This is a genomic window from Serratia oryzae (genome assembly GCF_001976145.1).
In the GTDB taxonomy this organism is placed as follows: Bacteria; Pseudomonadota; Gammaproteobacteria; order Enterobacterales; family Enterobacteriaceae; genus Chania; species Chania oryzae.
Window position 1 is genome coordinate 57,672 of the sequence record NZ_MOXD01000007.1, and the last position, 57,671, is coordinate 115,342.

General features: G+C 55.2%; 51 protein-coding genes (2 of these 51 cut by a window edge). 45 read left to right on the forward strand and 6 right to left on the reverse strand.

The window, feature by feature from the left end:
* From BMI79_RS13865 to BMI79_RS13930, 14 genes are all read left to right on the forward strand, one after another.
* On the forward strand, nt 1-1,308 hold the 3' portion of the coding sequence (locus BMI79_RS13865) for a sensor histidine kinase (protein ID WP_076942730.1). 129 nt of this gene lie to the left of the window's left edge; the window shows 1,308 of its 1,437 coding nt (coding positions 130-1,437); its start codon lies off the left edge, out of view; its stop codon occupies nt 1,306-1,308.
* A gap of 3 nt (nt 1,309-1,311) precedes the next feature.
* On the forward strand, nt 1,312-2,196 hold the full coding sequence (gene qseG / locus BMI79_RS13870) for a two-component system QseEF-associated lipoprotein QseG (protein ID WP_076942731.1): 885 nt from the start codon (nt 1,312-1,314) through the stop codon (nt 2,194-2,196).
* A complete protein-coding gene (glrR, locus tag BMI79_RS13875; RefSeq protein WP_076942732.1) occupies nt 2,193-3,530 on the forward strand; it encodes a two-component system response regulator GlrR in 1,338 nt (445 codons plus the stop codon). The genes qseG and glrR overlap by 4 nt, the downstream gene beginning before the upstream one ends.
* A 121-nt stretch (nt 3,531-3,651) precedes the next feature.
* Nucleotides 3,652-5,274, forward strand: coding sequence for an NAD+ synthase (locus BMI79_RS13880; RefSeq protein ID WP_076942733.1), 1,623 nt, complete (start codon nt 3,652-3,654; stop codon nt 5,272-5,274).
* 13 nt (nt 5,275-5,287) lie between these two features.
* Nucleotides 5,288-5,626: a nitrogen regulatory protein P-II gene (glnB, locus tag BMI79_RS13885; protein WP_004847623.1), complete on the forward strand. Its 339-nt coding sequence runs from the start codon at nt 5,288-5,290 to the stop codon at nt 5,624-5,626.
* A 281-nt stretch (nt 5,627-5,907) separates the two neighbouring features.
* Nucleotides 5,908-6,831 carry a LysR substrate-binding domain-containing protein gene (locus tag BMI79_RS13890; RefSeq protein ID WP_076942734.1) on the forward strand — a complete coding sequence of 308 codons (924 nt, stop codon included), beginning with the start codon at nt 5,908-5,910 and terminating at the stop codon, nt 6,829-6,831.
* Nucleotides 6,832-6,944: 113 nt separating this feature from the next.
* Nucleotides 6,945-8,408, forward strand: a complete 1,464-nt coding sequence (locus BMI79_RS13895) for a gamma-aminobutyraldehyde dehydrogenase (RefSeq protein ID WP_076942735.1) — start codon at nt 6,945-6,947, stop codon at nt 8,406-8,408.
* A gap of 56 nt (nt 8,409-8,464) precedes the next feature.
* Nucleotides 8,465-9,610, forward strand: coding sequence for a putative ABC transporter substrate-binding protein YdcS (ydcS, locus tag BMI79_RS13900; RefSeq protein WP_076942736.1), 1,146 nt, complete (start codon nt 8,465-8,467; stop codon nt 9,608-9,610).
* Between the two features lie 90 nt (nt 9,611-9,700).
* The gene (locus BMI79_RS13905; RefSeq protein ID WP_076942737.1) at nt 9,701-10,729 is read left to right on the forward strand and encodes an ABC transporter ATP-binding protein; all 1,029 of its coding nucleotides are present in this window, start codon (nt 9,701-9,703) and stop codon (nt 10,727-10,729) included.
* Between the two features lies 1 nt (nt 10,730).
* Nucleotides 10,731-11,675 (forward strand): ABC transporter permease, encoded by a 945-nt coding sequence (locus BMI79_RS13910; RefSeq protein ID WP_076942738.1) that lies wholly within the window; start codon nt 10,731-10,733, stop codon nt 11,673-11,675.
* Nucleotides 11,665-12,471, forward strand: coding sequence for an ABC transporter permease (locus BMI79_RS13915; protein ID WP_037395389.1), 807 nt, complete (start codon nt 11,665-11,667; stop codon nt 12,469-12,471). Before BMI79_RS13910 ends, BMI79_RS13915 begins: the two co-directional genes overlap by 11 nt.
* Before the next feature lie 38 nt (nt 12,472-12,509).
* The gene (gene patD / locus BMI79_RS13920) at nt 12,510-13,934 is read left to right on the forward strand and encodes an aminobutyraldehyde dehydrogenase (RefSeq protein WP_076942739.1); all 1,425 of its coding nucleotides are present in this window, start codon (nt 12,510-12,512) and stop codon (nt 13,932-13,934) included.
* A 324-nt stretch (nt 13,935-14,258) separates the two neighbouring features.
* Nucleotides 14,259-16,166, forward strand: coding sequence for an NAD(P)/FAD-dependent oxidoreductase (locus BMI79_RS13925; protein WP_076942740.1), 1,908 nt, complete (start codon nt 14,259-14,261; stop codon nt 16,164-16,166).
* A complete protein-coding gene (locus BMI79_RS13930; RefSeq protein ID WP_076942741.1) occupies nt 16,163-17,347 on the forward strand; it encodes a cytochrome c in 1,185 nt (394 codons plus the stop codon). Before BMI79_RS13925 ends, BMI79_RS13930 begins: the two co-directional genes overlap by 4 nt.
* A gap of 40 nt (nt 17,348-17,387) precedes the next feature.
* Here BMI79_RS13930 and hmpA read toward each other — a convergent pair whose 3' ends face one another.
* Nucleotides 17,388-18,578, reverse strand: coding sequence for an NO-inducible flavohemoprotein (gene hmpA, locus BMI79_RS13935; protein WP_076942742.1), 1,191 nt, complete (start codon nt 18,576-18,578; stop codon nt 17,388-17,390).
* Nucleotides 18,579-18,883: 305 nt separating this feature from the next.
* Here hmpA and glyA point away from each other — a divergent pair, with 305 nt between their 5' ends.
* Both glyA and BMI79_RS13945 read left to right on the forward strand, forming a co-directional pair.
* Complete coding sequence (gene glyA, locus BMI79_RS13940) at nt 18,884-20,137, forward strand: serine hydroxymethyltransferase (RefSeq protein ID WP_076942743.1); 1,254 nt, start codon at nt 18,884-18,886, stop codon at nt 20,135-20,137.
* 341 nt (nt 20,138-20,478) lie between these two features.
* Entirely contained in the window at nt 20,479-21,621 is a 1,143-nt protein-coding gene (locus BMI79_RS13945; protein ID WP_076942744.1) for a 3-phenylpropionate MFS transporter, read from the forward strand.
* Here the strand turns inward: BMI79_RS13945 and csiE are convergent.
* Nucleotides 21,618-22,871 (reverse strand): stationary phase inducible protein CsiE, encoded by a 1,254-nt coding sequence (gene csiE, locus BMI79_RS13950; RefSeq protein WP_076942745.1) that lies wholly within the window; start codon nt 22,869-22,871, stop codon nt 21,618-21,620. The genes BMI79_RS13945 and csiE overlap by 4 nt on opposite strands.
* A 145-nt stretch (nt 22,872-23,016) precedes the next feature.
* On the opposite strand from csiE, the gene BMI79_RS13955 reads away from it, so the two are divergent.
* Nucleotides 23,017-23,685, forward strand: a complete 669-nt coding sequence (locus BMI79_RS13955; protein WP_076942746.1) for a DUF1007 family protein — start codon at nt 23,017-23,019, stop codon at nt 23,683-23,685.
* Nucleotides 23,676-24,695: a nickel/cobalt transporter gene (locus tag BMI79_RS13960; protein ID WP_076942747.1), complete on the forward strand. Its 1,020-nt coding sequence runs from the start codon at nt 23,676-23,678 to the stop codon at nt 24,693-24,695. Before BMI79_RS13955 ends, BMI79_RS13960 begins: the two co-directional genes overlap by 10 nt.
* A 64-nt stretch (nt 24,696-24,759) precedes the next feature.
* Here BMI79_RS13960 and suhB read toward each other — a convergent pair whose 3' ends face one another.
* Nucleotides 24,760-25,563: an inositol-1-monophosphatase gene (suhB, locus tag BMI79_RS13965; RefSeq protein WP_076942748.1), complete on the reverse strand. Its 804-nt coding sequence runs from the start codon at nt 25,561-25,563 to the stop codon at nt 24,760-24,762.
* Between the two features lie 117 nt (nt 25,564-25,680).
* Between suhB and trmJ the strand changes: the two genes are divergently transcribed.
* From trmJ to BMI79_RS14075, 22 genes are all read left to right on the forward strand, one after another.
* Nucleotides 25,681-26,415 (forward strand): tRNA (cytosine(32)/uridine(32)-2'-O)-methyltransferase TrmJ, encoded by a 735-nt coding sequence (trmJ, locus tag BMI79_RS13970; RefSeq protein WP_076942749.1) that lies wholly within the window; start codon nt 25,681-25,683, stop codon nt 26,413-26,415.
* A 186-nt stretch (nt 26,416-26,601) separates the two neighbouring features.
* Nucleotides 26,602-27,096 carry a Fe-S cluster assembly transcriptional regulator IscR gene (gene iscR, locus BMI79_RS13975; protein WP_076942750.1) on the forward strand — a complete coding sequence of 165 codons (495 nt, stop codon included), beginning with the start codon at nt 26,602-26,604 and terminating at the stop codon, nt 27,094-27,096.
* A 55-nt stretch (nt 27,097-27,151) separates the two neighbouring features.
* Nucleotides 27,152-28,366, forward strand: coding sequence for a cysteine desulfurase (gene iscS, locus BMI79_RS13980; protein ID WP_076942751.1), 1,215 nt, complete (start codon nt 27,152-27,154; stop codon nt 28,364-28,366).
* A 24-nt stretch (nt 28,367-28,390) separates the two neighbouring features.
* Nucleotides 28,391-28,777: a Fe-S cluster assembly scaffold IscU gene (gene iscU / locus BMI79_RS13985; protein WP_004952090.1), complete on the forward strand. Its 387-nt coding sequence runs from the start codon at nt 28,391-28,393 to the stop codon at nt 28,775-28,777.
* 87 nt (nt 28,778-28,864) lie between these two features.
* Nucleotides 28,865-29,188: an iron-sulfur cluster assembly protein IscA gene (gene iscA, locus BMI79_RS13990; protein WP_024913153.1), complete on the forward strand. Its 324-nt coding sequence runs from the start codon at nt 28,865-28,867 to the stop codon at nt 29,186-29,188.
* 66 nt (nt 29,189-29,254) lie between these two features.
* Nucleotides 29,255-29,776 (forward strand): co-chaperone HscB, encoded by a 522-nt coding sequence (gene hscB / locus BMI79_RS13995; protein ID WP_076942752.1) that lies wholly within the window; start codon nt 29,255-29,257, stop codon nt 29,774-29,776.
* Between the two features lie 28 nt (nt 29,777-29,804).
* Nucleotides 29,805-31,655: a Fe-S protein assembly chaperone HscA gene (hscA, locus tag BMI79_RS14000; RefSeq protein WP_076942753.1), complete on the forward strand. Its 1,851-nt coding sequence runs from the start codon at nt 29,805-29,807 to the stop codon at nt 31,653-31,655.
* A 2-nt stretch (nt 31,656-31,657) separates the two neighbouring features.
* Entirely contained in the window at nt 31,658-31,993 is a 336-nt protein-coding gene (gene fdx, locus BMI79_RS14005) for an ISC system 2Fe-2S type ferredoxin (protein WP_076942754.1), read from the forward strand.
* Nucleotides 31,994-32,154: 161 nt separating this feature from the next.
* Nucleotides 32,155-32,355, forward strand: a complete 201-nt coding sequence (gene iscX, locus BMI79_RS14010) for a Fe-S cluster assembly protein IscX (protein ID WP_006327336.1) — start codon at nt 32,155-32,157, stop codon at nt 32,353-32,355.
* Nucleotides 32,356-32,440: 85 nt separating this feature from the next.
* Nucleotides 32,441-33,736 carry an aminopeptidase PepB gene (gene pepB, locus BMI79_RS14015; protein WP_076942755.1) on the forward strand — a complete coding sequence of 432 codons (1,296 nt, stop codon included), beginning with the start codon at nt 32,441-32,443 and terminating at the stop codon, nt 33,734-33,736.
* 71 nt (nt 33,737-33,807) lie between these two features.
* The gene (sseB, locus tag BMI79_RS14020) at nt 33,808-34,644 is read left to right on the forward strand and encodes an enhanced serine sensitivity protein SseB (protein ID WP_076942756.1); all 837 of its coding nucleotides are present in this window, start codon (nt 33,808-33,810) and stop codon (nt 34,642-34,644) included.
* Between the two features lie 192 nt (nt 34,645-34,836).
* Entirely contained in the window at nt 34,837-35,262 is a 426-nt protein-coding gene (gene ndk, locus BMI79_RS14025; protein WP_076942757.1) for a nucleoside-diphosphate kinase, read from the forward strand.
* Nucleotides 35,263-35,491: 229 nt separating this feature from the next.
* Nucleotides 35,492-36,688 (forward strand): dual-specificity RNA methyltransferase RlmN, encoded by a 1,197-nt coding sequence (gene rlmN / locus BMI79_RS14030; RefSeq protein ID WP_076942758.1) that lies wholly within the window; start codon nt 35,492-35,494, stop codon nt 36,686-36,688.
* Between the two features lie 97 nt (nt 36,689-36,785).
* Nucleotides 36,786-37,529, forward strand: coding sequence for a type IV pilus biogenesis/stability protein PilW (gene pilW / locus BMI79_RS14035; RefSeq protein ID WP_076942759.1), 744 nt, complete (start codon nt 36,786-36,788; stop codon nt 37,527-37,529).
* A complete protein-coding gene (gene rodZ, locus BMI79_RS14040) occupies nt 37,519-38,514 on the forward strand; it encodes a cytoskeleton protein RodZ (protein WP_076942760.1) in 996 nt (331 codons plus the stop codon). The genes pilW and rodZ overlap by 11 nt, the downstream gene beginning before the upstream one ends.
* Nucleotides 38,515-38,561: 47 nt before the next feature.
* Nucleotides 38,562-39,683 carry a flavodoxin-dependent (E)-4-hydroxy-3-methylbut-2-enyl-diphosphate synthase gene (gene ispG, locus BMI79_RS14045; RefSeq protein ID WP_076942761.1) on the forward strand — a complete coding sequence of 374 codons (1,122 nt, stop codon included), beginning with the start codon at nt 38,562-38,564 and terminating at the stop codon, nt 39,681-39,683.
* 142 nt (nt 39,684-39,825) lie between these two features.
* Entirely contained in the window at nt 39,826-41,100 is a 1,275-nt protein-coding gene (gene hisS, locus BMI79_RS14050) for a histidine--tRNA ligase (protein ID WP_076942762.1), read from the forward strand.
* 13 nt (nt 41,101-41,113) lie between these two features.
* Nucleotides 41,114-41,734: a YfgM family protein gene (locus tag BMI79_RS14055; RefSeq protein ID WP_076942763.1), complete on the forward strand. Its 621-nt coding sequence runs from the start codon at nt 41,114-41,116 to the stop codon at nt 41,732-41,734.
* A gap of 10 nt (nt 41,735-41,744) precedes the next feature.
* Nucleotides 41,745-42,926, forward strand: a complete 1,182-nt coding sequence (gene bamB, locus BMI79_RS14060; RefSeq protein ID WP_076942764.1) for an outer membrane protein assembly factor BamB — start codon at nt 41,745-41,747, stop codon at nt 42,924-42,926.
* Between the two features lie 213 nt (nt 42,927-43,139).
* Nucleotides 43,140-44,630, forward strand: coding sequence for a ribosome biogenesis GTPase Der (der, locus tag BMI79_RS14065; RefSeq protein ID WP_076942765.1), 1,491 nt, complete (start codon nt 43,140-43,142; stop codon nt 44,628-44,630).
* 108 nt (nt 44,631-44,738) lie between these two features.
* Nucleotides 44,739-45,695, forward strand: a complete 957-nt coding sequence (locus BMI79_RS14070; protein ID WP_076942766.1) for an AEC family transporter — start codon at nt 44,739-44,741, stop codon at nt 45,693-45,695.
* Nucleotides 45,696-45,711: 16 nt separating this feature from the next.
* Nucleotides 45,712-45,933: a zinc ribbon domain-containing protein gene (locus tag BMI79_RS14075; RefSeq protein WP_076942767.1), complete on the forward strand. Its 222-nt coding sequence runs from the start codon at nt 45,712-45,714 to the stop codon at nt 45,931-45,933.
* Between the two features lie 11 nt (nt 45,934-45,944).
* Here BMI79_RS14075 and BMI79_RS14080 read toward each other — a convergent pair whose 3' ends face one another.
* Complete coding sequence (locus BMI79_RS14080) at nt 45,945-47,027, reverse strand: LacI family DNA-binding transcriptional regulator (protein WP_076942768.1); 1,083 nt, start codon at nt 47,025-47,027, stop codon at nt 45,945-45,947.
* A gap of 350 nt (nt 47,028-47,377) precedes the next feature.
* Here BMI79_RS14080 and BMI79_RS14085 point away from each other — a divergent pair, with 350 nt between their 5' ends.
* From BMI79_RS14085 to BMI79_RS14095, 3 genes are all read left to right on the forward strand, one after another.
* Nucleotides 47,378-48,682, forward strand: coding sequence for an MFS transporter (locus tag BMI79_RS14085; protein WP_076942769.1), 1,305 nt, complete (start codon nt 47,378-47,380; stop codon nt 48,680-48,682).
* Nucleotides 48,683-48,693: 11 nt separating this feature from the next.
* Complete coding sequence (locus tag BMI79_RS14090) at nt 48,694-51,060, forward strand: glycoside hydrolase family 31 protein (protein ID WP_076942770.1); 2,367 nt, start codon at nt 48,694-48,696, stop codon at nt 51,058-51,060.
* Nucleotides 51,061-51,314: 254 nt separating this feature from the next.
* Nucleotides 51,315-51,854: a RidA family protein gene (locus BMI79_RS14095; protein WP_076942771.1), complete on the forward strand. Its 540-nt coding sequence runs from the start codon at nt 51,315-51,317 to the stop codon at nt 51,852-51,854.
* Between the two features lie 320 nt (nt 51,855-52,174).
* On the opposite strand, the gene xseA is transcribed toward BMI79_RS14095, so the two are convergent.
* Nucleotides 52,175-53,557 carry an exodeoxyribonuclease VII large subunit gene (gene xseA, locus BMI79_RS14100; RefSeq protein ID WP_076942772.1) on the reverse strand — a complete coding sequence of 461 codons (1,383 nt, stop codon included), beginning with the start codon at nt 53,555-53,557 and terminating at the stop codon, nt 52,175-52,177.
* A gap of 169 nt (nt 53,558-53,726) precedes the next feature.
* On the opposite strand from xseA, the gene guaB reads away from it, so the two are divergent.
* Both guaB and guaA read left to right on the forward strand, forming a co-directional pair.
* Nucleotides 53,727-55,190, forward strand: coding sequence for an IMP dehydrogenase (gene guaB / locus BMI79_RS14105; RefSeq protein ID WP_076942773.1), 1,464 nt, complete (start codon nt 53,727-53,729; stop codon nt 55,188-55,190).
* A gap of 101 nt (nt 55,191-55,291) precedes the next feature.
* The gene (gene guaA, locus BMI79_RS14110; RefSeq protein ID WP_076942774.1) at nt 55,292-56,869 is read left to right on the forward strand and encodes a glutamine-hydrolyzing GMP synthase; all 1,578 of its coding nucleotides are present in this window, start codon (nt 55,292-55,294) and stop codon (nt 56,867-56,869) included.
* 90 nt (nt 56,870-56,959) lie between these two features.
* On the opposite strand, the gene BMI79_RS14115 is transcribed toward guaA, so the two are convergent.
* A protein-coding gene (locus tag BMI79_RS14115) for a type II toxin-antitoxin system HipA family toxin (protein ID WP_076942775.1) crosses the window boundary here: on the reverse strand, nt 56,960-57,671 show its 3' portion. The gene runs 548 nt beyond the window's last position; only the last 712 of its 1,260 coding nucleotides appear in the window; its start codon lies beyond the right edge, outside the window; it ends in the stop codon at nt 56,960-56,962.

A 57,671-nucleotide genomic window follows, 5' to 3' on the forward strand; every position in this document is an offset into this window, starting at 1 on the left:
AGCGCGCAGGCGGCAGATATCAACCGTACCACGCTGGTGGATGCCAGACGCAGTGAGGCCATGACCAGCATGGCGTTAGAGATGGAGCGCAGCTATCGCCAGTACTGTGTTCTGGTCGATCCTACGCTGGAGCGGTTATACCAGAATCAGCGCAAGCAATATTCCCAAATGCTCGATTCCCATGCACCAATCCTGCCGGACGAGCGTTATTACCAGACATTGCGCGGCTTGCTCACTCAGCTTGCCACGATTAAATGCCAAAGCAGTGGCCCGGATAAAGACTCTTCACTGCTGCTGGAGTCGTTTTCGCGTTCCAACGCAGAAATGGTTCAGGCGACCCGAAGCGTTATCTTCTCCCGTGGCCAACAGTTGCAACAGGCGATCGCAGAACGCGGTCAGTTTTTCGGCTGGCAGGCGCTGCTGCTGTTTCTGGTCAGCGTGATACTGGTGGTGCTATTTACCCGCATGATTATCGGGCCGGTCAAGGCGGTCGAGCGTATGATTAATCGCCTGGGAGAAGGGCGCCCGATTGGTATGACGGCATCCTTCAAAGGCCCGCGCGAACTGCGTTCGCTAGCGCAACGTATTATCTGGCTGAGTGAACGCCTGGCGTGGTTGGAATCGCAGCGGCACGAGTTTTTGCGCCACATTTCCCATGAGTTGAAAACCCCGCTTGCCAGTATGCGGGAAGGGACCGAATTGCTGGCAGATGAGGTCGCCGGCCCGCTGACACCCGATCAAAAAGAGGTGGTGGCGATCCTTAATCAAAGCAGCCGCCACCTGCAGCAACTGATAGAACAATTGCTGGATTACAACCGCAAACTGGCCGATGGCCCATCAGAGCATGAGAATGTTGAGCTGGAAGAACTGGTCGACATGGTCGTTGCTGCCCACAGTTTGCCAGCGCGAGCCAAAATGATTCGCACCGAAGTGAAGCTTGAGGCTGAGATCTGCTGGGCACAGCCTACGCTATTAATGCGTGTCCTGGATAATCTCTACTCCAATGCGGTGCACTACGGCGAGGAATCCGGTAACATTTGGATCCGCAGCCGCCAGGTTGGGCAACGGGTGCAGATTGACGTCGCCAATAGCGGTACGCCAATCCCCGAAACGGAACATGCCATGATTTTTGAGCCTTTTTTCCAAGGTAGTCACCAGCGAAAAGGGGCGGTAAAAGGAAGCGGGCTGGGGCTGAGCATCGCTCAGGATTGTATTCGCCGTATGCGCGGAGAATTGAAACTGGTCAACGTTGCTGACGCTGATGTCTGTTTCCGAATTGAATTGCCATTAACCGCCGAGAATGAATAAATAATGTACACATGGTCTAAACGCGCCAGTTTACCGCAGACCGAAGGTTCACCACGTGTTTCTCAACGTGCACCGCTCGGCAAGCGCTCTCTTTCTTTCCTGGGCCCGATCCTTTTGGCCCCGTTTCTGCTGACCGGGTGTGCCGAGCGCGCCGTCAGCAGTGGTTTGACTCAGCAGCAACAGGAGTCCATTCCAGACACCAAAGTGGTGGACTACCGCATTGCACCTTGTGAAACCCTGTTACCGCTTGATGAAAAAGAGGTGTTGGAAAACCCTCTTTACTGGCTGCGAGTGATGGACTGTGCCGATCGTATTGGTTCCACTCAGGCCCGGGCATTGGCGAAAACGTTGCCAGGCAGCAACTGGCAAGGCGTTTTCAAGCAAAGTATTCTGTTGGGCAGTGCCGAACCGACCTCGGCAGAACGCCGTCAGATCATCGATCGTCTGAATAGCTATCGTCTTGAATTCCCAAGCTCATTGCGCCCTTTGCTACAGCTGTGGCGTGAGCAGCAGGTCTTGCAGGTCTCACTGTTTGACGAACGGGCCCGCTATCAGAGCCTGCAGGAAAGCTCAGACAGCCAGATCGACATGCTGCGCCAGAGTCAGGCGCATTTGCAGAGCCAACTGCAGGAGACGTCGCGCAAGCTGGAAAATCTGACCGATATCGAACGTCAGCTTTCTTCGCGTAAGCAAATGCAGGGTGAAATCCCTGAAAGCAGCACTGTGCAGCCAAAAGCGGATGCTGCTGGCAAAGGAACAGCGCCAGCCAAAGCCAAAGAAGCTGAGCCTGAATCTGCTCCTGCGCCAGAAAAAGGCACCGCTGTGCCAGTTGAACCGGAAGACACCGACGTACCGCCACCCGCTCATAAGGAGCCTAAAGCGCAATGACAGCTCGCAAACCGGCCAATCTTCTGTTGGTTGACGACGATCCCAGCTTGCTCAAGCTGCTGGGGATGCGTCTGACCAGCGAAGGTTTTCACGTCATTACTGCCGCCAGCGGCCAGGAGGCTCTGCGCCTGCTGGCGCGTGAAAAGATCGACCTGGTCATCAGCGATTTGCGGATGGATGAAATGGACGGCATGGCGTTGTTCGCTGAAATCCAGAAATATCAGCCGGGAATGCCGGTGATCATTCTTACCGCTCATGGTTCGATCCCCGATGCGGTTGCCGCAACCCAGCAAGGGGTATTCAGCTTCCTGACCAAGCCGGTCGATCGCGATGCACTGTATAAAGCGATTGATGATGCGCTATCGCTGTCGATACCGGCGGGCGATGAAAGCTGGCGTGAAGACTTTGTCACCCGCAGCCCAATCATGCTGCGTCTGCTGGAGCAGGCCAAGATGGTGGCACAGTCAGATGTCAGCGTGCTAATTAACGGCCAGAGTGGTACCGGCAAGGAAGTGTTGGCGCAGGCGATTCATGGTGCCAGCCCGCGGGCGAAAAAAGCCTTTATAGCCATCAACTGTGGCGCATTGCCAGAGCAACTGCTGGAGTCCGAACTGTTTGGGCATGCCAAAGGCGCCTTCACCGGTGCGGTGAGCAGCCGTGAGGGGTTATTCCAGGCTGCCGCTGGCGGCACGCTGTTCCTGGACGAGATTGGCGATATGCCGCTTTCGCTCCAGGTGAAATTGCTGCGTGTGTTGCAGGAACGCAAGGTGCGCCCACTGGGCAGTAACCGCGATCTGGACATCGACGTGCGCATCATCTCCGCTACCCACCGCGATCTGCCGAAAGCGATGGCGAAAAACGAGTTCCGCGAAGATCTCTACTACCGCCTGAACGTCGTAAACCTGAAGATCCCGGCGCTGAATGAGCGGGCAGAAGATATTCCGCTGTTGGCTAACCATCTGCTGCGTGAGTCGGCGCAGCGCCACAAACCTTTTGTGCGCAGTTTCTCCTCCGATGCGATGAAACGCCTGATGACCGCCAGTTGGCCGGGTAACGTGCGCCAATTGGTGAACGTTATCGAGCAGTGTGTGGCACTGACGTCGGCTCCGGTGATCAGCGAAGCGTTGGTTGAGCAGGCCCTGGAAGGGGAAAATACCGCTCTGCCGACCTTTGTCGAAGCGCGTAACCAGTTTGAATTACACTATTTACGTAAACTGCTGCAAATCACCAAGGGCAACGTCACCCAGGCCGCGCGTATGGCGGGCCGCAACCGTACTGAATTCTATAAATTGTTGTCGCGCCACGAACTGGACGCCAACGATTTTAAAGAATGATTTTTTTCCTGAACCTGCTTAGTGCAGGTTCTCAACAAACGAGCCGGAAGAACCCCCTGCAACTTGCAGTATGATGGGTATCAACTCCGTTTTTTGTTGTGGCATGGCAGACTAGAGAGATATGAGCAGATCACTTTCCATTGCGTTGGCCCAGTTGAATTTGCTGGTGGGCGATATTGAAGGCAACAGCGAACGCATGTTGCAAACCGTGCAAGAGCAGCAGAAGGCGGGAGCCGATCTGGTCATGTTCACCGAACTGGCACTGTCGGGGTATCCGCCGGAAGACCTGTTGTACCGTGACGATTTCTACCAGCGCTGCGATACCCAGCTTAACCGCCTGCAGCAGGCATCGGCCGATGTGGCGATCCTGGTGGGGCACCCCTGGCGTGAAGACGGCAAGCTGTATAACTCGCTGTCGCTGTTTTCCGCGGGGCAATTACAGGCGCGTTATTTCAAGCAGCAGTTGCCAAACTACGGTGTGTTCGACGAAAAACGTTACTTCCATGCCGGGGATAAAAGCTGCGTGGTGGATCTGAAAGGTTACCGCCTGGGTCTGCTGATTTGCGAAGATCTGTGGTTCCCGGAGCCGGTGGATGCGGCCAAAGCGGCAGGGGCGGAAATTCTGCTGTCGATCAATGCTTCGCCGTATAACCGTGAAAAGCCTTATATCCGTAAAACCCTGATGGCAGGGCACTGCCAGCGCACGAACCTGCCGTTGGTGTATCTCAACCAGATCGGCGGGCAGGATGAGCTGATTTTTGATGGCTGCTCAAAAGTGTTTGATGCCGCGGGCAATATGACGCATCGCCTGGCAGCGTTTGCTGAGCAGGTCACTCTGCTGGAGTTCAATGAGTTGCAAGTGGTGCCGATGACTGCCCCGGCGGCAGAACTGCCTCAGTTGGCGCAGGTGTATGAAGCGCTGGTGCTGGCGGTGCGAGATTATGTGACCAAAAACGGTTTTAAAGGTGCGGTGCTGGGCCTATCCGGCGGTATCGACTCTGCGCTGACGCTGGCGATTGCCGTTGATGCATTGGGTAAAGATAAGGTGCAGGCCTTGATGATGCCATTCCGCTACACGGCGGATATCAGCATTGCCGATGCAAAAGAAGAAGCCGAAATTCTCGGCGTTGAGTTTGACATCGTCTCTATTGAGCCGATGTTTGATGCCTTTATGGGCCAGTTGTCGCCAATGTTTGTTGGCACCGAACGTGACACCACCGAAGAGAACCTGCAGGCACGCTGCCGTGGCGTGGTGCTGATGGCGCTGTCTAACAAACGCCGCAGCATCGTGTTAACCACGGGTAACAAAAGTGAGATGGCTGTGGGCTATGCCACGCTGTATGGTGATATGGCGGGTGGCTTTGACGTGCTGAAAGACGTGCCGAAAACGCTGGTGTTCAAGCTGTCTGAGTATCGCAATACGGTCTCTTACGTGATCCCGCAGCGGGTGATCGATCGTCCACCTTCTGCTGAACTTGCCCCGGATCAGCTCGATCAGGACAGTTTGCCGCCGTATGACATTCTGGATGCCATTCTCGAAGGCTACGTCGAACGCGATAAGTCCGTCGCCGATCTGGTGGCCGAAGGCTTCGAAGAGGCCATCGTGCGTAAGGTGATCCGTTTGGTGGATATCAACGAATACAAGCGCCGCCAGGCCGCCGTCGGGCCGCGTATCACCGCCCGTAATTTTGGTAAAGATCGCCGCTACCCGATCACCTCCGGTTTTGGCCGTAAAAATTGGTAATTAAGGAATAAAGATGAAAAAAATCGACGCTATTATCAAGCCGTTCAAACTGGATGACGTGCGTGAAGCGCTGGCTGAAGTTGGGATTACCGGGATGACCGTGACCGAAGTGAAAGGTTTTGGCCGTCAGAAAGGCCACACCGAACTGTACCGTGGTGCAGAATACATGGTCGACTTCCTGCCGAAGGTCAAAATCGAAATCGTGGTTGCTGACGATATCGTTGATACCTGCGTAGAAACCATCATGCAGACTGCACAAACCGGTAAAATCGGCGACGGTAAAATCTTTGTCTTCGACGTAGCGCGAGTAGTGCGTATCCGTACCGGCGAGCAAGACGAAGAAGCGATTTAAGATGTCTGGCTACCGAGCACTTCCAGTTTGAACTTGGGCAGTGCGCGGCCTCCTCGTGTACTGCGTGTACACTCCGGGGCACTGCGCGCTGGCCGCATTCAATCTGGATGCGCTCGCTACGCCCCAAATTTCAGAGTGGTGTCTGGCTACCGCTCACTTTCAGCGTGAACTTCAATCCCATTCTAAAAAAGCGAACGCTATCGCATTTCGCACACTTTTCCCGATAGCTGACTGGTAAGCACCTACACTCAAAACAACCGTTTTGACCGAGGTGGTTTGCCATGATGACGTTACGCCAAATCCGCCACTTTATTGCCGTGGCAGAAACCGGCTCGATCTCCGCTGCTGCACAGGCGGTGTTTGTCTCGCAGTCTTCGCTAACCTTGGCGATCCAGCAGTTGGAAACCGAGATTGGCGTCCGGTTGTTCGAGCGCCATGCCAAAGGGATGAACCTGACTCACCAAGGCCATCAGTTTTTGCGCCAATCCTATCTGATCCTCGCCACCGTCGATAACGCCAAGCGCAGCCTGCAACTGGGCACCGAAAGCCTGAACGGCAAGCTGACCATCGGCGTCACCAGCCTGGTAGCCGGTTATTTTCTGGTGGAACTGCTCAAGCGCTTCAAATCGGCTTATCCCAACGTAACGATCCAGGTGATTGAGGATGAACGGCCGTATATCGAACATTTACTGGTGAGCGGTGAGATAGATATTGGGGTATTGATCCTGTCAAACATTGAAGATCGCGATGCATTGCAAACTGAAGTGCTGATGCATTCGCCGTATCGCCTGTGGCTGCCACCGTTGCACCCGTTACTGGAGCACGACAGTATCGGTTTAGCCGATGTGGCTAAACAGCCGCTGATCCAGCTTAACGTGGACGAAATGGATGTGCATGCCCGGCGGATTTGGGGACGAGTGGGCCTTAAGCCGGAAATAGCAATGAAGACGGCTTCCACCGAAGCGGTGCGCAGCCTGGTGGCCGCGGGGATGGGAATTGCCATTCTGCCGGATATGGCTTACCGCGCTTGGTCGCTGGAGGGTAATATGATCGAAGCGCGCAAGCTGGTGGATCTGCTGGAGCCGTTGGATATCGGCCTGGCATGGCGGCGTGGCAGCGCCCGGCCGGAGCTGGTAACGCCATTCCTCACTATTGCGCGTGAGAACAGCAAGATGAATGTGGCAGGCCTTAAGCATTCTATTTAATCGAACGCTGCCTTCAGTATTTAGAATTTGTTGTCCGCAGTACGCTCGCCTAGTCTGATAAAAACCAAACAATCACACTTGATTAACGTTTTTGTCACAAAAGGCGATCCGCAATGGCAGATGTGCATCAGGTTTCAGGTTTGTCCTGTCAGCAATTTATTAATGGCCACTCGGTAGAAGGCGAGGGCCATCATGAGCAGATCGTTAACCCTGCCAACGGCGAAACGCTGGTTACTCTTGCCGAGGCTTCTACCGTTCAGGTAGGGGCCGCTGTTGCTGCGGCACAGCAGGCTTTTTCCCATTGGTCACGCACTACGCCCGCTTTTCGCGCGGCTATTCTGCTGCGTATAGCCGATGCCATTGAACAGCAAGCTGAACGTTTGGCACGGCTCGAAGCGCTTAACTGCGGTAAACCCTTCCATCAGGCGCTGAACGACGATCTGCCTGCGGCCATCGATGTATTCCGTTTCTTCGCCGGGGCCGTGCGCACCCAGCAGGGGCAGTTGGCCGGTGAATATATTGCCGGCCACACCTCAATGATTCGCCGCGATCCGCTTGGCGTGGTCGCTTCCATCGCCCCCTGGAATTACCCGCTAATGATGGCCGCCTGGAAAATAGCTCCGGCGCTGGCTGCCGGTAATACCGTGGTATTCAAGCCTTCCGAACATACGCCGCTGACGATATTGGCGCTGGTGCCTGCGCTGCAGGAGATCCTGCCGCCAGGGGTGCTGAATATTGTTTATGGCGGCGGCGAAGGGGTGGGCAGCCATCTGGTGAATCATCCGCAGGTGCGGCTGGTTTCCGTTACCGGCGATATCGTCACCGGGCAGAAGATCCTGCAAGCGGCAGTGAAAAGCGTAAAACGCACTCATCTGGAGTTGGGGGGTAAAGCTCCGGTGATCGTCTGCGATGATGCCGATCTGGATGAGGTAGTCAGCAGCATCCGCACTTTTGGTTATTACAACGCCGGGCAAGATTGCACCGCCGCTTGCCGGATCTACGCGCAGGCGGGGATTTACCAGAAGCTGGTCGATGCCTTGGGTGAAGCGGTCGCTAGCCTGCGTTTCGCCCGCAAGCGCGATGAAGACAATGAGATTGGACCGTTGATCAGCAGCCGCCAGCGCGATCGCGTGGCCAGCTTTGTCGAACGCGCCCTCAGCCAGCCGCATATCGAACTGATTACCGGTGCGGCGGCCCATTCCGGCCCGGGTTTCTACTACCAGCCCACCTTGCTGGCAGGCTGCCTGCAAAGCGACGAGATCGTCCAACGTGAAGTGTTTGGCCCGGTGGTCAGCGTTACGCGCTTCGATACGCTGGAACAGGCCGTGAGCTGGGCGAATGATTCTGAATACGGGCTGGCCTCTTCGGTCTGGACGCAGAACATCGATCGCGCGCTGCACATCGCCGCGCATCTGCAATACGGCAGCACCTGGATCAACACCCACTTTACCTTGGCGAGTGAAATGCCGCACGGCGGCCTGAAACGCTCCGGCTACGGTAAGGATCTTTCCAGTGATTCATTACAGGATTACAGCGTTGTCAGGCATGTGATGGCGAAATTTAAATCCACCTTCTAGCCACACACCTGGCAAAAATCAGCCACTTTTCGATACGCAACACAGGGGTAATTACGATGGGAAAAACAACCGCAGTCACCACAGTTTCCGCACTCTGTATCACTGTTCTTTGCGGCATGGCGCAGGCCGCCGATAAGCCGCTTGGCAAAGGTGAAGGGCGGCTGGATATCATTGCCTGGCCTGGTTATATCGAACGTGGTCAGTCGGATAAAAATTACGATTGGGTGACCCAATTTGAGAAACAAACCGGCTGTGAGGTGAACGTGAAAACCGCCGCCACCTCCGATGAGATGGTTAGCCTGATGGCTAAGGGCGGTTATGACCTGGTGACCGCCTCCGGCGATGCGTCATTGCGCCTGATCTTCGGCAAACGCGTGCAGCCAATTGATACCACTTTGATCCCCAACTGGAAAAACGTCGATCCACGCCTACTGAACGGCCCGTGGTATACGGTAGCGGGTAAAACCTATGGTACGCCTTATCAGTGGGGGCCAAACGTGCTGATGTATAACAGCAAAACCTTCCCGACGCCGCCAGACAGTTGGGCGGTCGTCTTCCAGCAGCAAAATCTGCCGGATGGCAAAACCAACCAGGGCCGGGTACAGGCTTACGATGGCCCAATTTATATCGCCGATGCGGCGCTGTTCCTGAAGGCGACCCAGCCGCAACTGGGCATCACCGATCCCTACCAATTGAACGAAGAACAGTATCAGGCGGTACTCACGCTGTTACGCAGCCAGCACGCGCTGATCCACCGTTATTGGCACGATACCTCGGTACAGATGAGCGATTTCAAGAACGAAGGGGTCGTTGCCTCCGGTGCCTGGCCGTATCAGGCTAATGCCCTGAAAGGTGAAGGCCAGCCGATTGCCACCGTTTTCCCGAAAGAGGGGGTGACCGGCTGGGCGGATACCACCATGCTGCACGCTGAAGCTAAGCACCCAAGTTGCGCCTATCAGTGGATGAACTGGTCGCTGGAGCCGAAAGTGCAAGGGGATGTTGCCGCCTGGTTTGGTTCGTTACCTGCGGTGCCGGCAGGCTGTAAAGCTAGCGCTCTGCTCGGTGATAAAGGCTGTGAAACCAACGGCTTTAACCAGTTCGACAAGATCGCTTTCTGGAAAACACCACAGTCAGAAGGCGGCAAATTTGTGCCATACAGCCGTTGGACGCAGGACTATATCGCCATTATGGGCGGCAGATAAATATCAGCTTACTTATTCCGATCGCCTAACGGCCCCCTCTCCCTGTGGGAGAGGGTTGGGGTGAGTGGAAAGCAACGTGGAGCGCATATCATGAGCATTGCCGTACAGTTTATCGATGTTTCGCGTATTTTCGGCGATGTTCGTGCCGTTGATCGGGTTTCTGTCGACATTCGGGATGGAGAGTTTTTTTCCATGCTCGGGCCTTCCGGTTCGGGCAAAACCACCTGCCTGCGTTTGATCGCCGGTTTTGAGCAACTCAGTTCTGGTTCGATTCGCATTCATGGGCAAGAGGCCGCCAATCTGCCGCCATACCAGCGCGATGTGAATACCGTATTTCAGGATTACGCACTGTTCCCACATATGTCCGTGTTGGAAAACGTCGCCTATGGGCTGATGGTAAAAGGCGTTGCTAAACGTGAACGGCTGGCGCGGGCACAGCAGGCGCTGGAAAGCGTGGCGCTGGGGTTTGCCGCCGAACGTAAGCCCGCACATCTTTCCGGCGGCCAACGCCAGCGTGTGGCACTGGCGCGTGCGCTGGTCAATCGCCCACGTGTGTTGCTGCTGGATGAACCTTTGGGCGCCCTGGACTTGAAGCTGCGTGAGCAGATGCAAGGGGAGCTGAAAAAGCTGCAACGCCAGTTGGGTATCACCTTTATTTTTGTCACTCACGATCAGAGCGAAGCGTTGTCGATGTCGGATCGTGTCGCGGTATTCAACAATGGCCGCATTGAACAAGTGGACTCACCGCGTGAGCTGTATATGCGGCCAAGAACGCCATTTGTCGCCGAGTTTGTTGGCACCTCCAATGTGGTGCGCAGCGATCTGGCGCAGCGCTTATTGGGGCAGAGCGCCACCTTCTCAATTCGCCCGGAACACATTCGCCTGCTGGATCACAGCGCGGCTGCGCAGGGGGAAATTCAGGTACAGGGCACGTTGCAGGATATCCATTATCAGGGAGCGGCTACCCGTTACGAAGTCGCCCTGAGCAGCGGGGAGAAATTGCTGGTCAGCCAGGCTAACCCGCAGTGGCAGGCGGCTGAACAGCAGCGCCTGATCGGCCAGCCGGTGACCGCCTGCTGGGCGCGTGAGGCCATGGTGCCGCTGCTGGAGGAGAGGTGAGATGGAGATGAGCATCGAGAATCCGGTTTCATCGAGTGGTAAAATCCGCGCACTTTCCACCTACCTGTACCGCAAGCCGACGCTGTATCTGCTGTTGTTGCTGGTGCCGCCGTTATTGTGGTTTGGTGCAGTCTATCTGGGGTCATTGCTGACGCTGCTGTGGCAGGGGTTCTACACCTTTGATGACTTCACCATGACGGAGACGCCGGATCTGACCTTTGCCAACCTGCGCGCGCTGTTTAACCCCGCCAACTACGACATCATCGTACGCACGCTCACCATGGCGGTGCTGGTGTCGCTGGCCAGTGCGGTACTGGCGTTCCCGATTGCTTATTACATGGCGCGCTATACCAGCGGCAAAGTTAAGGCGTTCTTTTATATCGCCGTGATGATGCCGATGTGGGCCAGCTATATCGTCAAAGCCTATGCCTGGACGCTGTTGCTGGCTAAAGATGGCGTGGCGCAGTGGTTCCTGCAACATATGGGGTTGGAGCCTTTGTTGGCGGGGATCCTGAGCATTCCCGGCGTGGGGGGGAATACGCTGTCCACCTCCGGCCTGGGGCGTTTTCTGGTGTTTGTCTATATCTGGCTGCCGTTCATGATCCTGCCGATCCAAGCCGCCTTAGAACGCTTACCCCCTTCACTGCTGCACGCCTCTGCAGATCTCGGCGCACGCCCGGCGCAGACGTTTCGTTATGTGATCTTGCCGCTGGCGGTGCCGGGGATTGCCGCCGGTTCGATTTTCACCTTCTCGCTGACGCTGGGGGATTTTATCGTGCCCCAGCTGGTGGGGCCGCCGGGCTATTTTATCGGCAGCATGGTGTACGCCCAGCAAGGGGCGATCGGCAATATGCCGATGGCGGCGGCCTTTACTCTGGTGCCGATCGTGCTGATTGCGATTTATCTTTCCATTGTCAAACGCTTGGGGGCTTTCGATGCACTCTGAACGCGCGCCATTAGGGCTGAAGTTGGCCGCCTGGGGCGGCCTGATCTTCCTGCACTTCCCGCTGGCGATTATCGCCATCTACGCCTTCAATACCGAAGAAGCGGCATTCAGCTTCCCGCCGCAGGGCCTGACGCTGCGCTGGTTCAGCGTGGCCGCCGGGCGGCAGGATATTATCGATGCGGTGCTGCTTTCGGTGCAGATTGCCAGCCTGGCGACCGCCATTGCGCTGGTGTTGGGCACGTTGGCGGCCGCAGCGCTGTACCGCCGTGATTTCTTCGGTAAACAGAGTATTTCCTTGTTGCTGCTGTTGCCGATCGCCTTGCCAGGGATTGTCACCGGCATCGCGCTGCTGGCGGCCTTCAAGGCGCTGAATATCGAACCGGGGATCATGACCATTGTGATCGGCCACGCCACATTCTGCGTGGTGATCGTCTTCAACAACGTGATCGCCCGCTTCCGCCGGACTTCCCACAGTTTGATCGAAGCATCGATGGATCTGGGTGCCGATGGTTGGCAAACCTTCCGCTATGTGATCCTGCCTAATCTCGGCTCGGCGCTGCTGGCGGGGGGCATGCTGGCGTTCGCCCTGTCATTCGATGAAATCATTGTGACCACCTTTACCGCCGGACATGAGCGCACGCTGCCGCTGTGGTTGCTGAACCAGCTAGGGCGGCCGCGCGATGTGCCGATCACCAACGTGGTGGCGCTGTCGGTGATGGTGCTGACCATGATCCCGATTCTGGGGGCTTACTACCTGACTAAAGGTGGGGAAAGCGTTGCGGGTAGCGGCAAGTAGCTTGAACTCTTACGTCCATTTTTTTAAAGGAAAACCTTATGCAAAGCCAACTGCTGATTAATGGCCAACTGATTGCGGGCCAAGGGGAGACGCTGCCGGTAGTGAACCCGGCGACGGGAGAGGTGATTGTGCAGGTGGCAGAGGCCAGTGCACAGCAGGTGGATCAGGCCGTATTGGCGGCCGATGCCGCGTTCGCTACCTGGGGGCAAACCACGCCGAAAGAGCGGTCCGAACATCTGCTGAAACTGGCTGATGTGATTGACGAGCACGCAGCGGCCTTCGCCGAGTTGGAGTCTCTCAACTGCGGCAAACCCTATCACTGTGTGCTGAATGATGAGCTGCCTGCGGTGGCCGATGTGTTCCGCTTCTTTGCCGGTGCCAGCCGTTGCCTGAGCGGGTTGGCCGCCGGTGAGTATCTGGCCGGGCATACCTCGATGATCCGCCGCGACCCGTTGGGCGTGGTGGCTTCGATCGCCCCTTGGAACTATCCACTGATGATGGCCGCCTGGAAGCTGGCACCGGCGCTGGCGGCGGGCAACTGTGTGGTCATCAAGCCTTCCGAGCAGACCCCGTTAACCACCTTCAAACTGGCAGAATTGGCGGCAGGTATTTTTCCGCCGGGGGTGCTGAACGTGTTGTTTGGCCGTGGGGCCAGCGTCGGTGATGTGCTGACGGGGCACAGCAAGGTACGTATGGTCTCGCTTACCGGCTCTATCGCGACCGGCGAACATATTATTGCCCACACCGCGCCAGGCATTAAGCGCACGCATATGGAACTGGGCGGAAAAGCTCCGGTGTTGGTGTTTGATGATGCCGATCTGGATCAGGTGGTGGAAGGGATTCGCACCTTTGGTTTTTACAATGCCGGGCAGGATTGCACCGCCGCCTGCCGTATTTATGCGCAGAAAGGCATTTATCCACGCCTGGTGCAAGCCTTGGGCGCCGCGGTAACCAGCCTGAAAATTGGGCCGCCGGAAGACAGCAGCACCGAACTGGGGCCGTTGATCACCGTACAGCATCTGGAACGGGTGGTTGGCTTTGTTGAGCGGGCCAAAGCCTTGCCGCATGTGCAGGTGGTGACCGGCGGCGAGAAGGTGAATGGCCCAGGGTTTTATTTCCAGCCGACGCTGCTGGCCGGTGCGCGCCAGGAAGATGAAATTGTGCAACGCGAAGTTTTCGGCCCGGTGGTAACGGTCACGCCGTTTGATGATGAAGCGCAGGTATTGGCCTGGGCAAATGATTCAAACTATGGCTTGGCCTCTTCGCTGTGGACGCGCGACGTTGGCCGCGCACATCGTCTGAGTGCGCGCCTGCAGTATGGTTGCACCTGGGTGAACACGCACTTTATGCTGGTCAGTGAAATGCCGCACGGGGGGCAGAAGCTGTCTGGCTACGGCAAAGATATGTCGATGTATGGGCTGGAGGATTACACCGTTATCCGCCATGTGATGTTTAAGCATTGATATACCCGTCATATTTCAAATTGCAGGTGCGTTGGCTTTGTTACTCGGCCCATCCGTGGGCCTCGCCCCTGTGGGGCCGCTGCAAGCAGCGTTCAAATCTGCTCCCGGCAGATTTGTCACCCACCCCAGTCACTTACTGATGTAAGCTCCTGGGGATTATGAGCTTCATTGTTGAGGCTCACTCTACGAGCCAGCGCAAGCGCTTTTCAAATCGGTCTTTGACCGATTTGTCGCTGCGTTACTCGGATGATTTAGGGTATACATTGGATTTTCTCTGCAAAATAACGCGCTTTTCAGGCTGATAAAAAATGAAGGATGTCATGAATGGCTATCACTCGTCGTGATTTTCTCAATGGGGTGGCGATTAGCATCGCCGCCGGGTTAACGCCGATGCAAATTCTGCGAGCATCGCCGCAAACCGCCAACAAAACCCTCTATTATCCGCCCGCCATCACGGGCCTGCGGGGTAACCATCCCGGTTCATTTGAATACGCCCATCAGTTGGGCCGTGATGGCAAAGCGTTTGATTTTGGTTCGGCACCCGTTGAAGAGGAGTTCGATCTGGTGGTGGTCGGTGCAGGCATCAGCGGCCTGGCTGCCGCCTGTTTCTGGCAGCAGATGAAAGGGCGGCAACAGCGCATTTTGCTGCTTGATAACCATGATGACTTTGGTGGGCACGCCAAGCGCAATGAGTTCAGCAGTGAAAACGGCATGATCCTGGGGTACGGTGGCAGTGAGTCGCTGCAGTCACCGCGCTCCAACTTCAGCCCGGTGGCGCTGGGGCTGCTGCAGAAACTGGGCGTCAGCATCGATAATCTGGAAAAGGCGTTCGATAAAACCTTCTACCCGGATCTGAATCTGAGCCGTGGCGTTTACTTTGATCGCAAAAACTTTGGCGTCGACAAAGTGGTGAGTGGCGATCCGGGCCGGGTGGTAGCAGATGATATCCCGCGTGATCGCCTCAATGGCCGTTCCTATGAAGCGTTTATTGGGGATTTCCCGTTACCGGAAAGCGATCGGCAGGCGTTGATTGCGCTGCACACCGTCAACAAAGATTATTTGCCGGGGATGAGCCAGGAAGAAAAGGTCGACTGGCTGGATAAACACAGCTACAGCCAGTTCCTGCGTGAGAAAGTGGGGCTGAGTGAAATGGCCATCCGCTATTTCCAGCAAGCTACCAATGATTTCCAGGCGGTAGGTATTGACGCCACCTCCTGCAGCGACGCGCGGATTTGCGACTTGCCGGGCCTGAACGGCATGAATCTGCCGCCGCTGGATGAAGAGTCACAGGCGGATCTCGACGATCCTTACGTGTTCCATTTCCCAGACGGCAATGCCTCGCTGGCACGCCTGATGGTGCGCCATCTGATCCCGGCTGTTGCTCCGGGTAACGATATGAACGATATCGTGATGGCGCAGTTTGATTACAGCCAGCTCGATCGTCCTGAATCGCCGGTGAAGCTGCGCTTGAGCAGCACAGGGCTGCATGTGGCTAACGTGGGTGATAAGGTGGAGGTGTCTTACATCAACGGGGTGAATGTTTCCAAGGTGCGTGCCGGGCAGGTGGTGATGGCCGGCTACAATATGATGATCCCTTATCTGGTACCGGAAATGCCGCAGGCGCAGCAGGAAGCGCTGAAGCAGAACGTGAAATCCCCCTTGGTGTACAGCAACGTGGTGATCCGTAACTGGCAGCCGTTTATTAAGCTGGGTGTGCATGAGGTCTATTCCCCCACCGCGCCTTATAGCCGCGTCAAGTTGGACTATCCGGTGAGTATGGGGGGCTATCAGCATCCGCGCGATCCGAATCAGCCGATTGGCCTGCACATGGTGTATGTTCCTACTTTGGCGGGCAGCGGCCTCAGCCCGCGTGAGCAATCGCGTAAAGGGCGAGCCTTGCTGTTGGGAACCCCTTTTGAGGTCCATGAACAGATGATCCGTGAACAACTGCAGGGCATGCTGGGTGCTGCCGGGTTTGACCATCAGCGTGATATTCAGGCGATCACCGTTAACCGCTGGTCACATGGTTATTCGTACTTCCTCAATGGCATGTTTGATGATGAAGACGAAGCGAAAAAAATTATTGAAACGGCACGGCAGCCGATCGGCAAGATCGTGATTGCCAATTCAGACTCCGACTGGAGCCCGTATGCCAATTCGGCCATCGATCAGGCCTGGCGTGCAGTGAATGAACTGGCCTATGGCAAGGTTGCTGCTAAGGAGGGAGCATGAGTCTGCGCCCGCTGTATCTGATGTTGTTGCTGGCCGCAGGTTCGGCGCAGGCCATGTCTGCGGGGGAATACGTTGCCAAGGCAGGCGACTGCACCGCCTGCCATACCCTGCCAGCTGGCAAACCCTTGGCTGGCGGGATGAAGTTCCCCACTCCTCTAGGGGATATCTATGCCACCAACATCACGCCCGATGCGGTGCATGGCATTGGGGCCTATAGCTTTGCAGAGTTCGACCGCGCGATGCGCCAAGGCATTGCCAAAGATGGCCACCGATTGTATCCGGCAATGCCTTACACCTCTTACGCCAAAATGAGCGCAGAGGATATGCGTGCACTGTATGACTACCTGATGCATGAGGTTACGGCGCAGCCCGTAGCCAACCGAGAAAGCGATATCAGTTGGCCGCTCTCTATGCGCTGGCCGTTGGCGGTATGGAACAGCCTGTTCCATGAGGATCAACCCTATCAGGCAGATAGCAAGCAAAGCGCCGAGTGGAATCGTGGAGCCTATCTGGTGCAGGGGCTAGGCCATTGCGGCAGTTGCCATACGCCGCGCGGCTGGGCCATGCAGGAAAAAGGGCTGGACAGCAAAACGCCAGAGTTTTTGAGCGGGGCGGAGCTGGACGGTTGGTATGCACCGAGCCTACGTGGAATGAAGCAGGATGAGGTGGTCTCCCTGCTGAAAACCGGGCGCAGCCAGCATGCGGCGGTGGCTGGGCCGATGAGCGACGTGGTGACGCACAGTACCCAGTATCTCAGCGATGCCGATCTGAGCAGTATTGCGCTTTACCTGCATAGTTTGGCGGTGACAACGCCGAAAACAGCTAATGTGCCGTCTGCCGCTATCAGCACGCTGGAAGCGGGCAGGCAGACCTATGCTACCTATTGCGTTACCTGCCACGGCGACTCAGGGCAGGGCAGCGATCGCGTGATTCCTGCTTTGGCTGGCAACTCGACGGTGACGGCAGAGAATCCGTTGACTGCGCTGCGCGTGGTACTGGAAGGTGCGCATACCCCAATTACTCAACAGGCCACTACCGTGATTATGCCAGGCTATGGCTGGACGTTGACCGATGCGGATGCTGCGGAGTTGATGAGTTACTTGCGCGGCAGTTGGGGCAATCAGGCTGCGCCAGTCACTGCCGATCAGGTGAAGGCGGCACGTGCGTTGAAAGCACAGTAAAACCGCAGGGTGCGGTTGATACCGCACCCTGACACTCTGTTTACAGCACTTTATGTGGGCCAAAGCATTCGTAGTGGATGCGTTCGGCTGCGACGCCCATTGCCAGCAACTGCTGGGCAACAAACTGCATAAACGGCACCGGGCCACAGAAATAGTAATGCATCTGCGGATGATTCAATGTGCTATGCAACGGGCTGAGATCCATCAAGCCGCGGCTGTGGTAGTCACGGCCTGCCACATCGTCAGCGCCAGGTTCGCGATACCAGACATGACGGCTCAGGTTTGGCATGCGCTCGGCGATCGCTGCCACTTCGCTAGCAAAGGCGTGAACTGCGCCGTTCTCTGCAGCATGCAGCCAATGAATCTCGCCCTGATGCTGCTTAGCGTACAGGCTATTGAGCATACCCAACATCGGTGTTTGGCCAACGCCAGCAGAAATCAGCGTCACCGGTGTGGTGGGCTCAACCTCCAGGAAGAAATCACCGTGTGGCGGCGCGACATGGATCACGTCACCTTCTTTGGCCTGCTGATGCAGGAAGTTGGAAACCGCGCCCTGATCCTCACGTTTTACCGCGATACGGTAATATTCACCGTTCGGCGCAGCAGTCAGCGAATATTGGCGTATTTCCTGATGCTCCAGGCTGGCATCGTTGATATACACCGCCAGATACTGGCCCGGTTTGAAATCAGCCACTTTGCCACCGTCTACCGGTGCCAACGTGAAGCTGCAAATCACCTCGCTTTCTGGCTGTTTTTTAACGATGCGGAACGCACGCAGATCGCGCCAGCCGCCGTGGTTCTTTTCACTTTCTTGGTAGATCTGGTCTTCACGCTGGATAAAAACGTTCGCTAACACACCATAGGCTTTGCCCCAGGCGTCCAGCACTTCCTGGCCTGGGCTGAGCATTTCGTCCAACGTGGCCAACAGATGGCTGCCGACAATCTGATACTGATCCGGCTGGATGTTGAAGCTGGCATGTTTCTGCGCGATGCGCTCCACCGCTGGCAGCAGTGCCGCCAGATTTTCCAGGTTGCTGGCGTAGGCGCAGATGGCATCAAACAACGCCTGACGCTGATCGCCGTTGCGCTGATTGCTCATATTGAAAATATCTTTCAATTCGGGGTGATGGGCAAACATGCGATCGTAGAAGTGGGCGGTGAGTTTCGGGCCGGTGGCGACGAGCAAAGGAATAGTGGATTTTACGGTGGCGATGGTTTGGCTATCCAGCATGGAAGCGCTCCTTAGGGTGATTTTAATGTTGCATTTAAAATGAATGTTATTGATTTCAACCGGGCTTGTAAATACCCGCGTTGATTGGCGTTTTATCGAACATGAACAAACCGCACAATTACCATGAGTAAAAGTCCGTTGCCAATAAAGGGGCATTGAGTAGCTCAAAGCCTTGCGCTGCCTAAAGCCAATCGTTTGCGTAAAAACCTCTGTCAAGACCTATCCTCGGCAGGGGGAAACAGTTTACACTGTTGCCCAGAACCCAAACGGGTAGTTATTTGGTGATTTAAGTCAGGAGATGCCGGATGTTAAAGCGTGAAATGAACATTGCTGATTATGATGCCGAACTGTGGGCAGCCATGGAGCAGGAAGTGGTGCGTCAGGAAGAGCATATTGAACTGATTGCGTCTGAGAACTACACCAGCCCGCGCGTGATGCAGGCTCAGGGGTCTCAACTGACCAACAAATACGCAGAAGGCTATCCGGGCAAGCGTTATTACGGCGGTTGCGAATACGTGGATATCGTTGAGCAACTGGCGATCGATCGTGCCAAAGCGCTGTTCGGCGCAGATTACGCCAACGTTCAGCCGCACTCTGGCTCTCAGGCCAACTTTGCGGTTTATACCGCACTGCTGCAGCCGGGCGACACCATTCTGGGGATGAACCTGGCACATGGCGGCCACCTGACCCACGGCTCACCGGTCAACCTGTCCGGCAAACTGTATAACGTGGTGCCTTACGGCATCGACGAAAGCGGTCAGATCGACTATGACGATCTGGCAAAACAGGCGCAGAAGCACAAACCAAAAATGATCATCGGCGGCTTCTCGGCGTTCTCCGGCGTTGTTGATTGGGCAAAAATGCGTGAAATCGCCGACAGCATCGGTGCTTACCTGTTCGTCGATATGGCGCACGTGGCTGGCCTGATCGCGGCCGATGTCTATCCTAACCCGGTTCCTCACGCGCATGTTGTGACCACCACGACCCATAAAACCCTGGCGGGCCCACGTGGCGGCCTGATCCTGGCGAAGGGCGGTGATGAGGAGTTTTACAAGAAGCTGAACTCTGCCGTATTCCCGGGTGGCCAGGGCGGCCCGCTGATGCATGTGATCGCCGGTAAAGCGGTAGCGCTGAAAGAAGCGATGGAGCCTGAATTCAAGGTGTACCAGCAGAAAGTGGCGAGTAACGCTAAAGCGATGGTAGAAGTATTCCTGGCGCGTGGCTACAAAGTGGTTTCCGGCGGTACGCATAACCACCTGTTCCTGCTGGATCTGGTGGACAAAAACCTGACCGGTAAAGAAGCCGATGCCGCTCTGGGCCGTGCCAATATCACCGTTAACAAAAACAGTGTGCCAAACGATCCGAAGAGCCCGTTTGTGACTTCCGGTATTCGTATCGGTACTCCTGCAGTAACCCGTCGCGGCTTCCAGGAAGCCGATGTGCGTGAGCTGTCTGGCTGGATCTGTGACGTGCTGGATAACATCAACGACGAAGCTACTATCGAACGCACCAAGAAGAAAGTGCTCGATATCTGTGCGCGTCTGCCGGTTTACGCGTAATTACGCTGAGCTGCCTACCAAGAAACCCGCTGCGGCGGCAATGCCGTTCACTTAAGCGCAAAACGGCATAATTATGCAGCAGGTGCTGAAGGTGTGGCCTCCCTGTGGGAGAGGGCCGGGGTGAGGGGCTTTAGTTTAGTGATCTTCCCCTCACCCTAACCCTCTCCCCGAGGGAGAGGGAACCGGTTAGCCTTAACTGATCGGCATTGCGCTGTGGCGGATTTTTTACGCTTATTACAGGTAAATTGTGAACTCCTTTGCACTCTAACCCTTTGAGTGTGAATGAGGATTGCTACAGTGTGTGAGCTCTGTCAAAGTATTGCCCTCATCCCGGAGGGAACATGGTTCTGCAATCAACGCGTTGGCTCGCTCTCAGCTATTTCACCTACTTTTTTGCTTATGGCATTTTTCTTCCGTTCTGGAGTGTTTGGCTAAACGGCGAAGGTATCCCGCCGGAAACTATCGGCATCTTGCTGGGGGCCGGGCTGGTGGCGCGTTTCCTGGGTAGCCTGCTGATTGCGCCGCGCGTCAAGGATCCTTCCCATTTAGTCACCGCATTGCGTCTTTTAGCCTTGTTGACGTTGGCATGCGCCATTGGCTTCTGCTTTGGTAACGGCTGGGCCTGGCTGATGTTGGTGATTGCCGGTTTCAACCTGTTTTTCTCCCCGCTGGTCCCCTTGACCGATGCGTTGGCCGCCACCTGGCAGCGGCAGATCGCGCTGGATTATGGCCGAGTGCGGCTATGGGGATCGCTGGCCTTTGTGATCGGTTCGGCGTTGACCGGCAAGCTGGTTTCCGTCTGGGGCCATAACGCGATTTTGTACAGTTTGCTGTTCAGCCTGTTGGCGATGCTGCTGGGGATGCTGCTGAGGCCCAGCGTGATGCCGCAGGGGGACGCTCGTGTGCAGAGTGACGCGGCTCGTTCCTGGCGTGAACTGCTCACTGAAGGGCCGGTATGGCGCTTTCTGCTGTGCGTCACTCTGCTGCAGGGGGCTCATGCTGCTTACTACAGCTTTGCTTCTATCTATTGGCAAGAGGCGGGGTACTCTGCGGCGACCATTGGCTACCTGTGGTCGCTGGGCGTGGTGGCCGAAGTGATTATCTTTGCCAGCAGCAATTTCCTGTTCCGCCGCTGGAATGCGCGTAACCTGCTGCTGCTTTCGGCGCTGTGTGGCCTGCTGCGCTGGGGCCTGATGGCCTCTAGCACTGAACTCGGTGGCTTGTTGCTGATGCAGGTGCTGCATTGCGGTACCTTCACCGTTTGCCATCTGGCGGCGATGCGTTTTATCGCGGCACGCCAGGGGGCAGAAGTGATCCGCTTGCAGGCGGTTTACTCTAGCTTGGCGATGGGCGGTGGAATCGCGATCATGACCGTGTTGGCTGGCTTCCTGTTTGAGCACTTACAGGGCGGGGTATTCTGGGTGATGGCGGCAGTGGTAGTGCCCGCGTTGTTTATCCGCCCACCGGCTGCCAGCAGTCGCTAAGGCTTTTCCAGCAGCGCACGCAGCGCTTTGCGCTGCTGGCGAGTCAACGGCAGGGCGATCTGCACCAGCCCCCGATCTTCCACTGCATAGGGGCTGATCACTAAAGGGATCCCCGGTGGCGCGCCAGAGTGCAGGTAATCTGCCAACGGCAGATACTTGATATTAAGCGGCAACAGCGTCAGTTCGCGGAGCTGATATTCTACATCCTCTTCTAACTGCGGATCGTTTTGCGTCAGCAGCAGGAGTTGCTTTTCCTGCAGCGCATTCCCCTGCATCAGCCAGGCGCCAAAGCTGATAGCGACCAATCCAGCCTCTTCCCGTGAAAATCGAATGTCATACTCCTGTTCCAGCGGGGCTAAGGCTTGCTGTGTAGTACGCATCAAACGCGGATATTTGCGTACCACCTCTTCCAGTAGCAGATTGTCGATACCAATAGCAAAACGACAGCGTTCTATAGCCGGAGCCAAGTGGGCGAACAGTTGGCTAATGAGTTCTTCCCTGCTGCTGAAGTTCATGCCAGAGATGTGCTGAAATCGTTCCACCATGTGCTCAATGGCGGCCAGCAGACGTCGATCTTCCGCTGAGTCGCTGCTTTCATAGCTGTGTTTTTTCAGCATGATCAGCGTCAGTACCAGAAAATCGCACTCGCACGTATTTACGGGGTGGCTGAACAACCGGCTCAGCGCTTGATGCAGCTCGGTGGCGGCAGGTTGCTCCGGTTTGCACTGTAACCATTGATGCTGAACCGCATCGAAATGGGGGTGATGCTGGTGCTGGCTATCCCAAGCGCAATAGCACAGATAATGTTGCAACAGTTGCCGATCGCGCTGTTCGAAACAACGGTTAAGCCATTGTTCACACTGGTTAATGCACCCTTCCAGCTCGGGCATTTGCTGGGGGGGCAGCAACACGGCTTGCCACAGTTGCGGGCCAAAATGCTGTTCGACAAATTCCGGGCTGCAACGCAAGGCACGCCGTAGCCAGTGCAGCAGGCAAAGACGCTGGTTGAGCGTAGTTCCCAGAATCTGGTAGCCATCAGCGGCATTGCCGCAGATTTCCAGGTGGTAGAAACGCTGGATTTCACTGGCAACCTCGGCTATATCTTGCCGGGCAGTGGGGAGGTCGACGCCATTGATTCGGCTGATAGTCTCCAGTTGCACTGTGGGCAGCGGCGTATACAACATCAGTAGCAGATGGCAGCGCCGTTGTTGACCGGAGAGCTCAGGCACAGAAGAAGTGTCTAGGCTCATATCACCTTCTGGAAGGTTATGTTTAAATTCTGCTTAAGCATAGCAAAAGGCATCGTGGCGGCGCGGTTGTTGCCCCTGGTTTTATCTCGGCTTACCACTTTCGTCACAGTTCTGCCGTGCTTTACGGCTCGTTGAAGCGTGGTTTATGTTACTTTATAACAAGAATGAGTATGATTTGATGATGAAACTACGTGGCCTGTTGGCCGGTCTGTTAAGCTTGTGCAGCGTGGGTGTGTTGGCCCACCCACACAGTTTTATCGATATGAACACCACCTTTGTGGCGAAAGATCAGAAACTGATCGGTTTGAAAATGGTTTGGGTTATGGATGAAATCACCTCGGCAGATCTGCTGTATGACGCAGAAAATGCCAAAAGCGACTCGGAAATCTGGAAGAAGCTGGCGGCAGAGGTGATGGCCAACGTGCTGGGGCAGCACTATTTCACCGATATTTATCGCGACGGTAAACCGGTGAAGTATCTGAATTTGCCGACGGAATACCATCTTGCCCGTCAGGGGCATAAAGCCGTGTTGGAGTTTGTGTTGCCGCTGGCCGAACCGCAGGCGTTGGCCGGTAAGCCGTTTGAGATTTCCACCTACGATCCCACCTATTTTGTCGATATGGCCTATCAGGATAAGCAAGCGTTGCACTTGCCGCCAGACATGGCGCAGCGGTGCAAATTCAGCCTGGTTACGCCAAAGCCGGATTCATCATTGCAGGCTTATGCCTTATCTCTCGATAAAAACGATGCCCCTCCTGAAGATCTGGCGCTGGGGCAGCAGTTTGCGCAGCGGGTGACGTTGCAATGTCAGTAAACCTCATTCCGCCTGCTAAAAAACGCCATTGGCTGTTCAGCCTGTGGCCACTGTGGTTGCTGTTTATCGCTTTGGCGGCAGGTGCGCAACTGGCGTGGCAGTATTGGCCCCAACTGTTGACGCAAAGCGTGGTGTGGCAAAAAGAGCTGCATCAGCAAATGGCCGCCTTGTTGCAACAGGTTAAAGCAGCGCCGCAGCAGGCCGGGCTGGCATTGATGCTGTTCAGCTTGAGTTACGGTGTGCTGCATGCGCTCGGGCCGGGCCACGGCAAGGTGGTGATCGCCACTTATCTGGCAACCCATCCGACGCGGCTGAAAAGCAGCTTGCAGCTGACGTTTGCCGCCTCTCTGCTGCAAGGGGTGGTAGCGATTGCTTTGGTTACGTTGCTACTGGTGGTGTTGCAGCTCTCATCGCGTCAACTGCATCAAAGCAGTTTCTGGCTGGAGAAAGGCAGTTTTATTCTGGTGATGTTGCTGGGGGGATTGCTGAGCTGGCGGGCACTGAAACGTTTATATCAGGCAGTGAAAGCCATGCGGCCAGCGCCGACGATGCGTATTAGCAGTTTGCAACCGCTGCCAGCCGATCATGTTCACAGTGCTCACTGTGGTTGCGGGCATCGGCATTTACCCAGTGATGCTGAACTGCAGGCGGGTAATGATTGGCGCACCCGAACGGCGATCGTGCTGGCGATGGGCATGCGGCCATGTTCCGGCGCAATTCTGGTGTTGCTGTTTTCTAAGGTGATTGGCGTATTTACCTGGGGCATTCTTTCGGCGCTGGCGATGGCGCTTGGCACATCGTTGACCATTTCTGCACTGGCGTTGTTTGTGCATTACAGCCGCAAACTGGCGATGCGTATCAGCCGCCAACGTGCGCCAACGGCTTGGAGCGCGCTGGCCTGGGGAGCGTTGGCGTTGGCTGGCGGGCTTATCCTGTTATTCGCCGGAGTGTTGCTCTACGTTAGCGCGCAGCCGGAATTGGGAGGCGGCATCCGTCCTTTCGCCCGTTAGCAGGCATAAAAAACGCTGCGTGTGCAGCGTTTTCCCGATCGTTCGGTCAGTTGAACCCGCGATCTTAGCGCTTCAGCGCTTCGCTCAACTCTTCACGCATGGCAGACAGCAATGCCTTCACTACACGCGGGTTACCGGCAACCACGTTGCCTGAGCTCAGGTGGTTGTGGCCACCGACGAAATCGGTCACCAGGCCGCCAGACTCGCGAACCAGCAGTTCACCAGCGGCGAAATCCCAAGGCTTCAGGCCGATCTCAAAGAAGCCGTCAACGCGGCCAGCGGCCACGTAAGCCAGATCCAGCGCTGCAGAACCGGTGCGGCGGAAGTCGGCACACTGGATGAACAGTTTACCCAGCACATTGATGTACGCAGGTGCATGCTGTTTAACTTTGAACGGGAAGCCAGTGGCAAGGATGGTGCCATCCAGATCTTTGGCATTGGTGCCGCGCAGACGGTAACCGTTGAGCTGTGCGCCCTGGCCACGGGTGGCGGTGAACAGTTCATTACGCATTGGATCGTAGACTACTGCAACTTCGGTGCGGCCTTTGATGCGCACGGCGATAGATACTGAGAAATGGGGGAAACGTTTGATGAAGTTGGCGGTGCCATCCAGTGGATCGATTACCCATTGTACGTCCTGATCAACGCCGGTTAATTCACCGCACTCTTCACCAATGATGGTGTGCTGTGGGTAAGATTTACGGATGATGTCGATGATCAGATGCTCTGCATCGCGATCGACGTTAGTGACGAAATCGTTGGACCCTTTTTGTGTCGCTTCTACAGCGTCTGGGGTTTCGTAATTTTTGACAATCAGGTTACCGGCCTTGCGCGCAGCGCGCACGGCGATAGTCAGCATCGGATGCATGGGTATCTTCCACAGGATGTTAAAGAACAAGAAACGGCGCGAAGTATAGCAGGTGTTCGGCAAAATGCCTACGGCTGTGTTAGAATGCTACGATTTTCCGCTACGCTCAGAGTTTGTATGCTGCACAATATCCGCATTATCCTGGTTGAAACCTCCCATACTGGTAACATGGGCTCGACTGCCCGTGCGATGAAAACCATGGGGTTAGCCAATCTTTATCTGGTTAATCCGTTGGTGAAGCCGGACTCACAGGCGATCGCGCTGGCGGCGGGTGCCAGCGATGTTATTGGTAATGCCACCCTCGTTGATACTTTTGATGAAGCGATTGCCGGTTGCAGCCTGGTCGTGGGCACCAGTGCGCGTTCGCGTACCTTGCCTTGGCCGATGCTGGAACCTCGTGAATGCGGTGAGCGTGCCATACAGGAAGGGGAGCAGGGGCCGGTTGCCCTGGTGTTTGGCCGTGAGCGTGTCGGCTTAACCAATGATGAATTGCAGAAATGCCATTATCATGTGGCCATTCCAGCCAACCCGGATTACAGCTCGTTGAATCTGGCGATGGCGGTGCAGATCCTGGCATATGAAGTGCGCGTTGCTTATCTTGCGCGCCAGCAGCAGGGCGTTCCGCCGCAGGAAGAGACACCTTATCCGCTGGTGGACGATCTCGAGCGTTTTTATCAGCACCTGGAGCAGACGCTGCTGCATACCGGCTTTATCCGTGCTGCACATCCGGGGCAGGTGATGAGCCGTTTGCGGCGTTTATTTACCCGGGCACGCCCAGAAGCGCAAGAGCTGAATATTTTGCGTGGGATGCTGACGTCGATCGAAAAACAGGATAAACATCAAGGTAATTAATGGCCATGCCACTTGAGCAATAGCATTATTTATCTGATGGTTATAAGATGTATTTTATATGCATTAGATTCAGCAAAGCACAAAATGAACTAATACTTGAGTAAATTACTAGGTTAAATAGTTGACTGTATTACTCAGGAATGTCAAACTTTCGGCCATGTTTGACCAATAGGTAACCATTTAGCTATGAGACTGACATCCAAAGGCCGTTATGCCGTAACCGCCATGCTCGACGTAGCATTGCATTCCCAGGAAGGGCCAGTACCATTGGCGGATATTTCTGAACGCCAGGGTATCTCGCTCTCTTATCTGGAACAATTATTTTCCCGTCTGCGTAAGAATGGCCTGGTGGCCAGCGTACGCGGGCCGGGCGGTGGTTATCTGCTGGGCAGAAACGCGGGTGAGATCGCGGTAGGCGCGGTGATCACGGCCGTTGATGAGTCGGTAGACGCCACCCGTTGCCAGGGCAAAGAAGGCTGCCAAGGCGGCGATCGTTGTCTGACCCATACCCTGTGGCGCGATCTGAGCGAGCGCATCAGCGGGTTTCTGAATAACATTACGCTGGCTGAACTGGTCAATAACCAGGAAGTGTTGGATGTGGCAGATCGTCAAAACAACGGTACGCGCCGCATGACCAATGGTCGACTGCAAGAAACGATCAACGTTAATCTGCGCGCATAAGCAGCTAGCGATAAATTTATTCGTTTTTGGAAGTGATGTACGGAGCACAAGAGCAATGAAATTACCGATTTATCTGGACTACTCTGCAACCACTCCGGTCGATCCGCGTGTTGCTGAGAAGATGATGCAGTTTTTGACCCTGGACGGTACTTTCGGCAACCCAGCCTCCCGCTCCCACCGTTTCGGGTGGCAGGCGGAAGAAGCGGTAGATATCGCCCGCAACCAGATCGCTGAGCTGGTTGGCGCTGACCCACGTGAAATCGTGTTCACTTCTGGGGCTACCGAATCCAACAACCTGGCGATCAAAGGCGCAGCCAATTTCTATCAGAAGAAAGGCAAGCACGTCATCACCAGCAAAACCGAACATAAAGCCGTGCTCGACACCTGCCGCCAGCTTGAGCGCGAAGGTTTTGAAGTCACCTACCTGGCGCCTCAGAGCAATGGGATTATCGACCTCAAAGAACTCGAAGCAGCGATGCGTGAAGACACCATTCTGGTTTCCATCATGCATGTGAACAACGAAATCGGCGTGGTGCAGGATATCGAAGCCATCGGCGAAATGTGCCGTGCGCGCGGTATCATCTACCATGTGGATGCCACCCAGAGCGTGGGTAAACTACCGATCGATCTGAGTAAACTGAAAGTTGACCTGATGTCTTTCTCTGGTCACAAGATCTATGGCCCGAAAGGTATCGGTGCGCTTTACGTGCGTCGTAAGCCGCGTATCCGTATCGAAGCCCAGATCCACGGCGGCGGTCATGAACGCGGTATGCGTTCCGGCACCTTGCCAGTTCACCAGATCGTCGGCATGGGCGAAGCCTATCGCATTGCCAAAGAAGAAATGGCGAGTGAGATGGCGCGTCTGCGTATCTTGCGCGATCGTCTGTGGAACGGCGTGAAAGATATGGAAGAAGTGTATCTGAACGGCGATTTGGAGCAGGGGGCTCCGAACATTCTCAACGTCAGCTTCAACTATGTTGAAGGTGAGTCGCTGATCATGGCGCTGAAAGATCTGGCGGTTTCTTCAGGTTCTGCCTGTACTTCTGCCAGCCTTGAACCTTCCTATGTGCTGCGTGCGCTGGGTATGAGTGATGAGTTAGCGCACAGCTCGATCCGTTTCTCTCTGGGGCGTTTCACCACGGAAGAAGAGATCGACTACACCATTTCGCTGGTGCGTAAATCCATCGGCCGTCTGCGCGATCTCTCCCCGCTGTGGGAAATGTTCAAGCAGGGCGTGGATATCAACAGCATCGAATGGGCACATCATTAATTCTCAGGATTCAGGAGCAACGTCATGGCTTACAGCGAAAAAGTAATCGATCACTACGAAAACCCACGTAACGTGGGATCCTTTGACAACGAAGATCCTACCGTCGGTAGCGGCATGGTAGGGGCTCCGGCCTGCGGCGACGTGATGAAGCTGCAGATCAAGGTCAACAACGAAGGCATTATCGAAGATGCCCGTTTCAAAACTTACGGCTGCGGTTCTGCTATCGCCTCCAGCTCGTTGGTGACCGAATGGATGAAAGGCAAGTCGCTTGATCAGGCTGAAGCGATCAAGAATACCCAGATCGCCGAAGAGCTGGAGTTGCCGCCGGTTAAAATTCACTGCTCGATCCTGGCCGAAGACGCCATCAAAGCAGCCATTGCCGACTACAAAAGCAAACACAGCGCCAAGTAATTTTTTGAGTGATACCCGATCGATTTCCAGCCGCCGTTAACGGCGGCGTGAGTGAATGCCAGAGGGTATATTGAGTGTGAGGTTGTTATGTCGATTACTATGAGCGACAGCGCTGCACAGCGTGTTCAGGCGTTTTTGAATCACCGTGGCAAAGGTCTTGGCTTGCGCTTGGGAGTGCGGACTTCTGGCTGTTCCGGGATGGCGTATGTGCTCGAATTTGTTGATGAAACGAACGATGACGACATCGTTTTTGAAGACAAAGGTGTCAAGGTGATCATTGACGGCAAGAGCCTGGTCTACCTTGACGGCACTGAACTTGATTTCGTCAAGGAAGGCCTGAACGAAGGTTTCAAGTTCAACAACCCGAACGTCTCAAGCGAGTGTGGCTGCGGCGAAAGTTTCAACGTCTGACACTCCATCGTGCTCCCCCGCAGGGCGGGGGAACCTTAACCATCACGATAACGCCCAGAGCACGCTATGGATTACTTTACTTTATTTGGGCTACCGGTTCGCTATAGCGTGGACGGTAGCTTGCTGACCTCGCGCTACCAGGACTTGCAGCGCCAATTTCATCCCGATCGCAATGCCCTCCAGCCTGAACGTGAACGCCTGATGGCGTTGCAGCAGGCGGCAACCATCAATGAAGCCTACCACTCGCTGAAGCACCCGTTAAAACGCGCGGAGTATATGTTATCTTTGCACGGCTTTGATTTGCGCAATGAGCAGCACACGATGCGCGATACTGCGTTTCTGATGGAGCAGTTGGAACTGCGTGAAGAGCTGGATGCGATTGAACGCCAGCCCGATGCGGAAAGCGCGCTCACGGCTTTCGCCGCACGCCTGAGCGAGGCATTTAAGCGGCGCAGTACGCAGATGGTGCAGGAACTGGATAACGAGCAGTGGCCGCAAGCCGCTGATAGCGTGCGTAAATTACGTTTTTTGGACAAACTTCAGCAGCAGGTTGAACAACTCGAAGAAAAATTGCTGGGTTTTGAGTAATACATTTTGATTGTGGAAGCTCCCTAACATGGCCTTATTACAAATTAGTGAACCGGGTCTCAGCGCCGCTCCACATCAGCGCCGTTTGGCCGCCGGGATCGATTTAGGCACTACCAACTCGCTGGTGGCGACCGTGCGCAGCGGGCAGGCGGAAACGCTGGCTGATGAGCAAGGGCGCGATCTGCTGCCTTCTGTCGTGCATTACCAGGCGGAAGCACATCAGGTAGGCTGGGCCGCGCGCGCGCAGGCGGCACAGGATCCGGCGAACACCATTAGCTCGATCAAACGCATGATGGGCCGCTCTCTGGCCGACGTACAGCAGCGTTATCCGAGCTTACCCTATCAGTTTCAGGCCAGCGACAACGGCCTGCCGATGATCGTGACCGCCGCTGGCCTGATGAACCCGGTCGGGGTGTCTGCCGATATCCTCAAGGCCTTGGCTGCACGGGCAAGCGCGGCGTTAGCTGGCGAACTTGATGGCGTAGTGATCACCGTTCCGGCTTATTTCGACGATGCACAGCGCCAGGGCACTAAAGACGCCGCGCGTCTGGCGGGTTTGCACGTGCTGCGCCTGTTGAATGAACCTACCGCCGCGGCGATCGCTTACGGATTAGACTCCGCTCAGGAAGGGGTGATTGCTGTTTACGATCTGGGCGGTGGCACTTTCGATATCTCTATTCTGCGCCTCAGCCGTGGCGTGTTTGAAGTGCTGGCAACCGGCGGTGATTCAGCGCTGGGCGGTGATGATTTCGATCATCTGCTGGCCGACTGGTTGCGTGAGCAAGCGGGCATAGCCTCACGCCACGATCACAGCGTGCAGCGCCAACTGCTGGATGCGGCAATCGCCGCCAAAATCGCCCTGAGCGATGCGCCAAGCGCCCGTGTAGAGGTGGCTGGCTGGCAAGGCGAAGTGACCCGTGAGCAATTTGAATCCCTGATCGCCCCATTGGTAAAACGTACCTTGGTGGCTTGTCGCCGTGCGCTGAAAGATGCTGGCGTCAGCGCCGATGAGGTGCTGGAAGTGGTGATGGTCGGGGGTTCTACTCGCGTGCCGTTGGTGCGTGAGCAAGTGGGCGAGTTTTTTGGCCGCACACCGCTGACCTCAATCGATCCCGATAAAGTGGTGGCGGTGGGGGCCGCGATCCAGGCGGATATTCTGGTGGGTAACAAGCCGGACAGCGAGATGTTGCTGCTGGACGTGATCCCGCTGTCGCTGGGCCTGGAAACCATGGGTGGCCTGGTGGAGAAAGTGATCCCACGTAACACCACCATTCCTGTGGCACGTGCGCAAGAATTCACCACCTTTAAAGACGGCCAAAGCGCGATGATGATCCACGTTCTGCAAGGGGAACGTGAGCTGGTGCCGGACTGCCGTTCTCTGGCACGTTTCACACTGCGCGGTTTGCCGCCGTTGCCTGCCGGCGGGGCGCATATTCGCGTCACCTTCCAGGTGGATGCCGATGGCCTGCTCAGCGTCACGGCGATGGAAAAATCCACCGGCGTTGAAGCTTCTATCCAAGTGAAGCCTTCTTATGGGCTTTCTGATGCCGAAATTGCCGACATGATCAAAGACTCTATGGCGAATGCGCAAGGCGATATCGGCGCGCGCATGCTGGCGGAACAGCGGGTGGATGCTTCACGCGTGTTAGAAAGCCTGCAAGGGGCATTGGCGAGCGATGCTGCTCTGCTGAGTGATGAAGAACGCCAGGCGATCGACGCTGCGGTGGCAGATTTGCAGCAGGCGATGCAGGGCAGCTATCCTGCCGCGATCGAAGCCGCCATAAAAATAGTCGATGCAACAACTCAAGATTTTGCCGCGCGCCGCATGGATGCTTCCATTCGCCGTGCGCTGGCTGGCCATTCTGTGGATGAGGTTTAACCATGCCAAAAATTGTTTTCCTGCCCCATCAGGATTTATGCCCGGAGGGAGCAGTATTGGAAGCGGAGAAAGGGGAAACCATTCTCGACGTTGCGCTGCGTAACGGGATTGAAATCGAACACGCCTGCGAGAAATCCTGCGCCTGTACTACCTGCCACTGCATCGTGCGTGAAGGTTTTGATTCGCTGGCAGAAAGCAGTGAGCTGGAAGATGACATGCTGGACAAAGCCTGGGGGCTGGAGCCAGAAAGCCGCCTGAGCTGCCAGGCGCGCGTCACCGATGAAGATCTGGTGGTTGAAATGCCGCGCTATACCGTCAACCACGCGCGTGAGCACTAGAAAGTACCTCATTAGGCTACTGCGCTCAGCATTTTAGCCTAGGGCAGTGCTCGGAATCCTCACGTACTATGTGTACGCTCCGGTTCCTCCGCGCTGTCCATGGCAAAACTGCTTTCGCTCGCTACGCCTACTGAAGCACTTTCTCTGAGGAGGTTATTATAATGGGACTAAAGTGGACCGACAGCCGTGAAATCGGCGAAGCTCTTTACGATCAATATCCGGATACCGATCCGAAAACCGTGCGTTTTACCGATATGCACCAGTGGATCTGCGATCTGGAAGAATTCGACGATGATCCACAGGCTTCCAACGAGAAAATACTGGAAGCGATCCTGCTGGTCTGGTTAGATGAAGCGGAGTAAATAGCATAACGGGCTGCCATTGGCGGCCCGTTTATATTGTATCCAATACGATTAATAAAAGAATAATCCGGACTGGAGTAAGGCTATGACAACAGAAACCATGCAGATCACGCTGTCCCATGATGCCGCCGATGCGCGTTGGGGTGAAAAGGCGCTGCTGAGTACCAATAACGACGGCATGACTATCCATCTGATCGGTAATGGTAAGTTGGGCGCGATCCAGCGTGCTGCGCGCAAGATTGACGGTCAGGGCATCAAGCATGTGAAACTGGCCGGTGAGGGCTGGGGCCTGGAGCAAAGCTGGGCATTCTGGCAAGGGTTCCGTGGGCCAAAGGGCCAGCGCAGCGTCGAATGGGCTGAATTGCCTGCAGCGGATCGTAACGAACTGGAACAGCGACTGAAGATTATCGACTGGGTGCGTGACACCATTAATCTTCCTGCGGAAGAGCTGGGGCCAGAGCAGTTGGCGACCCGCGCAGTCGATCTGATGTGCGACGTTGGCGGTGCTGCAGTCAGCTACCGTATTACCAAAGGCGAAGATCTCCGCGAGCAGAATTATGCCGGTATCTACACCGTTGGCCGCGGTTCCGATCGTTCACCGGTGCTGCTGGCGCTGGATTTCAACCCGACCGGCAATCCTGATGCTCCGGTGTTTGCCTGCCTGGTAGGCAAAGGGATTACCTTTGACTCCGGTGGTTATAGCCTGAAACAAAGCGCCTTTATGGATTCGATGAAATCCGATATGGGCGGTGCAGCGACTATTACCGGTGCGCTGGCATTGGCGGTGGCGCGTGGCTTGCAACAGCGCGTAAAACTGTTCCTGTGCTGTGCGGATAATCTGGTCAGCGGTAACGCGTTCAAGCTGGGTGATATCATCCGCTACCGTAACGGCAAAACCGTCGAAGTGATGAACACCGATGCCGAAGGGCGCCTGGTTTTGGCCGATGGCCTGATCGACGCCAGTGCGCAACACCCTGAGCTGATTATCGATTGTGCTACTTTGACCGGCGCGGCAAAAACGGCACTGGGTAACGACTACCATGCTCTGTTCAGTTTTGATGACGAATTGGCGCAAGAGCTGCTGGCCAGTGCCAGCGATGAGCACGAGCCGTTCTGGCGCCTGCCGCTGGCGGAATTCCATCGTAGCCAGCTGCCGTCGAACTTTGCTGAACTGAACAACGTGGCCGGTGCGGCTCATAGCGCGGGGGCCAGTACCGCAGCGGCCTTCCTGTCGCACTTTGTGCAGAACTACCAGAAAGGTTGGTTGCATATCGACTGTTCTGCCACCTACCGCAAAGGTGCCGTTGAGCAGTGGTCGGCAGGTGCTACCGGCTTAGGCGTGCGCACGCTGGCTAATCTGCTGCTGAATAAAGCCAACTAATTGCGCGCTTCTTAAATCACGTTTTCCCTAAGGGTTCAGCATGCTGAACCCTTAATACATTGGAGTAAGTAATGAGTTCTCACCACCATGATGACGATGCCGTTCCAGGCGAAAATCAACTTGAGCGCCTTCTGAAACTGGCGGTATCGCAACCGGCACATCGCCCAGCATTTTTCCGTGAACTGTTGGATTCGACGGTTTACATTCTGGGCGACAGTGAGCAGGTGCATCAGGAAGGTGAAATCACGCTGAATGCTGAGACGCCGGTGAATATTCAACACTGGGAAAAGCAGGATGGCAGCAGCGTTATTCCATTCTTCTCTTCGCTGGAAACGCTGCAAAAAGCGGTGGAGGATGAGCAACCCTTTATTGCTATGCCAGCGCGGGTGCTGTTTGAGATCACCCAAGGGGCGGAATTGTTCCTCAACCCGAAAGCGGAATATGGCAAAGAATTTTTCCCAGATGAGATCGCCATGTTGTTGGCTACCGGTGGAGTGGTGAAACCGGCGGAACACTATGTCGATAAAGACAGCCAAATCCTGCTGGGCCAGCCTGAAACCTATCCTTCGGCGATGGTAGATGCGTTGACCACGCTGTTCAGCCAGCGTAAACCGGTACGCCGTGCGTTTCTGGCGCTGATGCACGATCGGGCGCTGGATGAAAAACCCAATCTGTTGGTCGGCCTGGAAGTGGATGGTGAACCGGCCGAGATTGAAGCCTTGATCAACGAAGCGGGCAGCGTCGCCAGCGCCACCGCGCCGAATGACGATCCGGTCGATTTTTGCCTAGTATCAGACAAAGAACGAGGCGTCAGTCATTATCTGATCACCCACACACAGCCGTTCTATCAGCGCCGCTGGGGCAGTTGGTTACGCAACATTATTCCGTCCACCGACAAAACCCAATAAACGTTCGAAACAGTGTGGCCGGTGAGGAAAAATAAGTGGTGCCGCGGAATATAGGGAATTGGGATAATTTTTTTAATGAAATGTTGATTTTCCCGTAGGCAAGCGTTAACGGCACACATATAATCTGCGCCACTTGAGAAGGCCGGCATCTCAACTTTTGCCCGGCCTGTTTTAGAACACATAGAGGCCACCATGACTGTACAACGTACTTTTTCCATCATTAAACCAAACTCAGTAGCTAACAATGACATCGGCGCAATCTATGCTCGTTTCGAGCGCGCGGGTTTCAGCATCATTGCCTGCAAAATGCTGCGCCTGACTCGTGAACAAGCCGAAGGCTTCTACGCTGAGCACAAAGGCCGTCCTTTCTTCGACGGTCTGGTTGAGTTCATGACCTCTGGCCCGATCGTGGTTCAGGTGCTGGAAGCAGAAAACGCCGTACAGCGTAACCGCGATCTGATGGGTGCCACCAACCCAGACAACGCGCTGGCGGGTACTCTGCGTGCTGACTACGCAGACAGCTTTACCGCTAACGCGGTTCACGGTTCTGACTCTGTAGAATCTGCACAACGCGAAATCGCCTACTTCTTCAACGAAAGCGAAATCTGCCCACGTTAATGGCGGTTTTTTCCTGCTAGAGCAGCCTGTTTACCGGTAGATACAATAAAAATGCCGTGAAAGCCGTTCAAGCGTGGAAACTCGTTAATAAAATTTGTACAATGCCGCGCCCCAGGTAAGCCCTCTTATCTGGGGCGTGTTTTTAGCGCCCTCTCTGTGGGCCTGAATGACACACTTACTTTCCATTCTTTCGAGCCATAACGTGTAACAACGAGGCCAAGAGATCATTATGTTAGAACCCATCGCGTCCGAGCACACCTTGTCTGAAAATAATTCACTGACCGATCCTGCTGTTAACACGGCACAACCTGTTGCAGCCAAAATTAACCTGCTGGATTTGAACCGTCAGCAAATGCGTGAGTTTTTCGCCAATATGGGGGAAAAACCGTTCCGGGCCGATCAGGTAATGAAGTGGATGTACCACTACTGCTGTGACGATTTCGAGCAGATGACCGATATCAACAAAGTGCTGCGCAACAAGCTGCAGAGCGTCGCCGAAATCCGCGCGCCTGAAGTGGCGGAAGAACAGCGTTCAGCCGATGGCACCATCAAGTGGGCCATCAGAGTCGGCGATCAGCAGGTTGAGACCGTGTATATCCCAGACGGCGATCGCGCCACGCTGTGCGTGTCTTCGCAGGTGGGCTGTGCGCTGGAGTGCAAATTCTGTTCGACCGCGCAGCAGGGCTTCAACCGCAATCTGCGCGTGTCGGAAATCATTGGCCAAGTATGGCGTGCGGCCAAAATCATTGGTGCCACGAAAGTCACCGGCCAACGCCCGATCACCAATGTGGTGATGATGGGAATGGGGGAGCCCTTGCTCAACCTGAACAACGTGGTTCCGGCGATGGAAATCATGCTGGATGACTTTGGCTTCGGCTTGTCAAAACGCCGTGTTACCCTCTCGACTTCTGGCGTGGTGCCGGCGTTGGATAAGCTCGGCGATATGATCGACGTGGCGCTGGCGATCTCGCTGCATGCGCCGAACGACAAGATCCGTGATGAGATCGTGCCGATCAACCGCAAATACAATATCGAAACCTTCCTGGCCGCGGTGCGCCGCTACCTGGAGAAATCCAATGCCAATCAGGGGCGCGTCACCGTTGAGTACGTGATGTTGGATCACATCAACGACAGCACTGACGATGCGCACCAACTGGCGGAGCTGCTGAAAGAGACGCCATGCAAGATCAACCTGATCCCGTGGAACCCGTTCCCAGGTGCCCCTTATGGCCGCAGTTCCAACAGCCGCGTAGACCGTTTCTCCAAAGTGTTGATGGAATACGGCTTTACGACTATTGTTCGTAAAACCCGTGGCGACGATATTGATGCGGCCTGTGGGCAGTTAGCGGGTGAGGTGATCGACCGTACTAAGCGTACCCTGAAAAAGAGAATGGCTGGGGAACCTATCAACGTACGGGCGGTCTGAATCCTATAGCATGATTTTTTTGTTATCTAACAGCCTGTTATGTGAGCAGCAATCCTTCAGGCGATCGGGTAACATCAGATAAGGAATGAGTGCAAGCATGAAGCTGAGACTGTGGGGTGTGTTATTGGCAGCCGGTTTGCTGGCAGGGTGCTCAACATCGGCGCCGGAGAAAGGCGAACCCGCGGCGGGCCAGACGCGTTTGCAACTGGGGCTGGAGTATCTGAATCAAGGCGATATGCAGGCGGCGAAGCAGAATCTGGAAAAAGCCGCAGACGCGGCCCCACAGGATTATCGTACCCAATTGGGCATGGCACTTTACCTTCAGCGGATTGGCGATAACGCCGCCGCTGAGCAGCGTTATCAGCAAGCGCTCAAACTTGCACCAGCCAATGGCACCGTTATGAATAATTACGGTGCGTTTCTCTGTAGTTTAGGGCAGTATGTACCGGCCCAACAACAGTTTAGCGCTGCGGCAATGGCGCCAGATTACGGCCAGGTTGCCGACAGTCTGGAAAATGCAGGTTACTGTTTCCTCAAAGCCGGGCAAAACGATGAAGCGCGCAAGTTATTATCGCGGGCGCTGAAGATCGATCCGGACAAGGGTGCTCCACTGTTAGTGGAGGCAGAAAAGCAATTTGGAGAAGGGAAACGCGCACAGTCGCAACTTTTATTGGATAGTTATCAACATGTTCTGCCAGCCAGTGCTGACAGCTTATGGTTACAGATTCGTTTCGCCGCGTTAGCCGGCCGTCAGGATAGCGTTCAACGCTATGGCAAGCAGTTAGCGCGAAGTTTTCCACAATCCAAACAGTACCAGCAGTTCTTAGCTAATGAATACTGAAGACTCCCAAGATAAAACCGTATCTATGACGACAGGCGAGCGCCTTCGTCAGGCCCGTGAACAGCTCGGGCTGAGTCAACAGGCCGTTGCAGAGCGCCTGTGTCTCAAAATGTCTACCGTGCGCGAGATTGAAAGTGACACGCTTTCTGCCGATCTTGCTTCGACCTTCGTGCGTGGTTATATCCGCTCCTACGCCAAACTGGTACATATACCAGAAGATGAACTGTTGCCGATGATGGCAAAACAGGCACCGGCCAAAGTGGCTAAAGTGGCTCAGATGCAGAGCTTCTCACTGGGCAAGCGCCGTAAGAAACGTGATGGCTGGTTGATGAGCTTTACCTGGCTGATTGTGTTTGTGGTCGTCGGCCTGACCGGTGCCTGGTGGTGGCAAAACCACAAGGTGCAGCAGGAAGAGATTGCGACGATGGCCGATCAGTCATCGGCTCAGCTTTCCCAGCAAAGTAATGATGGTGAGTCACCCCCCTTGAATGACGGTGATGCTCCTGCCTCTGCGATGGATACTGGTGCTGCGCCAGAAAATAGCGCCGCTCCGGTAACAAACAATGCAGCGGTTGCCCCAGCCCCACAACAGGCTCCGGCCGCTAGCGTGGCGCAAACGGCTCCACAGATTGTTGTCGCACCAAGCCAGGCGTCGATCCCAGAAGCTACACCGGCAGCCCCTGTTGCGCAGGCGCAGTTGCCGACCGGTAACGCTGCCGTTGCCGCACCGGTTGAAGATGCTAATGGGTTGGTGATGGATTTCTCTGCCGACTGCTGGTTGCAGGTGACGGATGCCACGGGCAAAACCTTGTTCAGCGGTATCCAGAAAGGCGGAACCCGGCTGAACCTGGCAGGAACCGCGCCCTATAAACTGACCATCGGCGCACCGGCCGCAGTACAGATTCAATATCAAGGTAATCCGGTTGATTTAAGCCGGTTTGTTAAGTCGAACCGTGTTGCTCGTCTGACCGTTGCCGCGCAGTAATTGCGCGGCCATTGTCGTTACGTCAGAGCAACAATGGAGAGTAAGTGATGCATAACCAAGCACCCATTAACCGTCGCAAATCAACACGTATTTACGTCGGCAAGGTGCCTATTGGCGATGGTGCACCGATTGCCGTGCAGTCGATGACCAACACGCGTACCACCGATGTTGCAGCAACGGTGAATCAAATCAAAGCGTTGGAGCGCGTGGGTGTCGATATCGTGCGCGTTTCTGTTCCTACCATGGACGCCGCTGAAGCATTCCGGCTGATCAAACAGCAGGTTAATGTGCCGCTGGTGGCCGACATTCATTTCGATTACCGCATCGCGTTGCAGGTTGCCGAATACGGCGTCGATTGCCTGCGTATCAACCCCGGCAACATTGGTAATGAATCACGCATTCGTTCGGTGGTTGATTGTGCACGTGATAAAAATATTCCCATCCGTATCGGTGTGAACGGCGGTTCTCTGGAAAAAGACATCCAGGAAAAATACGGTGAACCAACGCCGGAAGCCTTGCTGGAATCGGCCATGCGCCACGTCGATATTCTCGATCGTCTTAACTTTGACCAGTTTAAGGTAAGCGTAAAGGCGTCTGACGTCTTCCTGGCGGTGCAATCCTATCGTTTGCTGGCGGCAAGGATCGACCAGCCGTTGCATCTGGGGATTACCGAAGCCGGTGGCGCACGCAGTGGCTCCGTGAAGTCGGCGATTGGCCTGGGTATGCTGTTGGCGGAAGGCATCGGTGATACTTTACGTATCTCACTGGCTGCCGATCCGGTCGAAGAAGTGAAGGTCGGTTTTGATATTCTGAAGTCGCTGCGCATCCGCGCGCGTGGCATCAACTTTATCGCCTGCCCGACCTGTTCGCGTCAGGAGTTTGACGTGATTGGCACCGTCAATGCCTTGGAACAGCGCCTGGAAGATATCATCACGCCGATGGATGTTTCCATTATCGGCTGCGTGGTGAACGGGCCAGGTGAAGCGCTGGTGTCGACCTTAGGCGTGACCGGTGGGCACAAAAAGAGTGGCTTCTACGAAGACGGTGTGCGCCAGAAAGAGCGTTTTGACAACGAGCAGATGATCGACCAGCTCGAAGCGAAGATCCGTGCCAAAGCGGCAATGCTGGATCAATCCAACCGCATTGCGATCAATCTGCTGGAAAAATAAGCATGCAATAATCAATACGGCGGGCATTTAAGCCCGCCTGTTGATGAGCCCGAGGGGCTTAAAAGCGCATCCACGTTGAACTGCGGATGGCAAAGTCCCTATAATCGGTTTCATTTTTATATAAAACGGACAGAGAACTCACGTGGCAAAAAACATTCAAGCCATTCGCGGCATGAACGATTACCTGCCGGAAGACACGGCATTATGGCAGCGAATTGAAGGCACTCTTAAGCAGGTGCTGAGCAGCTACGGTTATAGCGAAATCCGGTTGCCGATTGTAGAGCAGACCCCGTTATTTAAACGCGCCATTGGTGAAGTGACCGATGTTGTAGAAAAAGAGATGTACACCTTTGAGGATCGCAACGGCGAAAGCCTGACGTTGCGCCCGGAAGGAACGGCTGGCTGCGTGCGCGCCGGTATCGAACATGGTCTGCTGTACAATCAGGAGCAGCGTCTGTGGTACATCGGCCCGATGTTCCGCTACGAGCGCCCGCAAAAAGGCCGTTATCGTCAGTTCCACCAGTTAGGGGCCGAAGTCTTTGGCCTGCAAGGCCCGGACGTTGATGCTGAACTGATCCTGCTGAGCGCCCGCTGGTGGAAGGCGTTGGGTATTGCCGAGCACGTCAAGCTGGAGCTGAACTCGATCGGTTCGTTGGCTGCGCGTGCCAATTACCGCGATGCACTGGTTACCTTCCTGGAACAACATCAGGACAAACTGGACGAAGACTGCAAGCGCCGGATGTACAGCAACCCGCTGCGCGTACTGGATTCCAAAAATCCTGATGTGCAGGCCCTGCTGAATGATGCGCCGCGCCTTTCTGAGTATCTGGATGAAGAGTCCAGGTCGCATTTCAATGGCTTGTGTGAACTTTTGGCGCAGGCAGGTATCCCATATACCATCAACGAACGTCTGGTTCGTGGTCTGGACTATTACAACCGCACGGTATTTGAGTGGGTGACTACCAGCCTTGGTGCACAGGGTACCGTGTGTGCCGGTGGCCGTTATGATGGCCTGGTTGAGCAATTGGGCGGGCGGGCAACGCCTGCCGTGGGCTTTGCCATGGGGTTAGAGCGTTTAGTGTTGCTAGTTCAGGCCGTGAATCCAGACTTCAAAGCGCCGGCTACCATTGATGTGTATGTGATCTCTTCCGGTGCAGGCACACAGAGTGCGGCGATGCAACTGGCAGAAAGCGTGCGTGATGCAGCACCGCAGATTAAATTGATGACCAACTATGGCGGCGGCAACTTTAAGAAGCAGATCACCCGTGCAGACAAATGGGGTGCTCGCATTGCCCTGATTTTGGGTGAAGATGAAGTGGCGGCACAGCAGGTGGTGGTCAAAGACCTGCGCAGTGGTGAACAAGAAACGCTGGCGCAAAGCGAAGTCGCAACGCGTCTGGCTTTGATGTTAGGTTAAGGAGAAGGACACCGTGGAAGTTTATACCACTGAAAACGAACAACTTGATGCCGTGCGCCGGTTCTTTAGCGAAAATGGTAAAGCATTGGCCGTGGGCGTTGTGCTCGGTATTGGTGCCCTGTTGGGGTGGCGCTATTGGCAGAGCCACCAAAATGCCAGCATGATGGCGGCTTCGGATGCTTACCAGCAGGTCAGCGAACAGCTTATCGATGCTAAAGCCGATGATGTGGTGGCGGCAGAGAAATTTATCCAGGCCAACAGCAATAATTACGGCGTGTTGGCGGCACTGCAGTTGGCGAAGTATTTTGTTGAGCAAAACGATTTCGCCAAGGCAGAACAGCAGTTGGTGCTGGCGCAGAGCCATGCCAAAGACGAAAGCCTGCTGGCGGTGACCAACCTGCGCCTGGCACGCGTTCAGTTGCAGGAGAAAAAGCTGGATGAAGCGCTGAAAACGCTAGAGGGCGTGAAGGGTGAGGGCTGGGCGGCAATGATGCAAGACGTGCGCGGTGACGTACTGTTGGCGAAAGGCGACATCCAAGGTGCCCGTGAAGCTTACGGCAAAGGCATCGAGTCCAATGCTTCCCAGGCGCTTGCAGGATTGATGCGCATGAAATTGAATAACTTGTCCAGCTAAGGGGATTCCCATGCAATTGCGTAAAACACTCTTGGTCGGGCTGGTTTCCGTTACCTTGCTGAGTGGTTGTTCGCTGTTTAGCAGTGAAGAAGACGTGGTTACCATGTCGCCGCTGCCAAAGGTTGAAAATCAGTTCACGCCAAATACGGTGTGGAGCACCTCGGTGGGTGACGGTATTGGTGGCTACTATTCTCACCTGCGTCCGGCTTACCAGGATGGCACCGTGTATGCGGCCGATCGCCGTGGCATCGTAAAAGCGATGGATCTGTTAGATGGTAAAGAGAAGTGGACGGTGGATCTCTCAGAGAAAACCCATTTCTTTTCCAGCAATCAACCGGCGTTACTCTCTGGCGGCCTGACGGTTTCCGGCGCCAACGTATACGTTGGCAGTGAGAAAGCGGTGGTTTATGCGCTGAATACCGCAGATGGTAAAGTCACGTGGCAGACTAACGTGGCGGGTGAAGCGATTTCCCGCCCGGTCGTTGCCGATGGCATGGTGCTGATCCATACCACTAACGGCCAGTTGCAGGCATTGAATGAATCTGATGGTGCTATCAAGTGGACCGTCAACCTGGATATTCCTTCTCTGTCGCTGCGTGGCGAATCTGCACCTGCCGTTGCCTTTGGTGCCGCGATTGTCGGCGGTGATAATGGCCGCGTCAGCGCCGTGCTGATGCAGCAGGGCCAGTTGATTTGGCAACAGCGTATTTCCCAGCCAAGCGGCGCGACCGAAATCGATCGCCTGAACGATGTGGATACCACCCCGGTGATTGTTGATAACGTGGTGTATGCACTGGGTTACAATGGTAACCTGACGGCATTGGATCTGCGTTCTGGCCAGATCATATGGAAACGCGAGATGGGGTCGGTGAACGATTTCATCGTTGACGCGGGTCGTATTTATCTGGCCGATCAGAACGATCGTGTCGTGGCAATGAACACTGACGGTGGTGCCAGCCTGTGGACGCAGAGCGATCTGCTGCACCGTAATCTGACCGCACCAGCGCTGTATAACGGCTATCTGGTGGTTGGGGACGCCGAAGGCTACTTGCACTGGATCAACACCACGGATGGCCGTTTTGTGGCCCAGCAGAAAGTGGATAGCTCCGGCTTCCTGTCTGCACCGGTGGTGGCTGGTGACAAGCTGCTGATCCAGGCGCGTGGCGGTAAAGTTTACGCTTTCACCCGCTAACGCTGGCTGTCGTACCGGTTTATATACCCAATAGATTTCAAGTTGCGGTCAGGCGGTCACGGAGTGGTACAGCCAGCAGCGCCGCCGCTTGAAAGATAAAGGGGATAACGGCTCCTGATGTTCAGGGGCCGTTTCGTATTTTTAAAACGACGCTGTCGCTGTGTGTGGCGCTGCGTGGTTACGCATTGATTATTAAGTAATGAGGCTTCAACCATGATACCTGTCGTCGCGCTGGTCGGGCGCCCGAATGTGGGTAAATCCACCTTGTTTAACCGTTTAACACATACGCGCGATGCGCTGGTGGCGGATTTCCCCGGGCTAACGCGAGACCGTAAATATGGTCGTGCTGAAGTTGAGGGTAACGAATTTATCATTGTCGATACCGGGGGTATTGACGGCACGGAAGACGGCGTAGAAACCCGCATGGCGGGCCAATCGCTGCTGGCGATTGAAGAAGCGGACATTGTGCTGTTTATGGTGGATGCCCGCGCCGGGTTGATGCCTGCCGATCAGGGCATTGCCCAGCATCTGCGCAGCCGTCAGAAGGCCACTTTCCTGGTCGCCAACAAAACCGACGGTATGGATCCAGACACCGCTACCGCCGATTTCTATTCGTTGGGGCTGGGTGAAGTCTATGCTATTGCAGCCTCCCATGGGCGTGGTGTGGCACAGTTGATTGAACACGTACTGGTGCCGTTTCTGCCCGAAAAGCCAGAAGAAGTTGAGCTGAGCGAAGAAGAGGCTAACGCCGCTTATTGGGCTGAGCAAGACGGCGAAATGGCGGAAGAGGGCGAAGATGAAGAGCTGGAAGAAGACTTCAACCCGCAGGACTTGCCAATTAAACTGGCGATCGTTGGCCGCCCTAACGTAGGTAAGTCCACACTGACTAACCGCATCCTCGGCGAGGAGCGAGTGGTAGTGTATGACATGCCGGGCACTACCCGTGACAGCATCTATATCCCGATGGTGCGTGATGGGCGCGAATATGTGCTGATCGATACCGCCGGGGTGCGTAAGCGTGGCAAAGTGACTGAAACCGTAGAGAAATTCTCGGTAATCAAAACGCTGCAAGCGATTGAAGACGCTAACGTGGTGCTGCTGGTGATCGACGCCCGCGAAGGGATTTCCGATCAGGATCTCTCGCTGTTGGGCTTTATCCTCAATAGTGGGCGCTCACTGGTGATTGCGGTCAACAAGTGGGATGGCATGAGCGAGGAAGATCGCGAGCACGTGAAAGAGATGCTCGATCTGCGCTTGGGCTTTGTCGATTTCGCTCGTGTGCACTTTATCTCTGCGCTGCACGGCAGCGGCGTTGGCAACCTGTTTGAATCCGTATTGGAAGCTTACGAATGTTCGACGCGTCGCGTGAATACCTCGATGCTCACCAAAATCATGCAGATGGCTGCCGACGACCATCAGCCACCGTTGGTGCGTGGCCGCCGCGTGAAGCTGAAATATGCCCACGCCGGTGGGTATAACCCGCCAATCGTGGTGATCCATGGCAACCAGGTGGCCGATCTGTCGGATTCGTACAAGCGTTACCTGATGAACTATTTCCGCCGTTCATTGAACGTGATGGGTACGCCGATCCGCATTCAGTTTAAAGAAGGGGATAACCCGTTTGCGGGCAAGCGTAACACCCTGACTCCGAACCAGATGCGTAAGCGTAAGCGCTTGATGAGCCACCTGAAAAAGTCAAAATAACAGTAATAAGGGCGTGGTAAATGATACCGCGCCCTATTTTTATCTGCCCGAAAGCGTTTTATTATCTGCGCATTACCACCTTCTTACCGGCAGCCGCGAAGGAACGTCATGTCCTGGGAAACCTGGAGTTTTGCATTTAACGTCACCGTCCCGAATTTGCTGATGATGCTGTTGGGGATCGTGCTGCGCCACACGCGGTTGATGGACGATCGTTTTATCGACGGTGCCAGCAAGCTGGTGTTCAACCTGGCTCTGCCCTGCCTGCTGTTTTTCAGCATTGCCACTAATCATCCGCAGTTGCGCGATAACTTTCCGCTGGTGATTTACGGTGCCTTGGGCACTCTTGCCACTTTCCTGCTGCTGGAAGTGGCTGCGAAGTGGCTGGTGAAAGACCCCCGTGAGCGCGGCGTGTTTGTGCAGGGGGGCTTTCGTGCCAATACCGCGATCGTCGGTTTGGCCTACGCCATGACCGCCTACGGCGATGAGGGTGTGGCCATCGCCTCGTTATACCTGACCGTGACGGTGCTCCTGTTTAATGTGCTGTCGGTGATTACCCTGACGCGCAGCCTGCAAGGTGGGCAGGGCAAGCAGATCAAGCGGTTGTCGCTGTTGCGCAGTATCGCTACCAATCCACTGATTATTGGCTTGCTGAGCGGCTTGGCCTATGCGCAAACCGGGCTGGGTATTCCGCAGGTGTTTAAGCAAACCGGCAGCTATATTTCCGGGCTTTCATTGCCATTGGCGTTACTGTGTACCGGTGCCAGCCTCGATTTACGGGCCATGTTCCGTTCGTCCAACGTCGCTGCGCTGGCGTCATCCGCCAAGCTATTTTTGGTGCCGACGCTGATGACATTCGGCGGATGGTTATTTGGCTTTCACGGTGCGGCGCTGGGGATTATCTTCCTGTTCTCGGCAACGCCGACGGCATCGGGCAGCTATGTCATGACCCGCGCAATGGGGGGGAATGCCACGCTGGCGGCTAATATCATTGCCATCACCACCGTAGGCTCATTTTTTACCACCGTGCTGGGGATTTATCTCCTGCGCTCGTGGGGTGTGATTTAACCTGAAGGAAAGAAAGATGGAAGCACTCTGCCCTCGCTGTACCCAGCCTATGAACTGGGTGAATGGTCACTATCACTGTGATAGCTGTAACGGTGATTATCGGCAGCTTGCCGCGTGCCCCGACTGCGGGCAACCATTGCAAGAGTTGAAAGCCTGCGGCGCAGTGGATTACCTGTGCCAAAACGGCCATGGGCTGATCTCTAAAAAGCGCGTCAGATTCAGTTATCAGCCGCTTTAAACACAGGCGGCTTACACATCATACAGACGGTGATCGTGGGTACTGACCGCCGGTGTCACCTTGTTGGGGCTGAGGCGTTTAACCGAAGCCCGCGCCACCAGGCGCCCGCACAGCAGCATATTGCACGGTGGTGCGTCCGGCCGCAGCATACGGCGCTGCAACAGCCCAATAGCTTCTATACCTAACTCATCGCGCGGTACGTGCACCGAGGTGAGTGGCACATCATGGATTTCCGCCAGATTAAAGCCGTCGGTGCTCATCACCGAAATATCCCCCGGTACGCTGAGCTGCAGTTTTTTAAGGGCGTTCACTGCGCCAACGGCCATATAGTCGCCGCCGAGCAGGATGGCGCTTGGCAAGCGTGCCCGATCGTCAATGCTGCTGATAAAGGTGGTGAGTGCTTGCTCTGCCTCTTGGCTGCCAAAACCTGAGGTGGTGATCAGGTGTTGGCCATCGTCGAAGGGAATATTATGCCGAATATACGCCTGCCGGATGCCCGCCAAACGCAGCTCCATGGTATTACGGCGCAGGCATTGCAGATTCAGGATGCGGCTGTGGCCTTGTTCGAACAGATAGTTGGCTGAGTGCTCACCAATCAACTGATGATCGGGGGAAACGCTGTCAAGCCGCATCTGGCGATCCGTGCAGTTAATCAGCACGCAGGGTTTGTTGAGATCGGCCGCCAGCGTATGGATATGCTCGTCATCAATACCGATGATCAGCGCCGCTTCGGTTTGCGGATCGCTCATTTTTTCCATAAACAGCGCGCTGTCACTGTGAATTTCTTCCAGCCCGCAATAGCGGATCCGCACTTCATGCTGCGCCAGTGCTGCTGTGATCCCCTGAATGACCTTGTAGTAGAAGATATCGGTACGCACATCGAAGGCGCGCTGGGGGGCAAATATCATCACATTGTTCAGCATCAGCCTGCCGCTGGAAAGCCCCTGTAAGATCCCGTTCTGTTGCGCGCATTCCAGCACCCGTTGCCGTGCTGCTTTGCTGGTGTTGGCTTTTCCAGCCAGCACGCGGGAAACAGTACTGATAGAAAGGCCGGTTTGGCGGGCGATTTCCTGTATTTTTAGCTTTCCGTTCATTCTGTGATCTCCTTCAAATTCGTTTATGAGAATATTTTCACAGCATTTTTTGGCTTATGAACGGCTTCCAACTGCCATAGTAGTGATATTTTAACTTTATCATGAAAATTTTTGCAAAAAACGCCATTTCGCTCCCTCGTTTCACTGGTTAGTCTGCTCTGGTACACCAATTTTATCGATTTATCAGGCCAATTCGCTGGGCTGGATTACAAGTAAAACAAATTAAATCATAGGGTTGTAAAAACAGTGACGTTGTATCTGTGAGTGTCATCACAAGAATTCGCTGTTAACACCTCCGATAGCAAAATGTGCTCTACCAAAAAGGTGCATTGTCACCACGGAGATTCGAGATGAGCGTAGAAATCGAACAAACCGCTGTTCGCAGCGGCCGCAAATTTAAGTCGTTACGCTGGTGGATGCTGGCGTTGTTCCTGTTGGGGGTGACAGTTAACTACATCACCCGTAACTCGTTGGGTATTCTGGCACCGGAACTGAAAACCAGCCTCAACATGACCACCGAGCAATATTCCTGGGTGGTAGCCTCATTCCAATTGGCTTACACCGTATTCCAGCCGATCTGCGGTTGGCTGATTGACGTCATCGGCCTGAAAATGGGCTTCCTGATCTGTGCCAGTATCTGGGCGGTGGTTTGTATGCTGCACGCCGGAGCGGGCAGTTGGCTGCAACTGGCGATCCTGCGCTTTTTTATGGGGGGCGCGGAAGCTGCTGCGACACCGGCCAACGCTAAAGCCATTTCTGACTGGTTCCCAAAAAAGGAACGGCCGATTGCCGCAGGTTGGGCTGGAGTAGGCTTCTCGATCGGTGCGATGCTGGCACCACCGATCATCGTCATTGCACACGTTTCCTTTGGCTGGCAGGGAGCGTTCCTGTTTTCCGGCGCATTGGCGCTGGTGTGGGTCGTGTTGTGGTGGGCGTTCTACTATTCACCGGAGAAACACCCGAATCTGAGCCAGAAAGAATTTGATTTGATTAACGAGGATAACGAGCCGGTGCTGCCAAAGCTGCCGTTCTTCAAATCGCTGGCGATCCTGTGCAAAAACAAAAAGTTCTACGGTATCGCCATTCCGGCGTTTCTGGCTGAACCGGCCTGGGCGGTATTCAGTTTCTGGGTTCCACTTTATCTGGCCACCGAACGCGGGATGGATCTCAAGCAGATCGCCATGTTTGCCTGGCTGCCGTTCCTGGCTGCGGATATCGGTAGCGTTGCCAGTGGCTATCTCACCACGCTGTATCGCAAATGGTTTGGCTGTTCGCGCGTGAACTCGGTGGTCGCCAGCTCGGTTACCGGGGCTTTCATGATGGTGTCGCTGGCGTTTGTGGCGATCACCAAAGATCCTTATATCGCGATCGCGCTGATCTCCGTTGGTGGCTTTGGTCACCAGGTGATCTCCTGCATGTTGAGCGCTTTGGTGGTGGAATCTTTCGATAAAAACCAGATGGCGACGGTTAACGGCATGCGCGGCTCCAGCGCCTGGATCGCCAGCTTCCTGTTTACGCTGCTGATCGGTGCGGTTTCCGACACCGTTGGCTTCAACCCGCTGTTCGTTGCCATGGGCTTCTTTGATTTGATCGGTGCCATGTTCCTGATCGGCCTGATTGCCGAGCGCGGTAAGAAACCTTCACCTACTGTTTAAGCTGGATACTTATGAAAACGTTAAAAAATTGGACGTTGGCGGGGCAATATGCCGATCACATTGAGTTGCTGGTGGATGAACGGCACCTGTTCTGCCTCTACGTCTTGGAAAATTCACTGTTCCGCGTGCTGATCAAACGCAACGGTGAGCTGGCACTGAACCGCACCTGGAGTATTGCCCCGGAAGGGGACGTTCCTTGGGAAGGGCGGGATCGCCTGAGTGTCGCCGGTTTCGGCTTGCCCGGTTACCAACTGCAGCGCAACGGTGAAACCTTAACGCTGGCCACCCCGCAGTTGCGGGTGACGGTGCACCAACCGCTGTGGCTGGAATGGGAATATTGTGACGCAGAGGGTGAATGGCAGCCGTTGGCGACGGATCGCCCCACCAGCGCTTATCTGCTCAACGCACATGGTGACGGGGTGGCGCACTATCAGCGCCGCTATGCCGCTGAGCGCTATTATGGTTTAGGTGAGAAGACCGGCGATCTGGAGCGCAGTGGCCGCCGTTTTGAGATGCGTAACCTGGATGCGATGGGGTATAACGCCGCCAGCACCGATCCGCTCTACAAGCATATTCCGTTTACCATTACGCGCCGGGCAGACGTCAGCTTTGGGCTGTTTTATGACAACCTGAGCAGCTGTTGGCTGGATCTCGGCAATGAGATCGACAACTATCATCTGGCCTACCGTCGCTATCAGGCAGAGGCGGGCGATCTGGATTACTACCTGTTCCTCGGCCCGAAAGTGCTGGATGTCACCAAGGCTTTGGTGCGCCTGACCGGTAAAACGCATTTCGGGCCGAAATGGAGCCTCGGCTACAGCGGTTCTACCATGCACTACACCGACGCACCGGATGCGCAGCAGCAGTTGCAGCAGTTTATCCAACTGTGCAAACAGCACGATATTCCCTGCGATTCGTTCCAGCTCTCGTCGGGTTACACCTCGATTGGCAACAAGCGTTATGTGTTCAACTGGAACTACGACAAGGTGCCGCAGCCTAAACAGCTCAGTAAAGCCTTCCACGATGCTGGGCTGAAGCTGGCGGCGAATATCAAACCTTGCCTGTTGCAGGATCACCCCCAGTATCAGCAGGTGGCAGAGCAAGGGTTGTTTATCCGTGATTCGGAAAGCAACAGCCCGGAGCGCTCGAGTTTCTGGGACGATGAGGGTTCACACCTCGATTTCACCAACCCGGCCACGGTGCGCTGGTGGCAGCAGGGTGTTACCGAGCAACTGCTGAATATGGGCATCGATGCTACCTGGAATGATAACAACGAATATGAAGTCTGGGACGGCGAGGCGCGCTGCCACGGTTTTGGCCAGCAGATAGCCATCAAGCATATCCGCCCGGTGATGCCATTGCTGATGATGCGCGCCTCGTTGGAGGCGCAACAGCGGTTTGCGCCGCATCTGCGTCCTTATCTGATCTCCCGTTCCGGCTGCGCGGGAATGCAGCGCTATGTACAAACCTGGAGCGGTGATAACCGCACCAACTGGCAAACCCTGCGTTACAACACCCGCATGGGATTGGGCATGAGCCTGTCGGGGCTGTTTAACGTCGGGCATGACGTCGGCGGTTTTTCCGGTGATAAACCGGATGCCGAGCTGTTTGTGCGCTGGGTGCAGAACGGTGTCATGCATCCACGTTTTACGATTCATTCATGGAACGACGACGCTACCGTCAATGAACCCTGGATGTATCCGGCCGCCACGCCAATGATTCGTGAGGCAATCAATCTGCGTTATCGCCTGATGCCTTACTTCTACACCCTGTTGTGGCAGGCGAGCACCGACGATGAGCCAATGCTGCGGCCAACCTTCCTCGATCACGAGCATGATGAGCGCACCTGGCGGGAAACCGATGATTTCCTGATTGGCCGCGATCTGCTGGTGGCCAGCGTGGTGGAGCAGGGGCAGCGTCAGCGTGAGGTTTATCTGCCGGACAACGGCGATGGCTGGTACTGCTTCTACAGCGGCCAATGGTTCAGCGGCGGCCAGACCATTGTATTGGATGCGCCACTGGAGCGCCTGCCGCTGCTGGTGCGCGCCGGTGCAGCACTGCCGCTATCGCAACGTCTGGGCCATGTGGATATCGCTGCAGACGATCGCCGCGAATTGCAGCTATTCCCCACCAAGGGCTGTGGGCGTTCCGCAGGGATGCTGTTTGAAGACGACGGTGAAAGCTACGGTTGGCAGCAGGATAACGCGCTGTGGCTGCTGTGGCAGGCGGTGAGCGACAACGCGCGTATTGAGCTGACCATCACCACCGAAGGGCATTTTAAACCGGCCTGGCAAACGCTGGATATCACGCTGCCGGCGGGCGAAACCCGTGAACTGTGGGTGAATGGGGTGCGTAGCGATGTTTATGCGTTAAATTAAGGGCTATTCCAAACGATTTACGATCACGATCGTAATGGAACCGATCCCCAAGGGCGTATTCCATGCTGCTCTTGGGGATAATTTTTTGTATTCGATTTTAATATTGCCGACGGCATGATCCTCTCTGATATATTCTCTGCCAACGTACTGTTATGTCCTCTTTTATAAGAAACTGTATCTATATCTCTCCCAGTGAAAAAATTAACGTGTTTAACTTCCACAATAAGCAACGATATTAATCATAAAGAGAGAAAATGATGACAAAATATATCTCAATGGCTCTGGTGGCGATTTTTCTGTCTGGCAGCGCACCTGCAATAGCAAAAGATAAATCTCAACGCAGTGAAAATAACATTACCTTTTTTGATTCAGGCAAGTTTAGCGGGTTGCCTTTCTCTGATGCGGTTAAGGTCGGCAACCTGTTGTTTCTCTCCGGGGAAATTGCGTCAGAAAGGCAGCCGGATAATAGCTTTAAAGTTATTCCGGGGGGGATTAAAGCCGAAACGCAAAGAATTTTTGAAAATATCAGAGTATCGCTGAATGAAAAAGGGTATGACATGAAGGATATTATCAAATGCACGGTAATGTTAGCTGATATGTCGGAGTGGGCCGAGTTTAACGAAGTCTATCAAACCTTTTTTAGCAAACCCTATCCTGCACGCAGCGCATTTGGCGTGAGCGGTTTGGCATTAGGCGCTAAGGCTGAAGTGGAGTGTATTGCTGCCAAATATACCCGTCATACTTCAAGTTGCTTGGGTGTTGGCTGCCCTCACTCACCCCAGTCACTTACTTGAGTAAGCTCCTGGGGCTTCGCTCAGTTGCCGCCTACAAGCAACTCGAATTATTTTGGGTATAAATGTAAATCTCATTGTGGCTGTATCTGCTAAAGAGCGGGATACAGCCCGGTTTCACTGCGGCAAGATTATGGTCACTCTTCAACCGCACGCTTCTTGCGTAATGCTTGTCAGTTAAGGCTAACTAGTTCCCTCTCCCTTGGGGAGAGGGTTAGGGTGAGGGGATGAACACCGCACTACAAGCCCCTCACCCCGGTCCTCTCCCACGGAGAGAGGGGGCGACTCCTTTAGCAATTGCACACGATTATGCAGTTTTGCGTTTAACTGACCGACATTACACGCTTCTTGCGTGGTTTCTTTGCTACGGTGACGGTTTTCACCTCGCTTTCCACCCAGCCATCCTGCAGGCGGGTTTTCAGCATTTCCCCGACGTGCGCCTGCTTGGTGGTTTTCAACAGCTCGCCACGCGGCGTTTGTGTCACGCTATAGCCGCGCGCCAAGGTAGCTAATGGGCTAACGGCTTCCAACTGGCTGCAAGCCACGCCAAAACGCTGACGATAGCCGTTGAGCTGCCGTTCCAGCCCCTGTTGCAAGCGGTATTCCTGCTGCTGAAGGCGCTGCTGTAAACGGTGGATCCGGCCCATGGGCTGCATTTGCGCCAACAGCTGCTGAGCGCGTTCACTGCGGCGGGCCGCCAGCCGCAGGCGCTGTTGCATGCCTTCTTCCAGGCGGTGCTGCAGCTTGAACAGCAGCGTTTGCTGCCGCGCCAGACGAAGATGTGGGTGCTGTTGCTGCAAACGGTGATTGATGCGGGTGAACTGTTGTTGCCGCTGGGCTAGATAATAGTCCATCGCCATTTCCAGCCGTTGCTGCTGAGACTGCAACTGGCGCAACAGCTCAAGCTGATTACGGCTGATCAGCTCGGCGGCGGCGGAAGGCGTCGGCGCGCGCAGGTCAGCGACAAAGTCGGCGATGGTGACGTCGGTTTCATGGCCGACGGCGCTGACGATCGGTATATGGCTGGCGAAAATCGCCCGCGCCACGCGTTCGTCGTTAAAGCTCCACAGGTCTTCCAGCGAACCCCCGCCACGGCCGACGATCAGCACATCACACTCATCACGGCGGTTAGCGGTCTCAATGGCGCGCACGATCTGCAACGGCGCTTCAGCACCTTGCACAGAAGTAGGGTAAATCACGATCGGCAGGGAAGGATCGCGCCGTTGTAGCACTTGCAGAATATCATGCAGCGCAGCGCCGCTGGCGGAAGTGATCACACCGACGCATTTGGCAGGGCTAGGGAGCGGTTGCTTGAACTGCTGATCGAATAGCCCTTCTGCCGCCAGGCGCTGTTTCAGCTGCTCGAACTGCTGTTGCAGCAGGCCGTCACCGGCAGGCTGCATGCTTTCAGCAATCAGCTGATAGTCGCCACGCGGTTCATACAGGGTGATGCTGGCACGCACCAATACCTGCTGGCCGTTCTGTGGGCGGAAAGTGGTGCGGCGGTTGCTGTTGCGGAACATCGCACAGCGCACCTGCGCACGGTCATCCTTTAGCGTGAAATACCAGTGGCCGGAAGAGGGTTGGGAAAAGTTGGAGATCTCGGCAGAGAGCCAAATCTGCCCCATTTCCATTTCCAACAGCTGTCGGACCGTCTGATTCAGGCGGCTTACGGTAAAAATGGACGGTGAAGTAGGTAGCGACATGTGACCCAGATCAAATTCTAAAACAACCACTTAATTGGCCGATACTACAGCGCCGGAACAAGTAATCAAGAGCTTTTGTAAGAAAGTGCTGGAGGCAATCGATTACGCCCTGTAGAATGCCACGGCAATATTTTATCCTTTCCGCATCCACCTTGGTGAGATATTGCCCATGCTACGTATCGCTAAAGAAGCTCTAACGTTTGACGACGTTCTCCTCGTTCCAGCCCACTCCACAGTTCTGCCTAATACCGCAGATCTTGGCACCCAACTGACCAAAACTATCCGCCTGAATATTCCTATGCTGTCCGCAGCCATGGATACCGTAACCGAATCCGGCCTGGCGATTGCGCTGGCGCAGGAAGGCGGCTTGGGCTTCATTCACAAAAACATGTCTATCGAGCGCCAGGCGGAAGAAGTTCGCAGGGTGAAAAAGCATGAAAGCGGCGTGGTCACGGATCCACAAACCGTCACGCCTTGCACCACGCTGGCCGAAGTCAAGGAACTGACCGCCCGTAACGGTTTTGCCGGTTACCCGGTGGTAGCCGAAGGCAACGAACTGGTGGGGATTATTACCGGCCGTGACGTGCGCTTCGTTACCGATCTGAACCAGCCGGTCACTGCGGTGATGACGCCGAAAGAGCGCCTGGTTACCGTCAAGGAAGGCGAAGCGCGTGAAGTTGTGCTGCAAAAAATGCACGAAAAACGCGTTGAGAAAGCGCTGGTGGTGGATGATAGCTTCCATCTGATCGGCATGATCACGGTAAAAGATTTCCAGAAAGCAGAGCGCAAACCTAACGCTTGTAAAGATGAACACGGTCGCCTGCGGGTTGGCGCGGCGGTGGGGGCGGGTGCTGGTAATGAAGAGCGCGTTGATGCGCTGGTGGCTGCTGGTGTTGACGTGCTGCTGATCGACTCCTCACACGGCCATTCTGAAGGCGTGTTGCAGCGCATCCGTGAAACCCGTGCCAAATACCCGGATCTGCAAATTGTGGGGGGCAACGTGGCCACCGCAGCCGGTGCCAAAGCCTTGATGGAAGCCGGCGTGAGCGCGGTGAAAGTGGGCATCGGCCCTGGTTCTATCTGCACCACCCGTATCGTGACCGGCGTGGGTGTACCGCAGATCACCGCGATTGCCGATGCGGTAGAGGCGCTGGAAGGCACCGGTATTCCGGTGATTGCCGACGGCGGCATCCGCTTCTCGGGTGATATCGCCAAAGCGATTGCTGCTGGTGCATCCTGCGTGATGGTGGGTTCGATGCTGGCCGGGACGGAAGAGTCTCCGGGCGAAATCGAGCTGTATCAGGGCCGTTCGTTCAAATCTTATCGCGGTATGGGATCTTTGGGCGCGATGTCCAAAGGCTCTTCTGACCGTTACTTCCAGACCGATAACGCCGCTGATAAACTGGTGCCCGAAGGTATTGAAGGCCGCGTGGCGTATAAAGGCATGCTGAAAGCCATCGTGCACCAGCAGATGGGCGGCCTGCGTTCCTGCATGGGGTTGACCGGTTGTGGTACGATCGACGAACTGCGTACCAAGGCTGAGTTTGTGCGTATCAGCAGTGCCGGTATTCAAGAAAGCCACGTGCATGACGTGACCATCACTAAAGAGTCACCAAACTACCGTATGGGCTAATGTTTTGTTCTCTCCCCGTGGGGAGGTGAGTGGGTGAAGGGAGCGCCTTCACCCCAATACATTTTTTTGCATTTTTTCTCTGTTGCTGGAATTTGCCTCACATGTCAAAAAATATTCATAAGCACCGTATCCTCATTCTGGATTTCGGTTCGCAATATACCCAACTGGTCGCTCGCCGCGTGCGTGAGATCGGCGTTTACTGCGAACTGTGGGCCTGGGACGTCAGCGAAGAGCAGATCCGTGAATTCAATCCAAGCGGCATCATTCTTTCCGGTGGCCCGGAAAGCACCACCGAACAAAACAGCCCGCGCGCGCCGGAATACGTATTCACTGCCGGTGTACCGGTATTGGGCGTGTGCTACGGCATGCAGACCATGGCGATGCAGTTGGGGGGCCATGTTCAAGGCTCTAACGAACGTGAGTTCGGCTATGCACAGGTGGAAGTGGCCCGCGAAAGCGCGCTGATTCGCGGCATTGAAGACACCATCAGCCCAGCGGGCAAACCGCTGCTGGACGTGTGGATGAGCCACGGTGACAAAGTGACCGCCATCCCGGCCGATTTCGTCACCGTTGCCAGCACCGATACCTGCCCGTTTGCCATTATGGCTAACGAAGAGAAACGCTTCTACGGCGTGCAGTTCCACCCGGAAGTGACTCATACCCGCCAGGGCCAGCGTATGCTGGAGCGCTTTGTGCTGGATATCTGTGGTTGCGAAGCCCTGTGGACGCCAGCCACCATCATCGAAGACGCCGTTGAGCGTATTCGTGAGCAGGTGGGTGAAGACCATGTGATCCTCGGCCTGTCCGGCGGTGTGGATTCATCCGTGACCGCGATGCTGCTGCACCGCGCGATCGGCAAGCGCCTGACCTGCGTGTTTGTCGACAATGGCCTGCTGCGCTTGAACGAAGCCGATCAGGTATTGGAGATGTTCGGCGATCATTTCGGCCTGAATATCGTGCATGTTCCGGCAGAGAACCGCTTCCTGAGCGCGCTGGCGGGGGTTGATGAGCCAGAAGCCAAGCGTAAAATCATCGGCCGCGTATTTGTTGAAGTGTTTGACGAAGAAGCCTGCAAGCAAAGCGAAGTGAAGTGGTTGGCGCAGGGCACCATTTACCCGGATGTGATCGAATCTGCCGCTTCCGCTACCGGTAAAGCGCACGTGATCAAATCGCACCACAACGTGGGTGGCCTGCCGAAAGAGATGAAGCTGGGCCTGGTTGAGCCGCTGAAAGAGCTGTTCAAAGACGAAGTGCGCAAGATTGGCCTGGAACTGGGCCTGCCTTACGACATGCTGTACCGCCACCCGTTCCCAGGGCCAGGTTTGGGCGTGCGCGTGCTGGGCGAAGTGAAGAAAGAGTACTGCGACCTGCTGCGCCGCGCCGATGCCATCTTCATCGAAGAACTGCACAAAGCGGACCTGTACAACAAGGTCAGCCAGGCGTTCACGGTATTCTTGCCGGTGCGTTCCGTCGGTGTAATGGGCGATGGCCGTAAATACGATTGGGTGGTTTCACTGCGTGCGGTAGAAACTATCGACTTTATGACCGCGCATTGGGCGCATCTGCCGTATGAGTTCCTCGGCCGCGTGTCCAACCGTATCATCAACGAAGTGAACGGTATTTCCCGCGTGGTTTATGATATCAGCGGTAAGCCACCGGCGACGATTGAGTGGGAATAAGTTTTTAGCTTCCACTGAAGACTGTTAATGTCTTTAAAAGCCAGTTAAATCAAATGGTTGACTGGCTTTTTTTCTGCAATCGGTGTAACCCTAGCGCAGCAGAGCAAGGTTTTGGTCAATACGGCCCTGGATCATGCGCAGAGTGTCTCGGGTGATAACCTGTGGCAGCAGGTTATCGGCGATCGTGGCAAACTGACCTGCGACATCGCAAATGCGGGTAATGATGCGGCTAGCGGCCTCCGCTGAAACTTCAGCCTCCTCAGCAAGTTGGAGCATGGTAGCGCGATCGATCGCCAGTGCCTCACCCATCACGTCCATCTGGTGGTATCCACCGGGCCCCTCGCAGAAGGTCACGTCGTAGGCGGGTGCCAGCTTCCAATCGCCAGTTAGCGACATCAGGTAGGCGAAGTTCTTGGGGTGATCGTCTCGATTGTTGAACGCGACATTGAAGGCGGCACGCTCGAAAGCGCATGCTTTTTCGCGCACATCGTTGGTGCACATCTGGGTTGCGCGCAGGAAATTAACGTAGTCCAAAACTCCCGAAACCTGGTAGTCGGCACCGGTAAAAGCAGCGAGGCTTTGCATGGGGACGCGTAGATCGTTTTGGCGGTCAAAGCGTTTACTGGCGAACGCTGCCATTCCTTTGGGCAGACTGAAATACTGCGTGTCTGGGGTTGGGATGCCACACATACGCAAACACTCGGCATAGACCATCTCGATAGCGCACACTTCTGCATGTTCCTCTTTGGCTGGGAACTTGACCAGCCAGGCTTCGAAGCCCTGTGTGGCAGCGGTTGTAAAC

What these genes read in the sequence shown, in the direction of transcription:
- hscA (WP_076942753.1), top strand. Translation starts at nt 29,805, where the DNA reads ATGGCCTTATTACAAATTAGTGAACCGGGTCTCAGCGCCGCTCCACAT.
- ndk (WP_076942757.1), top strand. Translation starts at nt 34,837, where the DNA reads ATGACTGTACAACGTACTTTTTCCATCATTAAACCAAACTCAGTAGCT.
- iscR (WP_076942750.1), top strand. Translation starts at nt 26,602, where the DNA reads ATGAGACTGACATCCAAAGGCCGTTATGCCGTAACCGCCATGCTCGAC.
- ydcS (WP_076942736.1), top strand. Translation starts at nt 8,465, where the DNA reads ATGGGAAAAACAACCGCAGTCACCACAGTTTCCGCACTCTGTATCACT.
- iscA (WP_024913153.1), top strand. Translation starts at nt 28,865, where the DNA reads ATGTCGATTACTATGAGCGACAGCGCTGCACAGCGTGTTCAGGCGTTT.
- rodZ (WP_076942760.1), top strand. Translation starts at nt 37,519, where the DNA reads ATGAATACTGAAGACTCCCAAGATAAAACCGTATCTATGACGACAGGC.
- iscS (WP_076942751.1), top strand. Translation starts at nt 27,152, where the DNA reads ATGAAATTACCGATTTATCTGGACTACTCTGCAACCACTCCGGTCGAT.
- csiE (WP_076942745.1), bottom strand. Translation starts at nt 22,871, where the DNA reads ATGAGCCTAGACACTTCTTCTGTGCCTGAGCTCTCCGGTCAACAACGG.
- iscU (WP_004952090.1), top strand. Translation starts at nt 28,391, where the DNA reads ATGGCTTACAGCGAAAAAGTAATCGATCACTACGAAAACCCACGTAAC.
- BMI79_RS13960 (WP_076942747.1), top strand. Translation starts at nt 23,676, where the DNA reads ATGTCAGTAAACCTCATTCCGCCTGCTAAAAAACGCCATTGGCTGTTC.
- BMI79_RS14090 (WP_076942770.1), top strand. Translation starts at nt 48,694, where the DNA reads ATGAAAACGTTAAAAAATTGGACGTTGGCGGGGCAATATGCCGATCAC.
- suhB (WP_076942748.1), bottom strand. Translation starts at nt 25,563, where the DNA reads ATGCATCCGATGCTGACTATCGCCGTGCGCGCTGCGCGCAAGGCCGGT.
- guaB (WP_076942773.1), top strand. Translation starts at nt 53,727, where the DNA reads ATGCTACGTATCGCTAAAGAAGCTCTAACGTTTGACGACGTTCTCCTC.
- BMI79_RS13895 (WP_076942735.1), top strand. Translation starts at nt 6,945, where the DNA reads ATGGCAGATGTGCATCAGGTTTCAGGTTTGTCCTGTCAGCAATTTATT.
- BMI79_RS14085 (WP_076942769.1), top strand. Translation starts at nt 47,378, where the DNA reads ATGAGCGTAGAAATCGAACAAACCGCTGTTCGCAGCGGCCGCAAATTT.
- BMI79_RS13915 (WP_037395389.1), top strand. Translation starts at nt 11,665, where the DNA reads ATGCACTCTGAACGCGCGCCATTAGGGCTGAAGTTGGCCGCCTGGGGC.
- BMI79_RS14075 (WP_076942767.1), top strand. Translation starts at nt 45,712, where the DNA reads ATGGAAGCACTCTGCCCTCGCTGTACCCAGCCTATGAACTGGGTGAAT.
- BMI79_RS14080 (WP_076942768.1), bottom strand. Translation starts at nt 47,027, where the DNA reads ATGAACGGAAAGCTAAAAATACAGGAAATCGCCCGCCAAACCGGCCTT.
- bamB (WP_076942764.1), top strand. Translation starts at nt 41,745, where the DNA reads ATGCAATTGCGTAAAACACTCTTGGTCGGGCTGGTTTCCGTTACCTTG.
- der (WP_076942765.1), top strand. Translation starts at nt 43,140, where the DNA reads ATGATACCTGTCGTCGCGCTGGTCGGGCGCCCGAATGTGGGTAAATCC.
- fdx (WP_076942754.1), top strand. Translation starts at nt 31,658, where the DNA reads ATGCCAAAAATTGTTTTCCTGCCCCATCAGGATTTATGCCCGGAGGGA.
- hscB (WP_076942752.1), top strand. Translation starts at nt 29,255, where the DNA reads ATGGATTACTTTACTTTATTTGGGCTACCGGTTCGCTATAGCGTGGAC.
- glnB (WP_004847623.1), top strand. Translation starts at nt 5,288, where the DNA reads ATGAAAAAAATCGACGCTATTATCAAGCCGTTCAAACTGGATGACGTG.
- BMI79_RS13890 (WP_076942734.1), top strand. Translation starts at nt 5,908, where the DNA reads ATGATGACGTTACGCCAAATCCGCCACTTTATTGCCGTGGCAGAAACC.
- BMI79_RS14070 (WP_076942766.1), top strand. Translation starts at nt 44,739, where the DNA reads ATGTCCTGGGAAACCTGGAGTTTTGCATTTAACGTCACCGTCCCGAAT.
- glyA (WP_076942743.1), top strand. Translation starts at nt 18,884, where the DNA reads ATGTTAAAGCGTGAAATGAACATTGCTGATTATGATGCCGAACTGTGG.
- hmpA (WP_076942742.1), bottom strand. Translation starts at nt 18,578, where the DNA reads ATGCTGGATAGCCAAACCATCGCCACCGTAAAATCCACTATTCCTTTG.
- xseA (WP_076942772.1), bottom strand. Translation starts at nt 53,557, where the DNA reads ATGTCGCTACCTACTTCACCGTCCATTTTTACCGTAAGCCGCCTGAAT.
- pepB (WP_076942755.1), top strand. Translation starts at nt 32,441, where the DNA reads ATGACAACAGAAACCATGCAGATCACGCTGTCCCATGATGCCGCCGAT.
- sseB (WP_076942756.1), top strand. Translation starts at nt 33,808, where the DNA reads ATGAGTTCTCACCACCATGATGACGATGCCGTTCCAGGCGAAAATCAA.
- patD (WP_076942739.1), top strand. Translation starts at nt 12,510, where the DNA reads ATGCAAAGCCAACTGCTGATTAATGGCCAACTGATTGCGGGCCAAGGG.
- BMI79_RS13925 (WP_076942740.1), top strand. Translation starts at nt 14,259, where the DNA reads ATGGCTATCACTCGTCGTGATTTTCTCAATGGGGTGGCGATTAGCATC.
- ispG (WP_076942761.1), top strand. Translation starts at nt 38,562, where the DNA reads ATGCATAACCAAGCACCCATTAACCGTCGCAAATCAACACGTATTTAC.
- BMI79_RS13910 (WP_076942738.1), top strand. Translation starts at nt 10,731, where the DNA reads ATGGAGATGAGCATCGAGAATCCGGTTTCATCGAGTGGTAAAATCCGC.
- BMI79_RS13930 (WP_076942741.1), top strand. Translation starts at nt 16,163, where the DNA reads ATGAGTCTGCGCCCGCTGTATCTGATGTTGTTGCTGGCCGCAGGTTCG.
- qseG (WP_076942731.1), top strand. Translation starts at nt 1,312, where the DNA reads ATGTACACATGGTCTAAACGCGCCAGTTTACCGCAGACCGAAGGTTCA.
- BMI79_RS13955 (WP_076942746.1), top strand. Translation starts at nt 23,017, where the DNA reads ATGTTACTTTATAACAAGAATGAGTATGATTTGATGATGAAACTACGT.
- BMI79_RS14095 (WP_076942771.1), top strand. Translation starts at nt 51,315, where the DNA reads ATGATGACAAAATATATCTCAATGGCTCTGGTGGCGATTTTTCTGTCT.
- trmJ (WP_076942749.1), top strand. Translation starts at nt 25,681, where the DNA reads ATGCTGCACAATATCCGCATTATCCTGGTTGAAACCTCCCATACTGGT.
- rlmN (WP_076942758.1), top strand. Translation starts at nt 35,492, where the DNA reads ATGTTAGAACCCATCGCGTCCGAGCACACCTTGTCTGAAAATAATTCA.
- guaA (WP_076942774.1), top strand. Translation starts at nt 55,292, where the DNA reads ATGTCAAAAAATATTCATAAGCACCGTATCCTCATTCTGGATTTCGGT.
- BMI79_RS13880 (WP_076942733.1), top strand. Translation starts at nt 3,652, where the DNA reads ATGAGCAGATCACTTTCCATTGCGTTGGCCCAGTTGAATTTGCTGGTG.
- glrR (WP_076942732.1), top strand. Translation starts at nt 2,193, where the DNA reads ATGACAGCTCGCAAACCGGCCAATCTTCTGTTGGTTGACGACGATCCC.
- pilW (WP_076942759.1), top strand. Translation starts at nt 36,786, where the DNA reads ATGAAGCTGAGACTGTGGGGTGTGTTATTGGCAGCCGGTTTGCTGGCA.
- iscX (WP_006327336.1), top strand. Translation starts at nt 32,155, where the DNA reads ATGGGACTAAAGTGGACCGACAGCCGTGAAATCGGCGAAGCTCTTTAC.
- BMI79_RS13905 (WP_076942737.1), top strand. Translation starts at nt 9,701, where the DNA reads ATGAGCATTGCCGTACAGTTTATCGATGTTTCGCGTATTTTCGGCGAT.
- BMI79_RS13945 (WP_076942744.1), top strand. Translation starts at nt 20,479, where the DNA reads ATGGTTCTGCAATCAACGCGTTGGCTCGCTCTCAGCTATTTCACCTAC.